43 protein-coding genes and 1 pseudogene (1 of these 44 cut by a window edge) are annotated in these 50,114 nt (G+C 62.4%); 24 read left to right on the top strand and 20 right to left on the bottom strand.

Going from position 1 to position 50,114, the window contains the following annotated elements:
* Positions 1 to 1,176, top strand: partial view of a GMC family oxidoreductase gene (locus Q5Y75_RS19030; RefSeq protein ID WP_306200497.1) — the 3' portion only. Its footprint begins 444 nt before the window's first position; only the last 1,176 of its 1,620 coding nucleotides appear in the window; its start codon lies beyond the left edge, outside the window; its stop codon occupies positions 1,174 to 1,176.
* Here the strand turns inward: Q5Y75_RS19030 and Q5Y75_RS19035 are convergent.
* The 3 genes from Q5Y75_RS19035 to Q5Y75_RS19045 all read right to left on the bottom strand — a co-directional run bounded on the left by Q5Y75_RS19035 (position 1,157) and on the right by Q5Y75_RS19045 (position 4,070).
* Positions 1,157 to 1,855 (bottom strand): glutathione S-transferase family protein, encoded by a 699-nt coding sequence (locus Q5Y75_RS19035; protein ID WP_306200499.1) that lies wholly within the window; start codon positions 1,853 to 1,855, stop codon positions 1,157 to 1,159. The genes Q5Y75_RS19030 and Q5Y75_RS19035 overlap by 20 nt on opposite strands.
* 176 nt (positions 1,856 to 2,031) lie before the next feature.
* Positions 2,032 to 3,702, bottom strand: coding sequence for an FAD-binding dehydrogenase (locus Q5Y75_RS19040; protein WP_306200500.1), 1,671 nt, complete (start codon positions 3,700 to 3,702; stop codon positions 2,032 to 2,034).
* Positions 3,703 to 3,824: 122 nt separating this feature from the next.
* Complete coding sequence (locus Q5Y75_RS19045; protein WP_306200502.1) at positions 3,825 to 4,070, bottom strand: TFIIB-type zinc ribbon-containing protein; 246 nt, start codon at positions 4,068 to 4,070, stop codon at positions 3,825 to 3,827.
* Between the two features lie 171 nt (positions 4,071 to 4,241).
* Here Q5Y75_RS19045 and Q5Y75_RS19050 point away from each other — a divergent pair, with 171 nt between their 5' ends.
* Positions 4,242 to 4,937 carry a DUF1868 domain-containing protein gene (locus Q5Y75_RS19050; protein WP_306200504.1) on the top strand — a complete coding sequence of 232 codons (696 nt, stop codon included), beginning with the start codon at positions 4,242 to 4,244 and terminating at the stop codon, positions 4,935 to 4,937.
* Positions 4,938 to 4,940: 3 nt separating this feature from the next.
* Here Q5Y75_RS19050 and Q5Y75_RS19055 read toward each other — a convergent pair whose 3' ends face one another.
* The 3 genes from Q5Y75_RS19055 to gph all read right to left on the bottom strand — a co-directional run bounded on the left by Q5Y75_RS19055 (position 4,941) and on the right by gph (position 8,148).
* On the bottom strand, positions 4,941 to 5,393 hold the full coding sequence (locus tag Q5Y75_RS19055; protein ID WP_306200506.1) for an excalibur calcium-binding domain-containing protein: 453 nt from the start codon (positions 5,391 to 5,393) through the stop codon (positions 4,941 to 4,943).
* Positions 5,394 to 5,771: 378 nt separating this feature from the next.
* Complete coding sequence (locus tag Q5Y75_RS19060) at positions 5,772 to 7,433, bottom strand: sulfatase-like hydrolase/transferase (RefSeq protein WP_306200507.1); 1,662 nt, start codon at positions 7,431 to 7,433, stop codon at positions 5,772 to 5,774.
* 31 nt (positions 7,434 to 7,464) lie between these two features.
* On the bottom strand, positions 7,465 to 8,148 hold the full coding sequence (gene gph / locus Q5Y75_RS19065; RefSeq protein ID WP_306200509.1) for a phosphoglycolate phosphatase: 684 nt from the start codon (positions 8,146 to 8,148) through the stop codon (positions 7,465 to 7,467).
* Between the two features lie 300 nt (positions 8,149 to 8,448).
* On the opposite strand from gph, the gene hemP reads away from it, so the two are divergent.
* Complete coding sequence (gene hemP, locus Q5Y75_RS19070) at positions 8,449 to 8,616, top strand: hemin uptake protein HemP (protein ID WP_306200511.1); 168 nt, start codon at positions 8,449 to 8,451, stop codon at positions 8,614 to 8,616.
* Positions 8,613 to 9,059 (top strand): hypothetical protein, encoded by a 447-nt coding sequence (locus Q5Y75_RS19075; protein ID WP_306200513.1) that lies wholly within the window; start codon positions 8,613 to 8,615, stop codon positions 9,057 to 9,059. Before hemP ends, Q5Y75_RS19075 begins: the two co-directional genes overlap by 4 nt.
* Here Q5Y75_RS19075 and Q5Y75_RS19080 read toward each other — a convergent pair.
* The 6 genes and pseudogenes from Q5Y75_RS19080 to Q5Y75_RS19105 all read right to left on the bottom strand — a co-directional run bounded on the left by Q5Y75_RS19080 (position 9,056) and on the right by Q5Y75_RS19105 (position 17,348).
* The gene (locus Q5Y75_RS19080) at positions 9,056 to 12,106 is read right to left on the bottom strand and encodes an aminotransferase class III-fold pyridoxal phosphate-dependent enzyme (protein ID WP_306200515.1); all 3,051 of its coding nucleotides are present in this window, start codon (positions 12,104 to 12,106) and stop codon (positions 9,056 to 9,058) included. The genes Q5Y75_RS19075 and Q5Y75_RS19080 overlap by 4 nt on opposite strands.
* Positions 12,107 to 12,183: 77 nt before the next feature.
* Positions 12,184 to 13,059 (bottom strand): annotated as a pseudogene (locus Q5Y75_RS19085) (NAD(P)-dependent oxidoreductase); the annotation flags it as partial.
* A 73-nt stretch (positions 13,060 to 13,132) separates the two neighbouring features.
* The gene (cueR, locus tag Q5Y75_RS19090; protein WP_306200517.1) at positions 13,133 to 13,522 is read right to left on the bottom strand and encodes a Cu(I)-responsive transcriptional regulator; all 390 of its coding nucleotides are present in this window, start codon (positions 13,520 to 13,522) and stop codon (positions 13,133 to 13,135) included.
* Entirely contained in the window at positions 13,519 to 15,804 is a 2,286-nt protein-coding gene (locus Q5Y75_RS19095; RefSeq protein ID WP_306200518.1) for a heavy metal translocating P-type ATPase, read from the bottom strand. The genes cueR and Q5Y75_RS19095 overlap by 4 nt, the downstream gene beginning before the upstream one ends.
* 89 nt (positions 15,805 to 15,893) lie before the next feature.
* Positions 15,894 to 16,649, bottom strand: coding sequence for an aspartate/glutamate racemase family protein (locus tag Q5Y75_RS19100; protein WP_371933288.1), 756 nt, complete (start codon positions 16,647 to 16,649; stop codon positions 15,894 to 15,896).
* 9 nt (positions 16,650 to 16,658) lie between these two features.
* Positions 16,659 to 17,348 (bottom strand): GntR family transcriptional regulator, encoded by a 690-nt coding sequence (locus Q5Y75_RS19105; RefSeq protein ID WP_306200520.1) that lies wholly within the window; start codon positions 17,346 to 17,348, stop codon positions 16,659 to 16,661.
* Between the two features lie 100 nt (positions 17,349 to 17,448).
* On the opposite strand from Q5Y75_RS19105, the gene Q5Y75_RS19110 reads away from it, so the two are divergent.
* Positions 17,449 to 19,140 (top strand): thiamine pyrophosphate-binding protein, encoded by a 1,692-nt coding sequence (locus Q5Y75_RS19110; protein ID WP_306200522.1) that lies wholly within the window; start codon positions 17,449 to 17,451, stop codon positions 19,138 to 19,140.
* Between the two features lie 124 nt (positions 19,141 to 19,264).
* Here Q5Y75_RS19110 and Q5Y75_RS19115 read toward each other — a convergent pair whose 3' ends face one another.
* Positions 19,265 to 19,894, bottom strand: a complete 630-nt coding sequence (locus Q5Y75_RS19115) for a pyridoxamine 5'-phosphate oxidase family protein (RefSeq protein WP_306200524.1) — start codon at positions 19,892 to 19,894, stop codon at positions 19,265 to 19,267.
* Between the two features lie 15 nt (positions 19,895 to 19,909).
* Positions 19,910 to 20,374, bottom strand: a complete 465-nt coding sequence (locus Q5Y75_RS19120) for a nuclear transport factor 2 family protein (protein WP_306200525.1) — start codon at positions 20,372 to 20,374, stop codon at positions 19,910 to 19,912.
* Between the two features lie 291 nt (positions 20,375 to 20,665).
* On the opposite strand from Q5Y75_RS19120, the gene Q5Y75_RS19125 reads away from it, so the two are divergent.
* The 6 genes from Q5Y75_RS19125 to Q5Y75_RS19150 all read left to right on the top strand — a co-directional run bounded on the left by Q5Y75_RS19125 (position 20,666) and on the right by Q5Y75_RS19150 (position 28,776).
* Positions 20,666 to 21,250: a TetR/AcrR family transcriptional regulator gene (locus Q5Y75_RS19125; protein ID WP_306200526.1), complete on the top strand. Its 585-nt coding sequence runs from the start codon at positions 20,666 to 20,668 to the stop codon at positions 21,248 to 21,250.
* A 94-nt stretch (positions 21,251 to 21,344) separates the two neighbouring features.
* A complete protein-coding gene (locus Q5Y75_RS19130; protein ID WP_306200528.1) occupies positions 21,345 to 23,123 on the top strand; it encodes an acyclic terpene utilization AtuA family protein in 1,779 nt (592 codons plus the stop codon).
* Positions 23,120 to 24,736, top strand: coding sequence for an acyl-CoA carboxylase subunit beta (locus Q5Y75_RS19135; RefSeq protein WP_306200530.1), 1,617 nt, complete (start codon positions 23,120 to 23,122; stop codon positions 24,734 to 24,736). Before Q5Y75_RS19130 ends, Q5Y75_RS19135 begins: the two co-directional genes overlap by 4 nt.
* A gap of 4 nt (positions 24,737 to 24,740) precedes the next feature.
* Positions 24,741 to 26,723: an ATP-binding protein gene (locus Q5Y75_RS19140; RefSeq protein ID WP_306200532.1), complete on the top strand. Its 1,983-nt coding sequence runs from the start codon at positions 24,741 to 24,743 to the stop codon at positions 26,721 to 26,723.
* Between the two features lie 15 nt (positions 26,724 to 26,738).
* Positions 26,739 to 27,527, top strand: coding sequence for a TIGR03084 family metal-binding protein (locus Q5Y75_RS19145; RefSeq protein ID WP_306200534.1), 789 nt, complete (start codon positions 26,739 to 26,741; stop codon positions 27,525 to 27,527).
* Between the two features lie 91 nt (positions 27,528 to 27,618).
* On the top strand, positions 27,619 to 28,776 hold the full coding sequence (locus tag Q5Y75_RS19150; RefSeq protein WP_306200536.1) for an acyl-CoA dehydrogenase family protein: 1,158 nt from the start codon (positions 27,619 to 27,621) through the stop codon (positions 28,774 to 28,776).
* 109 nt (positions 28,777 to 28,885) lie between these two features.
* Here Q5Y75_RS19150 and Q5Y75_RS19155 read toward each other — a convergent pair whose 3' ends face one another.
* The 3 genes from Q5Y75_RS19155 to Q5Y75_RS19165 all read right to left on the bottom strand — a co-directional run bounded on the left by Q5Y75_RS19155 (position 28,886) and on the right by Q5Y75_RS19165 (position 31,487).
* Positions 28,886 to 29,548 carry a lysozyme inhibitor LprI family protein gene (locus Q5Y75_RS19155; RefSeq protein ID WP_306200538.1) on the bottom strand — a complete coding sequence of 221 codons (663 nt, stop codon included), beginning with the start codon at positions 29,546 to 29,548 and terminating at the stop codon, positions 28,886 to 28,888.
* A gap of 210 nt (positions 29,549 to 29,758) precedes the next feature.
* Positions 29,759 to 30,463, bottom strand: coding sequence for an SDR family oxidoreductase (locus tag Q5Y75_RS19160; protein ID WP_306200540.1), 705 nt, complete (start codon positions 30,461 to 30,463; stop codon positions 29,759 to 29,761).
* Between the two features lie 103 nt (positions 30,464 to 30,566).
* Positions 30,567 to 31,487, bottom strand: a complete 921-nt coding sequence (locus Q5Y75_RS19165) for a LysR family transcriptional regulator (RefSeq protein WP_306200542.1) — start codon at positions 31,485 to 31,487, stop codon at positions 30,567 to 30,569.
* A gap of 74 nt (positions 31,488 to 31,561) precedes the next feature.
* On the opposite strand from Q5Y75_RS19165, the gene Q5Y75_RS19170 reads away from it, so the two are divergent.
* The 8 genes from Q5Y75_RS19170 (at position 31,562) to Q5Y75_RS19205 (ending at position 41,243) form a co-directional block, all read left to right on the top strand.
* Positions 31,562 to 34,768 (top strand): reductive dehalogenase, encoded by a 3,207-nt coding sequence (locus tag Q5Y75_RS19170; RefSeq protein WP_306200613.1) that lies wholly within the window; start codon positions 31,562 to 31,564, stop codon positions 34,766 to 34,768.
* Between the two features lie 68 nt (positions 34,769 to 34,836).
* Positions 34,837 to 35,610 carry a hormone-sensitive lipase gene (locus Q5Y75_RS19175; protein WP_306200544.1) on the top strand — a complete coding sequence of 258 codons (774 nt, stop codon included), beginning with the start codon at positions 34,837 to 34,839 and terminating at the stop codon, positions 35,608 to 35,610.
* A 130-nt stretch (positions 35,611 to 35,740) separates the two neighbouring features.
* Positions 35,741 to 36,883 carry a patatin-like phospholipase family protein gene (locus Q5Y75_RS19180; RefSeq protein WP_306200546.1) on the top strand — a complete coding sequence of 381 codons (1,143 nt, stop codon included), beginning with the start codon at positions 35,741 to 35,743 and terminating at the stop codon, positions 36,881 to 36,883.
* Between the two features lie 182 nt (positions 36,884 to 37,065).
* Positions 37,066 to 37,932, top strand: coding sequence for an FAD binding domain-containing protein (locus Q5Y75_RS19185; RefSeq protein WP_306200548.1), 867 nt, complete (start codon positions 37,066 to 37,068; stop codon positions 37,930 to 37,932).
* A complete protein-coding gene (locus tag Q5Y75_RS19190; protein ID WP_306200550.1) occupies positions 37,929 to 38,408 on the top strand; it encodes a (2Fe-2S)-binding protein in 480 nt (159 codons plus the stop codon). Before Q5Y75_RS19185 ends, Q5Y75_RS19190 begins: the two co-directional genes overlap by 4 nt.
* Entirely contained in the window at positions 38,408 to 40,669 is a 2,262-nt protein-coding gene (locus tag Q5Y75_RS19195; RefSeq protein ID WP_306200552.1) for a xanthine dehydrogenase family protein molybdopterin-binding subunit, read from the top strand. The genes Q5Y75_RS19190 and Q5Y75_RS19195 overlap by 1 nt, the downstream gene beginning before the upstream one ends.
* Positions 40,659 to 40,907: a MoaD/ThiS family protein gene (locus tag Q5Y75_RS19200; RefSeq protein WP_306200554.1), complete on the top strand. Its 249-nt coding sequence runs from the start codon at positions 40,659 to 40,661 to the stop codon at positions 40,905 to 40,907. The genes Q5Y75_RS19195 and Q5Y75_RS19200 overlap by 11 nt, the downstream gene beginning before the upstream one ends.
* Positions 40,908 to 41,000: 93 nt before the next feature.
* Positions 41,001 to 41,243 carry a hypothetical protein gene (locus tag Q5Y75_RS19205; RefSeq protein WP_306200556.1) on the top strand — a complete coding sequence of 81 codons (243 nt, stop codon included), beginning with the start codon at positions 41,001 to 41,003 and terminating at the stop codon, positions 41,241 to 41,243.
* Positions 41,244 to 41,265: 22 nt separating this feature from the next.
* Here the strand turns inward: Q5Y75_RS19205 and Q5Y75_RS19210 are convergent, their stop codons facing one another.
* Positions 41,266 to 42,636, bottom strand: a complete 1,371-nt coding sequence (locus Q5Y75_RS19210; protein WP_306200558.1) for an amino acid permease — start codon at positions 42,634 to 42,636, stop codon at positions 41,266 to 41,268.
* Positions 42,637 to 42,974: 338 nt separating this feature from the next.
* Here Q5Y75_RS19210 and Q5Y75_RS19215 point away from each other — a divergent pair, with 338 nt between their 5' ends.
* Both Q5Y75_RS19215 and Q5Y75_RS19220 read left to right on the top strand, forming a co-directional pair.
* Positions 42,975 to 43,919, top strand: coding sequence for a YHYH protein (locus tag Q5Y75_RS19215; RefSeq protein WP_306200560.1), 945 nt, complete (start codon positions 42,975 to 42,977; stop codon positions 43,917 to 43,919).
* Between the two features lie 142 nt (positions 43,920 to 44,061).
* Complete coding sequence (locus Q5Y75_RS19220) at positions 44,062 to 44,937, top strand: DMT family transporter (RefSeq protein WP_371933291.1); 876 nt, start codon at positions 44,062 to 44,064, stop codon at positions 44,935 to 44,937.
* Here the strand turns inward: Q5Y75_RS19220 and Q5Y75_RS19225 are convergent.
* Both Q5Y75_RS19225 and Q5Y75_RS19230 read right to left on the bottom strand, forming a co-directional pair.
* Positions 44,916 to 45,722, bottom strand: a complete 807-nt coding sequence (locus Q5Y75_RS19225; protein WP_306200563.1) for a putative rhamnosyl transferase — start codon at positions 45,720 to 45,722, stop codon at positions 44,916 to 44,918. The genes Q5Y75_RS19220 and Q5Y75_RS19225 overlap by 22 nt on opposite strands.
* A gap of 135 nt (positions 45,723 to 45,857) precedes the next feature.
* Positions 45,858 to 46,673 (bottom strand): putative rhamnosyl transferase, encoded by an 816-nt coding sequence (locus Q5Y75_RS19230; protein WP_306200564.1) that lies wholly within the window; start codon positions 46,671 to 46,673, stop codon positions 45,858 to 45,860.
* Positions 46,674 to 47,060: 387 nt separating this feature from the next.
* Here Q5Y75_RS19230 and rpsL point away from each other — a divergent pair, with 387 nt between their 5' ends.
* Genes rpsL through fusA form a run of 3 tightly spaced genes read left to right on the top strand, consistent with a single transcriptional unit; the run spans position 47,061 to position 50,055 of the window.
* The gene (rpsL, locus tag Q5Y75_RS19235; protein ID WP_005621086.1) at positions 47,061 to 47,432 is read left to right on the top strand and encodes a 30S ribosomal protein S12; all 372 of its coding nucleotides are present in this window, start codon (positions 47,061 to 47,063) and stop codon (positions 47,430 to 47,432) included.
* A 15-nt stretch (positions 47,433 to 47,447) separates the two neighbouring features.
* Positions 47,448 to 47,918 carry a 30S ribosomal protein S7 gene (rpsG, locus tag Q5Y75_RS19240; RefSeq protein WP_306200596.1) on the top strand — a complete coding sequence of 157 codons (471 nt, stop codon included), beginning with the start codon at positions 47,448 to 47,450 and terminating at the stop codon, positions 47,916 to 47,918.
* A gap of 19 nt (positions 47,919 to 47,937) precedes the next feature.
* Entirely contained in the window at positions 47,938 to 50,055 is a 2,118-nt protein-coding gene (gene fusA / locus Q5Y75_RS19245) for an elongation factor G (protein WP_306200598.1), read from the top strand.
* Positions 50,056 to 50,114 lie beyond the last annotated feature (59 nt).

A 50,114-nucleotide genomic window follows, 5' to 3' on the forward strand; every position in this document is an offset into this window, starting at 1 on the left:
CAGTCCGAGCCGCGCGCGATCACCCGGGCCTTTGTCAAGGCGGCGACGCAGGTGCAGATCCGTGAGACAGATGATTTCAACGGGGTCGAGCAGGAGGGGGCGGGCCTCTACCAGGTCACGCAATATCATGAGGGGCAGAAGCGCGGCGAGCGCTGTTCGGAGGCGGCGGCTTATCTGCACCCGGTTCTGAGCCGCCCCAACCTGACGGTGATCACCCGCGCCACCGCGCGTCGCATCCGCTTTGACGGCGGTCGGGCGACCGGTGTGGAATATGCAAAGCGCGGTCAGGTTGCCATGGCTGAGGCGAGGTGCGAGGTTATCCTGTCCGCCGGAACCTTTGGCTCACCGCAACTGCTGCTGCTGTCCGGCGTTGGTCCGCGTGAAGAGTTGGCGGCCCACGGGATTGAGCCGGTTGTGGAAAGCCCGGGTGTCGGTCGGAACCTGCAGGATCACCTGGACTACATCATCAGCTACCACTCGAAACGCAAAGATGTGGTGGGGCTGAACCCGCGCGGACTTTTTGACCTTGCCCGGGCCGGGTTGCAGTGGCGCAAGGAGGGCAGTGGCATGTTCGCGTCGCCCTTTGCCGAGGGCGGCGCCTTCTTCAAGTCGCGCCCGGATGTCACTCGCCCCGATCTGCAACTGCATTTCGTCGTGGGGATCGTGGATGAGCACATGCGCAAGATTCACCTGCAGCATGGCTATTCCTGCCATGTCTGTGTGCTGCGCCCCGAAAGCCGGGGCCATGTGGGTCTGTGCTCGACCAACCCCAAGGCAGCGCCGCGTATCGACCCCGCCTTCCTGAGCGACCGGCGCGATCTGGATCTGATGATCGCGGGCGCAAAACGGATGGAGGCATTGTTGACCGCGCCGCCACTCGACCCGTGGCGTGGCAAGCGGCTCTATTCGCATGACGGCTCGGATGCGGCTTACGAGGCGGATATTCGTGCCCGTGCCGACACGATTTATCACCCGGTCGGCACCTGCAAGATGGGAAATGACGATATGGCCGTGGTCGACCCGCAGGCGCGCCTGCGCGGTTGTGAGGGGTTGCGGGTGGTCGACGCCTCGGTGATGCCACGCCTGATCGGGGGCAACACCAATGCGCCTACCATCATGATCGCCGAAAAGATAGCCGGGGGGATGAAGGCTGAGATCAGTCGCGCGGCGGCGTGACCAGGCCTTTCTGCACGGCGGGACGTTCCAGGAAGCGATCGAGGTAGGCGACCACATTCTTGTTGGTATGCCAGCCCACAATTTCCTGCGCGCCGTAGAACTCCAATCCGCGCAGCCAGGGCGCGATGGCGATATCCGCGATTGAATAGTCGCCAGCGATCCACTCGCGTCCCTCCAGCTGCTTGTCCACCACCGCCAGCAGGCGCATGGCCTCGGCGATATAGCGCTCGCGCGGGCGCGGGTCCTCAATCTCGGCGCCAGCGAACTTGTGGAAGAAGCCAAGCTGCCCGAACATCGGCCCGATGCCGCCCATCTGGAACATCAGCCATTGGGTGATCTGCGCTTTCTCGCCTGCGGTTCTGCCGATCAGCTTGCCGGTCTTCTCGCCGAGATAAAGCAGAATCGCGCCGCTTTCAAAAAGTTGCAGCGGTTCCCCATCCGGTCCATTGGGGTCAATGATCGCGGGAATCTTGTTGTTTGGATTCAGCGACAGGAATTCGGGGCTTTTGACATCGGCATCCGCCAGCGTGACCTTGTGCGCCTCATAAGGCAGGCCGGTCTCTTCCAGCATGATCGAGGCTTTGACGCCATTCGGCGTGGGAAAGGAATAGAGCTGCAGGATATCGGGGTTCTGCGGCGGCCATTTCCGGGTGATCGGAAAAGAGGAAAGATCGGGCATGGGTCACTCCGTTATGTTCCATGTTGCTAACATATGGGCGCGGCGCGGAGGGAACAGCCCAAACCTGGCCAATCTAAGGCACAGAGAATGTGTATGAGCGAACAGTCGACTGCGACTTGCAGGAAGGCGCAAGGTCGCGTTTCGCCCGCATGGCGCAGGCTTTGGAAATCACCCTGCTAACCGATGTCAGAGGCGGCAGCGCGCCCTGCGTTACGGCCCGAGAAGATACAGCCGCCCAGAAATGTCCCCTCAAGGCTGCGATAGCCGTGATAGCCGCCGCCGCCAAAGCCTGACACCTCGCCCGCCGCATAAAGTCCAGGTAAAGTCTCCGCCCCGCGCCCCTCTGCCTGGCGGAAACAGCGCCCACCCAGATCGGTTTCCAGCCCGCCCAGCGTCTTGCGCGTCAGCAGGTGCAGCTTGACCCCGATCAGCGGCCCTTTGGAGGGATCGAGGATCTTGTGCGGCTTGGCGGTGCGGATCAGCCTGTCGCCGATATAGTTGCGGAAGGTGCGGATCCCCATGATCTGCTGATCCTTGGAAAACTTGTTGTCCATCTGCCGGTCGCGATCTTCGATCTGGCGGCGGATTTTGCCCGCATCCAGCATCTCGTTTCCGGCAACACCATTCATCTTGGCGACCAGCTCTTCCAGCGTGTCGGCCACAACAAAATCCGCGCCATGTTCCTTGAACGCCTCGACCGGGCCGGTGGCTTTGGGGCCAAAGGCGCGGCCCAGAACCTGTTTCCAGTCGCGGCCCGTCAGGTCGGGGTTCTGCTCGGACCCAGACAGCGCGAATTCCTTCTTGATGATGCTCTGGGTCAGGATGAACCAGGTATAGTCATGCCCGGTTTTCGTGATCGCTTCGAGCGCGCCAAGGCTGTCATAGCCGGGATAGTTCGGCTCGACCATGCGCTTGCCGGTGGCGTCGAACCACATCGAGGATGGGCCGGGCAGGATGCGGATCGCGTGATCGGGCCAAATCGGGTCCCAGTTGCTTACGCCTTCCACATAATGCCACATGCGGTCCTTGTTGATCGTGTTGGCACCGGCATCTTCCGAGATGCCGATCATGCGGCCATCCACATGGGCGGGCACGCCTTTGATCATATGTTCCGGGGGTGCGCCCAGCCGCTTGGGCCAGCTTTGCCGCACCAGATCCAGATTGCCGCCAATGCCGCCGGAACAGACGATCACCGCAGGCGCGCGCAGCTCGAAGTCGCCTACCACATCGCGGTTGGTCTGCTGCCCGCGCGGTTTGTCATCGGGGGCGAGAACCGAGCCCGACACGCCCACACAAGCGCCATTTTCGATGATCAGGTGATCCACCTGATGCCGGAACTTGAAAGTGATTTTGCCTTCCGCTTCCATCGCGCGCGCGCGGGTTTCGAACACCTCGACGGTTCCCGGCCCGGTGCCCCAGGTGATATGGAAGCGCGGTACCGAATTGCCCTGCGATGAGGCATCGACCCCACCGCGTTCGGCCCAGCCGATGATCGGGAAGATCCGGTGACCCATGGCGCGCAGCCAGTCGCGTTTCTTGCTGGCGGCAAACTCCACATAGGCGCGGGCCCATTTCTGCGGCCAGTGATCCTCATCCCGGTCAAAACCTGCAGTGCCCTGCCAATCCTGCCAGGCCAGATCAAAGCTGTCCCTGATGCCCAGCCGCCGTTGTTCGGGGGTGTCGACCATGAACAGCCCGCCGAGGCTCCAGAAGGCCTGACCGCCCAGATTGGCCTCGCTTTCCTGATCCAGCACGAGCACGCGGCGCCCGGCCTCGGCGGCTTCGGTTGCCGCGACAAGGCCCGCAAGCCCGCTGCCGATCACGATCACATCCGACGTCTGGGCCATGAGCTCCCTCCGATAAGCGTACGCTCGCGCGCGTCATCGCACTATTCTCTCGAAGTGCGGTTGACGCAAGTCAGCAGCCGACACTCGCCGCCGGTTATCCCCCCCGCAGGCGCAACGCGCCTTCAGAAGTCGAACAGCTCGTCCAGAAACCCGCCGCGTTTCTTTTTCTTGCGATAGCCGTGATCCGACCGGTCATCGCGGCTGTGCTGGGGAGGTGGTGGGGGCGCGGAATAGGACGCGGACCTGTCGATGATCTTATCGAGCTCTCCGCGGTCCAGCCACACGCCCCGGCATTGCGGGCAATAGTCGATTTCGACCCCGCTGCGATCAGTGATTACCAGCGCGCTTCCATCAATCGGACATCTCATCTCGGTCTCCCTTTGGTTTGTTTCCCAGATGGGAGCGGGGGCCTCGCTTGTCATCTGCGGCATTCGGTACCGGCGCAAAAAGAGGGCCGTTGCGGGCGGTTGAATGCCGATGTCACATGCCGGTAACATCCGCTGGACAGGCCTGCGGCGCATCTTTGATCGGAACAAATCATGAGTCCCAAATCCCTTTGCCCAGACGACAGGTCCGGCCCGCGTCCTGCCTGGAGTGTCGAGAAGTTCGACGATGCCGGTCAGGTGCGTGCGACACCGGGCCTGACCACGCTCTGCCATATCGACCAACGCTCGACCGCTTATGCGGCGCTGTGCCGGGTGGCATCTGGCCTGCGGGCAGGGCCGCACGCCCACGCCTTTGCGTTTCTGCCGCCCGAGAGTTTCCACATGACCGTGTTTGATGGGGTAATCGATTATCGCCGCGACGGCGCGAATTGGCCGTCCGACATGGCTGCGGATGCCTCGATCGATCAGATCGCTGCAAACTGGCACACCCGGCTGCAAGGCGTCCATCTGCCGCAACAGTTCGAGATTAGCGTTGAGGCGGCAGTGGGCGGCTATACCTGCCCGGCGACCGGCGCTGATGCGGCGCAGGAACGGCAGTTGCGAGCCTGCCGGAATCAGCTTGCTGACTGTCTGGGCGTGCGGCGGGACAATCACGACAGCTACGGCTTTCACATCACGCTGGCTTATCAGGTCCAATGGCTCGATCTGCAATCCGCGCAGGATGTTCTGGCGCTTTCAGATCAGCTTTTTGCCGAGAACGGCGCCGATCTGCAGAACATCCAGATCGGACCGGTGGAGTTCTGCCGTTTCGAGAACATGCTTCACTTCGAGCCGCTGCTGATGCTGTAAGGCTCAGGGCCGGATGAATTTGGCGTTGCCGATGGATCGCCTTTCCGTATTCCCAGCAGCAGGTGCGCTTACGCGGGCGGCCTGCACCGTCTCTTCTGCGCCCACTAGGCTGGCGGTGTTGCTCTGCACCTCGCAGGCGACGCCATTGCCGTCGTGGTCGTTGCTTGCGTGGTATCCCGCCATGCCCTCGCGCACCTCAAACACGCCAACCTTGGCGGCGGCCTCGCACCCTGCCATGGCGACCAGATGTTGCAGCGCCTGTTCGGCGGGGTAGGGGCTGGTGCGGATATAGACGCCAAGCGCGGTGCTGCACATCACCAGCGGCAAGCTGGCAATCAACGCAACGATGCGCGCAGGCGACAAGGCCTTGGCGCGCGTTGCAGCGGCGCGCTTTTCGCGGCGCAGCTGACGCTTGAGTGTTTTGCGCTTGGGCCTGAGTTCGCTGAGCTCGGTCATGCGCCCCATATAGGGGCGTGGCGTGGCAAGGGCATGGCATGATTGCGCCGAAATTCGGGTTGGCCGGAAAAGGGTCGGATTTTAACCGGAGGCAAAGCCGATTGAGATCATCGGGAAATAATATCCGACTGAATGATTCAACTATCTGAAAGATAACGATTTTACCCCTTTACCTTTGGCGGGGCCGTACCTAAGTAGACCACACAAGACAAAGCAAGCCAGATTCAGGTGCGCACCAGCAGCAAGCACTCCAGCCACCTTTGAAAGGTCGCCAGACAGCCAGCGAAGCCAGCCGGACCTGAATCAAGCCAGCATCATTTTGCTCCGCCACCCGCTTTGCCGGGTGGTTTTTGTTTGGATTGCCCGGAACTGCGCCTCTCAGCGCCGCCGCCAGTCAGTGGCTTTGCGGTCGCGGTATTTCACTGTCAGCTCCAGCGGTGCATCACTTTCGTCATAGATGCCCAGCACGATGCCGCGCCCGCGCGATTTCGTGCGCATTTCTTCCAGTTGCCGGAGCGAGCGCGTGGTCCTTTGCGAAGGGCGGCGCGCCCAGGCAAAGAGATCCTCATAGAGATCCTCGATCACGTCTTCATGCCCAGGGCTCTCCCCCAGATCGACCAGTTCCCGCGGGTCGTTTTCAAGATCGAAAAGCAGGGGCCGGAAGCCGCCCTCGCAATGGATCAGCTTCCATTTCTCATTGGCGATCATGAACATCACCGCGTCACGCGTTTCCACGCCCAACTGCTCGGTGATCGGTGAGGTGGAATAGTCGTATTCACAGATCACATGGCTGCGGAACGTGTCGCTGCGCAAACCGTGCAGGATCGGCAACAGGCTTTCGCCCTCCAGGATGTGATCGACCGGATCACCGCCCGCGACATCCAGAAAACTCGGGGCAAGGTCGATGCTTTCGACCAGCGCATCGCAGGTGGTGCCACGCGTGGCGTCCGCCTCCGGCGAGGGGTCGTAGATGATCAGCGGCACCTTGGTCGAGGCATCCTGAAAGAACGTCTTTTCGCCCATCCAGTGATCGCCCAGAAAATCGCCATGGTCCGAGGTGAGCACGATCATCGTGTCCTGCATCCGCCCGGTCTCCTCCATCCAGCGCAGCAGGCGGCCGATCTGGTCGTCGGCCTGTTTGATCAGCCCCATATAGGCGGGGATCACGGCTTCGCGCACATGATCCTCGGAAAACGCCTGTCCAACCTTGGTATCCATGAAGGCCTTGAGCACCGGATGTGCCTGCTGCCGCTCGGCGTCAGAGCGGTTGACCGGCAGGATGTGCTGGGCCCCATACATCGAGGCATAGGGCTCGGGCACGATATAGGGCCAATGCGGCTTGATATAGGACAGGTGGCAGCACCAGGGGCCGTTCTGGCTTTCCATGAACTCCATGCCGCGCGTCGTCAGATAGGGCGTTTCGCTGTCGGGTTCGTCGATATTGGCCGGATGGGCCGCGTGTTTGAGGAACCAGCCGGACAGAACGTTGCCCTCCGCGTCCAGGGCCGAGTTCGCAAAATCATGCCAGGGGTTATCGCTGTCATAGCCCTTGCCGCGCAGGTAGTCGTTATAGGCCTTGGCCCCTTCCGGGTCATAAAACCCGTCCGGCCCTTCGGGGCGCATCCCGTCATCGCGTTCGAACACGTCAAACCCGCATTCCGCCACCCGTGCGCCGATCAGAGTGTCGGGTGACAGGCCCAGCCGAGCCATCCCCTCGGCATCGGCGCGCATATGGGTCTTGCCCACCAGCCAGCTATCCATCCCCGCCTTGCGCAGGTGATCGCCGATGGTCAACTCGCCCACCTTCAGCGGTATGCCGTTATTCGAGGCCCCATGGCTGTGCACATAGCGCCCGGTATAGGTCGACATCCGCGACGAGCCGCAGATGGGTGACTGGATATAGGCGCGGGTGAAACGCACCCCGCGCGCGGCCAGCCCGTCGATATGAGGCGTTTGCAGATGCGGGTGACCGTAACAACTCAGGTAATCCCAGCGCAGCTGGTCGAACATGATGAAGAGGATGTTCTTTGCCTTGGCCATCGCGCCTGTCTCCCTGATCGTGACTGCTAGGCTAGTGGCCTTTTGCCGGACTGGAAACGGCAGCGTTAAGCGCTTTGGCAATCATGTCCGGCAACCTGCGACTGTCAGCATAAGCCAGATGGTGGGGCAGGGCGGAGACCGGGCTTTTGCGGTACCCTTCGGTAAAGAGAGCGAAGGGAACGTCGGCACGCTTGGCCGTTTCCGCGTCCACCTCGCTATCACCCACATAAAAGCGCGCGCCCGCGCCCAGCCTGTCAAACACATGCAGCAAAGGGGCGGGGTCGGGCTTGCGCTGTTCCAGCGTGTCGCCGCCGATCACAACCGCAAAGAACCGCGACAGATCGAGCGCGTCCAGCACATGATGCGCCGCGCCCTCGGGTTTGTTGGTGCAGATCCCCAGCGCATGGCCGTTTGCGCGGAAGCTTTCCAGCATGTCGCGCACACCGGGGTAGAGCACCGTTCGCTCGGTTGGCGCGCGCATGTAGTTGTCCAGCGTAATACGGGTCAGAGCGTCATGCTGGCCCATATCGAGCCCGCTATGGGCCATTACCCGCTCGACCAGTTTGGGCAGGCCATTGCCGACAAAACCGGTGATTGTGGGCAGGTCAAGTTCAGGCATCTTCTGTGCCGTCAGCATGCGGTTCACCGCCGCTGCCAGATCCGGCACGCTGTCAATCAGGGTGCCATCCAGATCGAAGGCGATCACCGCGCTCATTGCTGTCCTCCGTTGGGTTGCGACATGGGTGACAGGGACCGGTCAATGTTGCAACCGCATTTGCGCAGGCATCGTTCCGCCGCGCAAAATACAGTTGCAGAACCATGGCTTGACAAATCTTAGTAATTTACTCAGATTAAAGATGAGACTGTCAGCCACCCTCGCCGATTCCGAGCCAGCCAGACATATTCTGAACCATCCAGAGCGCCGGTGTCGGACATGAAACTCAAATCGACCTCTTTGACCGGTCCCGGTGTCGCTTCCTCACCCACCCAATTCAATCGTCACGGAGAGTCCGCCATGAACGCCCCCAACCCGACCCCCACACAGGCCTACCCGGTTCGCATGCTGCCCTCGCACAAGGCCGAGGACCTGACCAAGGGCGGCAATCTCGCGCAGATCGAGCTGGGCGATCAGCTCTATACGCTGCGCATCACCCGCGCCGGCAAGCTGATCCTGACCAAATGAGCGCGCGTCACCGTGGTGGAGAGGTCGTTGGGCGCGTCGACGATCTTGCCCCCGTCGAGGCGGGTGCGGTGCTGTTCCTGCGGATGTGGGGCAGAAATGACCGCGCGCAAGAGGCGCGCGACCTGCGCCTGATGCGCGAGGTTGATGCAGGCTCGCGCGCGCTGGAGACGCTGGAGCGGATTTGCGCTCTCTGTGCCCAGCACGGGCGCAGGCCGCTGATGCGTCATTCGCTGGGGTGCAATTGTCTGGGGGCCGATGAGAACTTCTTCGCCCAGATGATCGGTGCCGCTGCTGATGGCGTGCGCGAGGATGCAATGATGCTGGCGACCCTGATCGTGCGCCCCGATTTCGCGCCCGCTCTGGCCGCCCTGTCCGAAGAGTTCGGCCTCGCGCTCAAGACCATGTCCGGTCCGGTCACCACCGGCGAGCGCGTACTGCACTAGCAGCAACCACACCCATCGTGATGGTGGGTGTGGTCAAATGCGGCGGGCGGGGCGTAGTCGCCCACCTCACCCAGAATGTCCCGCAAGGTGATCAGGATCATGTCGATATCCTCTGCCTCGATGGTCAGGGGCGGGCGGATTTTCAGGATGTTGTCCTCGGGCCCTTCGCTGCCGATCAGGATGCGGTGGTCGCGCATCCGGTTTTTGACATAGGCGCAGATCTCGGTCGCTTCAGAGCCGTCCGGGTTCACCAGTTCGACGCCCAGAAACAGCCCCATGCCGCGCACGTCGCCGACGCAGGCGAATTCACTCTCGATCTGGCGCAAGCCCTCGATCAGCCGCGCGCCCATGCGCCGGGCGTTGTCCTGCAGGCCCTCCTCATCGACGATATCCAGCACTTCCTTCCCGATCCGGCACGACAGGGTTGATCCGCCGAAGGTTGAGAAGAACTCCGGCCCCTGCGCGAAACTGTCGGCAATGGCGCCTGTGGTGACGACCACGCCAATGGGGTGGCCGTTGCCGATGGGTTTGCCCAGCACCATGATATCCGGCACCGCGCCCTGCTGTTCGAAGCCGAAATAATGCTCACCCAACCGCCCCAGCCCGGTCTGCACCTCATCCGCGATACAGACGCCACCGGCAGCACGCACCTTGCCATAGACCGCAGGCAGATAGCCCATGGGCGGGATGATCTGCCCACCGACCGAAGGGAAGGTCTCGGCGATGAAGCCCGCCAGCCCGTGCCCCTTGGCCTGCAACGCGGCAATGGCCGGATCGACAAGATCAGCAAATTTGCGGGCGCGGTCGGGATCATCGCGCCGGAAGCGACCGCGAAAATCGTCGGCCACTTCGACCAGTTCGACCCAATCGCTTGGCCCGATGCCGCCCGGTGCATTGAACTTGTAGGCCGAGATATCGATCGCGCCGGTGGTGTTGCCATGATAGCCATGATCCGGCGTCACGATCCCCTTCGCGCCGCTATGGGCGCGGGCCAGCCGCATGGCCAACTCATTGGCCTCGCTGCCGGAATTGACAAAGAAGCAGACCTGCAGCGGGTCGGGCAGTTTCGACAGCAGCTTATCCGCAAACGCCATCTGCGCCGGATGCAGATAGCGGGTGTTTGTGTTTATCCGGCCCAGTTGCTCGGCGGCAACGCTCTGTATGCGCGGATGGGCATGGCCCACATGCGGCACGTTGTTATAGGCATCCAGATAGGGCCGGCCCCATTCATCAAACAGGTGATGCCGCCAGCCACGCACGATCATGACCGGATCGTCATAGCTCAGCCGCAGATTTGGTGCGAAATGCGCCTGCCTGTCCTGCCACACCGCCTCTTTGGAAGTCGGCAAGTGGGCGGTCTTCTCATCCGGCAGGTTCAGCAGTGCCGCCGGATTCGGACAGATCGCCTGCCAGAAGCTGAGATCATCCGGGTCCGCGACGCCGGGCCATTCTGGTGCCATGCCGTCTGCGGTCAAAGCCAGCTGAAAATGCGCATGCGGTGCCCAGCCGCCATTCTGCTCAGGTGTGCCCAACCGGCAAAAGGCCGAGCCCTGCGCCACCGGATCGCCGGGTTTCAGCCGGTCACAGATTTCGGGGTCGAGATGCCCGTAAAGCGTATAAAATGCATCGCCTTGCGGTGTTTCGTGATGCAGGATCACCACTCCGCCATAATCCAGCGGATCAGAGCGGTTCTCGACCGCCTCAACTCGACCGCTAAGTGGCGCATGGAGCAGGGTCCCCGCAGGCGCAAAGATATCGACCCCCAGATGCACGGTCCGCCGATCCGACGCCCGCCAGGGTCCGGAACGAAAAGCGGGCCCGGTGTAAATCAACCTTGGCTCGTTGTAAGACCCAAGCCAGACCGGTGCATCGGGCACTACTGAGCCAAGCTGCGCCGCATCCTCAACCGGCATGTGGAACGGATCGCGCGGGTAGGTCGAGGTTTCGACCGACAGGGACCCAATCGGAGCCTGTGCCAGATCCTCGCCGATCAGCGCCGGGTATGAGCCGCGATGCGCATCAATATGGTCGCGTACCCGGTCCGCCGCATCCGTGACCGGAAATCCGCAGGCCGCGCGCAGACGGGCCGGGATCAGCCCACCTTTGACCGCAGTGTTTTCCAGAAACCGCCAGGCGGGACCCTGGCTGATCGTCACATAGGGATCATCCGGCGCTTGCAGTGCCATCAGCGCGGAATTGACCACCGACACCGCCAGCCGCATCCGCAGCAGCGGCCAGATCAGGTCCACCTTTTCGACCGAGAGCCGGTTGGCCGCATGATAGCCCTGCACCAGAACCGCCAGCGCCCGTTCAGGGCGCGGATGATCCAGCACCACATAAGCCCCGGCAATGGCCAATTCGCAGACTTTCGGTGCGGCGCACATATCCCCGAAGTCGATCAACCCCGAGATTGCGGTCCGCCCCAATTCGCCCTCGACCAGAATGTTGTAGTCATTGGCATCATTGTGGATCGCCTGTTTCGGCAAGGCGTTCAGCCGACCCTCGACCCGCGCAAAGTCATCCGCGATACCGTTGATTAGTGCGCGCCGAGTGTCGTCCTGAATGACATCCAATTCGCCCTCGATCCAGCGCGCGGCGGTCAGATCCCATTTGAAGTCACGCGTCAGCGCGGGATGGGCAAACCCCTCTAACGCCCGGTCGCTTGCCCCCAAAACCCGCCCGAGCCGCAGGATCAGGTCTTCTGAATGCGGCGTCACTTCGGCGTAACACGCACCCGGCAGCGCCTTCTGCACCCAGACCAGCCGGGCCTGCCCATCGGCATCCGCGATCTCGACCAGCTTGGAGCCATCCAGCGCCGCAACAGGTTTCGCGACGGGCAGGCCGGGTGCCGCCGCGCCAATATGATCAAGCGCTGCGATCTGCATCTGGACCAGCGTCGGCTCACACCCGGCGCGCATCACTTTCAGCAGATAGCGCGCGCCGTTGGCCGCCTCGGCCAGAAAGTTCAGGTCATATTCCCCGGCCAATTGCGTCAGCTCGGCGGCAATGCCCCAATGCCGGTTCAGCGCGTTCATCCAGTGCTGCATCTTGCCTCTTTCACCAAGCGCGGTGATCCGTTCTTAATATGGCCAAAAATGTTTGGGTTGAGTTGCGCCCCCAACCGTCAGCCCATCGCGCGCAATCGTTTGATCAACGAGGAGGTATCCCAGCGCCCGCCGCCCAGTTTCTGCACGTCCTTGTAGAACTGATCCACCAGCGCCGTGACCGGCAGGCTGGCCCCGGTTTCATCGGCGGTGTCCAGGCAGATGCCCAGATCCTTGCGCATCCAGTCGACCGCAAACCCATGCTCGAAATGGTCGTCTAGCATCGTCTCGTAGCGGTTCGACATCTGCCAGCTACCGGCGGCGCCCTGGCTGATCACCTCAACCACCGCGCGGCCATCAAGCCCGGCCTTTTCGGCAAAGTGCAGCGCCTCGCTCAGGCCTTGCACCAGACCGGCGATAGCGATCTGATTGCACATCTTGGTCATCTGCCCTGCACCGCTTTCACCAGTGCGACGGCAAACCTTCGAGTAGACCTGCATCACCGGTTCCGCCTGCGCATAGGCCTCGGCATCGCCACCGCACATGATCGACAATACGCCGTTCTCCGCCCCCGCCTGACCACCCGAGATCGGTGCGTCGACAAAGGCCAGCCCAAGCGCCTTGCCCGCCTCGTAAAGCTCGCGTGTCACCTTGGCGGAAACCGTGGTGTGATCGACAAAGATCGCGCCGGTTTTCATCGCGGCAAAGGCCCCGTCCGCACCGGTGCAAACGCCGCGCAGGTCGTCGTCATTGCCGACGCATGACATCACGAAGTCGGCGCCCTGTGCGGCCTCTGCCGGGGTCTTGCCGAGCGCGCCGCCATGCTGGGCCACCCAGGCCTCGGCCTTGGCGGTGGTCCGGTTATAGACGGTGACCTCGTGACCTGCGGCTTGCAGATGCCCCGCCATGGGATAGCCCATGACCCCAAGCCCGAGAAATGCGACTTTCGCCATGTGACTGTCCTTCCCTTGATCTCACGTCATTGCTGCCCAGAGACAAAGCAAAGCCACGGCCAAAGGGCAAGGCAGATCAGCCCTCGCGCCCCAGATCGCGCAGGATCGGGCAATCGGGCCGCGCGTCCCCGGCGCAGGCATCGACCAGTTCCGTCAGGGTATCCTGCATCGCGCGCAGATCGGCGATCTTGGCCTCGATCCGTTGCAGATGATCGCGCGCGATCCGTTTGACATCGGCGCTGGCGCGGGTGTCATCCTCATAAAGCGCCAGCAGCGCGCGGCAATCTTCGATCGTGAAACCAAGCGCGCGGGCGCGGGCCAGAAAGGCCAGTTTGTGCAAATCCTGTTCGGCGAAGCGGCGATAGCCGTTGTCGTCGCGGTCAGGAGAGATCAGGCCGATCTCTTCATAGTACCGGATCGTCTTGGCGGGCAGGCCCGAGCGGTCGGCGACATCCCCGATATTCATGCGCTCGATGCCTCCGGCTCATGGCTGGGCTGTGGCGCCGGGTCGCCCTGCGAGGGTGATCCGGCGGGCCGGAGGCGGCGCAGGCGTAGCGCATTGGTGACCACGAAGACGCTGGAAAACGCCATCGCCCCGGCGGCCAGTCCCGGAGATAGCAGCGGGCCGCCAAAGACATGCAGCACACCAGCGGCGACCGGGATCAGCAGGATGTTATAGCCAAAGGCCCAGACCAGATTCTGGCGGATATTGCGCATGGTGCGGCGTGACAGGTCCAGTGCGGTCACCGCGCCATTTGGATCGCCGTTCATCAGCACCACATCAGCCGCCTCGATGGCGACATCGGTGCCGGTGCCGATGGCGATGCCCACATCGGCGCTGGCCAGCACAGGCGCGTCGTTGATCCCGTCGCCGACAAAAGCGACTGCGCCATGTGCGTCGCGCAGCACCTCCAGCGCGCGGACCTTACCATCGGGCAGCACCTCGGCGCTCACGTGATCGATGCCCAGCTGATTGGCCACCGCCTGTGCCGTGGCGCGGTTGTCGCCGCTGATCAGGGCGGTTTGCAGACCCATGTCGTGCAGCATGGCAATGGTCCGGGCGGCTTCCGGCTTGATCGGGTCAGCCACTGCCAGAACCGCCGCTGCCCGACCGTCCAGCGCCATATAGACCGGGGTCTTGCCCTGCACGGCCCAGGCCTGACCGGTCGCGCGCAATCCGCCCAGATCGATTGCGTCGCGGTCAAACAGCCGATCCGCGCCGATCAGGACGTCCACACCATCGATCCGGGTGCTGAGGCCCAGCCCGGTGATCGTCTCGAACTGCACCACCTCGGGCAGGGGGCCGGTCCAGGCGCGGGTGATGGCGCTGGCGATAGGGTGTTCCGAGCGCGCCTCGGCAGCGGCGGCCAGTTGCAGTACGTGGTCGCGATCGATGCCCTCGACAACGCTCAGATCGGTCAGTTCGGGCCGCCCTTCGGTCAAGGTCCCCGTTTTGTCGAAGGCGACCACCTGGGCCTCCTGCAGACGCTGCAGCGCGTCGCCCTTGCGGAACAGCACGCCAAGTTCTGCCGCACGTCCGGTGCCGACCATGATCGAGGTCGGCGTGGCCAGCCCCATCGCACAGGGGCAGGCGATGATCAGAACCGATACACCCGCCACCAAAGCCAGCGGCAGCGCAGGGGCGGGACCCCAGAGCAGCCAGCCAGCAATCGCCAGCGCGGCGATCAGCAGCACCGCAGGCACAAACCACATGGTGATCCGATCAACCAGCCCCTGAATGGGCAGCTTGGCGGCCTGCGCCTCTTCGACCATCCGGATAATCTGGGCCAGCACTGTATCCTCACCAACGCGGGTCGCCTGCGCACGTAAGGCGCCGGTGCCGTTGACCGTGCCCCCCATGATCTCGGCGCCATCAGATTTGGCGACCGGAACCGGCTCGCCGCTGATCATGCTTTCATCGACCCGCGAATGGCCGTCCAGCACGATCGCGTCCACCGGAATGCGCTCGCCGGGGCGGATCATCAGGATATCGCCTTTGCGCAGTTCGGATATCGGAATGTCTACGGTTATCCCGTCGCGCTCGACGCGGGCAAATTTCGGCTGCAATCGCAGCAGCGACTTGATGGCCGAGCTGGCGCGGCCCTTGGCACGCGCCTCCAGTACGCGTCCGAACAGGATCAGTACGGTGATCACGCAGGCGGCCTCAAAATAGACATGCGCGGTGCCCTGCGGCAGCAGGTCCGGCGCGAAGGTCGCCACCACCGAATAGCCATAGGCCGCCGCCGTTCCCAGTGCCACCAACGCATTCATGTCAGGCGCACCGCGCACTAGCGACGGGATGCCCTTGGCATAAAATATACGCCCCGGCCCCAGCAGAAGCAGCGATGTCAAAGCGAATTGGATAAGGTTGCTGGTCTGAGTGCCGATACTCTGCTGCACCCAATGGTGAAAGGCGGGAATGACATGGCCGCCCATCTCAAGAATGAACACCGGCAGCGCCAGTGCTGCGGCAATCAGCGTGGTGCGAAGTAGGGCTGTATCCACATCCTCGGCCGGGGCCGTGTCTTTTTCCGCCCGCGCCGGATAGCCCGCATCAGAGACAACCTGTGCCAGCCTGTCCGCATCGGTCAGGCGTTGATCAAAGCGGATGACGGCTTTGCTGGTCGCCAGATTGACGCTGGCCTCGATCACGCCGGGCGCGTCTATCAACGCCCCTTGCGCCCGCCCCACACAGGATGCGCAGGAGAGGCCGGTCAGATGCAGGGTGGTGCTGTGCGATTCGGACATGCGTGTTGGCTTTCGATGTCAGGGACACCGCTCAGATAAGGCCTCCAGTAGCTGGAAGGTCAAGGTTTCCCCGGTCGTTTTTCGGCGTTTTAGCCGGATTGCTGCCCGAAACGCGGATCGTAGATCCCCGAGTCAAAGCGGCGCGGCATCAGGCTGGCCTGAAACCACTGGATCATGGTGTATATCGAAAACACCGGCAGCCCGGTTCTGCGCCTGATCTCGGCGGCATAGGGCACCATGTTGGTGCATTCCAGAATGATCGCCCCGGCCTGCGGCTCGCCTGCGACAATCGCATCTGCGGCCTCCAGCATGTCCTGTCGGCAGGCCTCGAAGTTGATCTCGGCAGCGTCGCCCAGAATGTCGCGGGTAAACACCTGGCCGGCATCGGTACCATAGATCGGCGTGTCCGGCGGGACCCCGGCTGCGGACAGGTGCTCAGGCGTCAGCGTGGCCCTTGAGATGGTCAGGATCACCGGCTTTTGCCCCGGCGGCAACAGGGCCTGCACCATCGGCACCTGCATCAGCGACGAGGTGGCCACAGGAACGCCAAGAGCGGCGCGCAGATCGTCCTGAACCAGCGACAGGAACCCGCAATTGGTTGTGATCCCGTCGCAGCCCATGGCAACCAGATCGCGCCCGGCTTCGATAAAGCCGTCAAGCCGCGCATGTGGATCACCGCGCACGATCCGGTCGGGCGAGGCCCCGCGCACCACCCGGTACTGCACAGGGAAGGGCCAGGTCAGGGCATTGCCCATATCGCCCGGAATGCGCGGGAACTGCGTCTCCAACATCAGGATACCGACGCTGGCGCCATAGACTGTCTTGCCACCTGTTTGCACGGACATGTCGGAACCTCACAGATCGGGAACATAAAGCTGCGCAAAGGCGTCGCGCACGGCCTGCGTCGCGCCTTCGCGCCTGCGTTCGATATGGGCGCGCATCTGAGCGGTGGCCGCGTCGACATCGCGCCTTGCCACCGCCTCGATGATCCTGCGATGGGCCGACACCATGCTCTGCCCGTCGGGTGCGGTTTCACGCAGGCGGCGCAGGTCGATCAGGCGCAGATAGCGGATGCGGTCATTGAGATTATCCAGTATTCGGCTGAGTTCGCCATTGCCGGACAACCGGCAGAGCTGGGTGTGAAACGCCTCATCCAGCGCCAGCAGGCTATCGGCATCGGCGGCGGGGATGTAGGCGGAGGCCACCGCATCCAGCGCGTGCCCAAGTGCTGCGATCGCCTCATCCGCGGCGCGCTGACAGGCCAGCCGCACAGCTTCGGTCTCGACCGCCACGCGCGCCTCATAAAGGTCCATCACCAGTTCCGGCGAGAGCGATCGGCAGAAAAAGCCGCGGCCAGAGCGGAAGGTCAGGAAGCCTTCGGCCACCAACCGGTTCAACGCCTCGCGGATCGGCGTGCGCGAGGCGTTCAGCTGCGTAGCCAGCGCGCTTTCGTTGATGCGGGCATCGGGCTTGAAGGCGAAATCGGCGGCCATGCGCCGCAGCGCCTCATAAATCCGGTCAACATTGCTTTCGGATTTCGCCATGCCCGCTCCTTGGTTCCCTCAAAGAGTAGGTCGGGATTGACATGTGCGCAACCTGTCATTCAAAACTGTATACAATTTTGAATGCAAACGGATGAGTCGCATGGAAAACCGGATGAACGGGGCCGAGGCCATGGTCCGCATGCTAGAGGCACAGGGTGTGCGGCATATTTTCGGGCTCTGCGGGGATACCACCTTGCCCTTCTATGATGCGATGCTGCGGCTGGATCATTCGATCACCCATGTGCTGACCCGCGACGAACGCTCTGCTGCTTATATGGCGGATGGCTATTCGCGTGTGACCGGGCGGGTTGGCGTGGCCGAGGGGCCATCGGGTGGTGGCGCGACCTATATCCTGCCGGGGCTGATCGAGGCATCGGAAAGCTCTTACGCGGTGCTGGGGATCACCACGGATATTTCTGTCTCGTCTTACGGGAAGTATCCCCTGACCGAGGTTGATCAGAACGCGCTGATGGCCCCGCTGACCAAATGGAACATGGTGCTCAGCCGGGCCGATCACATCCCGCGCATGGTGCGGGCAGCGTTTCGGGCGATGACCACCGGTCGATCCGGGGCCGCGCATATCGGGCTGCCCTATGACATCCAGTATGACCCGGTTGATCCCGGTGACATCTGGGCCGACCCGGCAACCGTCACCTATCCGGCCTATCGCCAGTCCCCACCGCCCGGCGCGGTCGAGGCGGCGGTCGAGGCGATCCTGTCGGCAAGATCTCCGCTGATCGTCTGCGGTGGCGGCGTGGTGATCGCGCAAGCTTGGGAGGCACTCGACCGGTTCGCCACGCGGCTGGACCTCCCGGTGGCGACTTCGATCTCGGGGCAGGGCGCGTTGGCTGAAACTCATCCCAACTGTTTGGGCGTTGTCGGCTCGAATGGCGGCACCGACGAGACATGGGAGATGATGGAGGCTGCCGATCTGGTGATCTTCATGGGCTGCCGGGCCGGGTCCACCACCACTGCGCGCTGGGAGGCACCGGGGCTGGGCACGCGGGTTGTGCATTTCGACAGCGATCCGATGGTGATGAACGCCAATTACCGGACCGAAGTGGCGGTTGTGGGCGATCTGCAACTGGCGCTGGAGGAGGCAAACGCGGTGCTCGATCAACGTGGACAGGGTAGCGACGGGTTCGGCGGTGCGGCAGCAGTAGCCGAGAAGAAGGCGCGCAAGTTCGAGACATTCGAGCGCCTTGCGCGCACCACCGATGGCCCGATCCGCCCGGAACAGATCTTCAAGACGCTGATGGAGGTGCTGCCCGAGGATGCCACCGTCGTCTCGGACCCAGGCACGAGCTGCCCCTATTTCTCAGCCTATTACCAACTGCCCAAGCCGGGGCGGCATTTCATCACCAACCGCGCTCACGGCGCGCTAGGATACGCGCTGTCGGCGGCGCTGGGCGCGTGGTTTGGGCGGCCTGCTTCCAAGACCGTGGCGCTGATGGGCGACGGGTCGTTTGGCTTTACCTGCGGCGAGTTGGAAACCGTCTGCCGGGTCGGTGCGCCGATCACCTATCTGGTGTTCTCGAACGCGAATTTCGGCTGGATCAAGGCCAGCCAATATGCCGACAAGGATGCGCGCTATTACAACGTCGATTTCAACCGGACCGATCAGGCCGCAGTGGCCGCAGCCTATGGCGTAAAGTCCTGGCGGGTCGAGCACCCTGATGATCTCGATCGCGTGCTGCGCGAAGCCATCGCCCATGACGGGCCAACCCTTGTCGATGTCATCTGCCAGCCGCTGGAAGAAAGCAACGCACCGGTCCGCCGCTGGATGGGGTGAGCGCCGTCCCTGAAACGCTCCAGTTGAGCGTTTCAGCCGCGAATGGGCGGAGCCCCGGGGACATGCCGCTTGCCATGCGATTTGCAAATCGCGCGGAACCGGTTTGTCCCGGCCCATGGGAGAATCAGTCGCTCGTCCCCTGTTGCGCAAGCGCCCGTTTCAAGGCGGCGTTTTCGATCCTGAGCTGCTCCATCTCTGCACCGATCCTCTGAATCTGCGGCTGCAGCTGCGCCTCGGTGAAGCGTGGCGTGATATGGCTGGGGCAGTTCCAGTCCAGCGCTTCCACATGGATGATCGCAGCGCGTTCCGCGGTTGCTTCGGCCCCATCGGGAAACAGGCTGGCGGCGGCCTCCGCGCCTTCGGAAAACGCCACTCTGCCGAGTATTTTCAGGCGACGCTGGATCGCATAATCCATCAGGATCATCGCGATCCGGTCGTTGCCATCAAGGTTGCCGCGCGAAATATACTGCTTGTTGCCGGTGAAATCCGCGTAACCGATGGTCGTTGGCCCCAGCACTTTCAGAAAGCCCTCCGGCCCGCCGCGAAACTGCACATAGGGCCAGCCGGTTTCGGACACGGTGGCCTGATAGAAGCCGTCGCGCGCCTCGATAAAGGCCTTTTCCGCATCGCCGATCAGATGGCCCTGCTGCGGGCCGCCCTCGATGAATTTGGCATAGGTTTTGGCCGACCCCATCCGTTCCTGATGGGCGCGGACAGCCGGGGTGAAAGTACGTTCCGAAAAGGCGCGCGGCATCTTTTTTGGTCTCCTTCAAAGCCCCAGATCATTCAGGCCGGGGTGATCCTCGGGGCGGGGGCCCTGCGGCCAGTGAAACAGCCGATCGCTGGCGGATATCGGCAGATCGTTGATCGAGGCGATGCGCCGGGCCATGCGGCCATCGACGGCAAATTCCCAATTCTCGTTGCCGTAGGAGCGATACCACATCCCGGCCCCATCGCTCCATTCATAGGCAAAACGCACCGCAATCCGATTACCCGCGCAGGCCCATAATTCCTTGATCAGGCGGTACTGTCGTTCGCGCTGCCATTTCCCGGTCAGAAAGGCGCGGATCTGATCATACCCCTGCAGGAAGTCCGAGCGATTTCGCCATTGGCTGTCCTCGGTATATGCGCCCGTGACAACTTCGGGGTCGCGGCTGTTCCAGGCATTCTCGGCCATCCGCACCTTTTGTGTGGCAGTCTCGACGGTGAAGGGCGGCAGGGGCGGGCGGGTCATCTGCAATCTCCTTCCCGATCAGGCAAGCGATGCGGCCAGGAGAGCCAGCGACAGCAGGGTGACCAACGTCTGATGCGGGATGCGGAGGGGTTTGGTGGGCATGGCGATCCTCATGGTGTACCGATCTGTAAACTTACCTGAAGGTGTACTGATCGGTAGCCTATTTCAAGGGGTAGGCTGCAATTTCTTTTTCAGAGCAGAGCTGGGTCCTGCGAAGAAGCGGAGAAAATAAATGCGATACCTGACCTACCTTGAATTTCCCCCGCCCATAAAGTATGTACTGATCGGTACATGAAAGGCTGCGAAATGCGCCCCAACAAACGTGATGAACTGGTCCGCAAGGCGTTAGAGATTTTCTATCGCGACGGCTTCAACGCCACCGGCATGGATCGGTTGGTGGTGGAAACTGGCGTTTCCAAAACCTCGATGTACAAGCATTTCCGCACCAAGGAGGACCTGATCCTCGCCGCGCTGCGGCTCCGCGATGAGAACTTCCGCAACTCGTTGTTTCGCGAGTGTGAGGGGCGGGCCGACACGCCCGAAGGGCAAATACTGGCCATGTTCGATGTACTGGCTGACTGGTTCGCGCAGGACGGGTTCCGCGGTTGCATGTTCATCAAGGCCAGCGCCGAGTTTCAGGACAAGGCACATCCGATCAACGCCCAGGCGGCGGAACACAAGCGCCTGCTGTTGGGCTGGTTGACCGGGCTCGCGCAACAGGCCGGTTTTGCCGCCCCCGAACAACTGGCGATGCAGATGCTGCTGCTCAAGGAAGGTGCCATTGTCGCCGCCGCCATGCTGGGGGCGGAAGGCCCTGCGCGCGAAGCGAAAGACGCCGCGCGCCTGCTGCTTGATCACGCGCCGAGATCCGGCTGACGGGGCGTCGCTCCTGTTGACCGGATTGGGCGCGCGATCTTACAAATGAGACAGGCGTTCATCGGCGCGTCACCACAGGGAGGAGGATCCGCGGATGGCAGAGACTCTGCGGATCGGAGGGGCTTGCGGCTTCTGGGGTGAAGCCCCGCATGCCACAGCCCAGTTGCTGGCGGGAGGCGTGGATTTTCTGGTTTACGACTATCTGGCAGAGATCACCATGTCCTTGCTGGCGCGTGCCAAGGCCCGCGATGCGGATGCAGGCTATGCACCTGATTTTGTTACCGACGCCGTCACCCCGAACCTGACCGAGATCACGAAGAGCGGCGTGAAGCTCCTGTCCAATGCGGGCGGGATGAACCCGGTCGCCTGCGCCGATGCAGTCCGCGCGGCAATCGATGCGGCGGGGGTTTCTCTGCGCGTCGCGGTGGTCGAGGGCGATGACATTTTGCCCCGCGCCGAAGATTGTGCAGGCGTTAGTGAGATGTTTTCCGGCGCGGCCTTGCCGCAACGGGATCGGATCGCCTCGATGAATGCGTATCTGGGCGCATTGCCGGTTGTTGCGGCGTTGCGGGCTGGGGCGGATATCGTGATCACCGGGCGCTGCGCGGATAGCGCGCTGACGCTGGCGGCCTGCATCTGGCGCTTTGACTGGCCAACGGACAGCTATGATCTGCTGGCGGCAGGGTCTCTGACCGGGCATCTGCTGGAATGCGGCCCGCAGGCAACCGGCGGCAATTTCACCGATTGGGAGGCGGCGGGTGATCTGGCCAGGATCGGCTATCCGATTGCGGAGGTGGCAGAGGACGGATCGATCCTGCTGAGCAAACCGCAAGGCACCACCGGAACGGTCACCCGCGCCTCGGTCGGCGAACAGATGCTCTATGAGATCGGTGATCCGCGCGCATACCTGCTGCCTGACGTGATCTGTGATTTTTCCCGGGTCGCGCTGACGCAGGCCGGGCCTGACCGGGTCTCGCTGACCGGGGCGCGAGGGCACCCGCCATCCGGCCAACTCAAGGTCTGCGCCACCTATCAGGACGGCTATCGCGGCGGCATGGTGTTTCAGATGAATGGTCGCGACGCTGGGCGCAAGGCGCGGGCCTTTGCGCAGGCCGGCCTCGACCGGGCGCGGGACCGGCTGCGGGACATGGGCGCACCGGATTTCACCCAAACCGCGATGGAGGCATTTGGCGGCCATCCCAACGACGGCAGCTATGAAGAGATTGCCTTCAAGGCGGCGGTCCGGCATCCCGATGCGCGCGCGGTTGGTCTGTTTCTCAAGGAGTTGACGGGGACCGCGCTTGCGACGCCACCGGGGCTGCATTTCTTCACCGGGGCAGGGCGCCCGAAACCCTCGCCTGTGGTGGCGCTGTTTTCGTTCCTGATTGATGCGCGCGACATTACCTGTCGCGTGACACTGGATGGTGACGAATTGGCTTTTGCGCCGGACCTTCCCTCGCTCGCGCAGGAAACACCCGAACCGGCCCCGCAACCGCCCGCGCCGGAAACCGACGGCGATCAAGCTACCGTCCCGCTAGAACAGCTCGCCTGGGCCAGATCGGGCGACAAGGGCGACAGCGCCAATATCGGCGTCATCGCGCGGCATCCTGATGCGCTGCCCCATATCTGGGCCGCGCTAAGCGCAGAGGCGATCGAAAAGCTGTTCGAACCCGAACTCAGGGGCGAGGTTCAGCGCTATTTCCTGCCGGGGTCGCACTCCATGAACATCGTGATGACCCGGGTGCTTGGCGGCGGCGGAATTGCCTCGCTGCGCAATGATCCGCAGGGCAAGAGCTTTGCGCAGCGGCTCTTGTCGCTGCCGATCGCCGTGCCCGCCTCCCTGATCCATCGCATGGAAGGTGGGGCAGAATGAGTTTCACCAGCCAGATCCTGACCGGCAGCGAGGCCTATGCCGAAAACCGTCGCGCCATGATCGCGCTGATCGATGAGTTGCGGGGTCTGGAACAGCGGGCGGCAGACCTGTCCGAGCGCCGCCGCGCGCGGATGGAGGCGCGCGGCCAGATGACTCCGCGCGACCGTTTGGCGGCATTGCTGGATCCCGGTCTGCCCTTCCTGCAACTACATTCGCTCGCTGGTTATCTGACGGATAGTGACGACCCGGCGCAATCGGTTCCCGGCGCATCGGTGCTGATCGGGATTGGCTATGTCTCGGGCACCCGCTGCATGGTGGTGGTCGATGACAGCGGCATCAAAGCGGGCGCCATGTCCGAGATGACCGCTGCCGCCTTCCTCAGCGCGCAGGAGGTGGCATTGCGGCAGAAACTGCCCTTCCTGCATCTAGTGGAAAGCGCCGGGGCGAACCTGATGGAATATCGCGTCGATCTTTGGGCCAATGGCGGCAAGCTGTTTCGCAATCTGGCAAGGCTCTCGGCGGCGGGCATCCCCAATCTGGCGGTGCTGCACGGGCCATCGACGGCGGGCGGGGCCTATATGCCGGGGCTGGCCGATTACGTAATCGGCGTGCGGGGCAACGGTATGGCGGCGCTGGCGGGGGCCGCCCTGGTACAGGCCGCAACCGGCGAGGCAGCGGAGGAGCGCGAGCTGGGCGGGGCAGAGATGCACGCCTCGGTCTCTGGTCTGGTCGAATATCTGGCGGGTGACGATGCCGAAGCCATCGCCATCGCCCGCGATGTGGTGGCGCGGCTGGACTGGAACAAGGCGCTGTCCCCTATCCGGCGCGATGCGGCGGCCCCGTTGCATGCCCCCGACGAGCTTGCCGGGGCGGTTCCCGTCGATCCGCGCACGCCCTATGACATGCGCGAGATCGCGCTGCGCATCACCGACGGGTCTGCCTTTCGCGATTTCAAACCGGGCTATGGTGTCTCGACGATCTGCCTGCAGGCCTCGATCTGCGGCATGGCGGTGGGGCTGATCGGCAATAACGGTCCGATCGATCCTGACGGCGCGACCAAGGCGGCGCAGTTCATTCAGCTCTGCGGGCAGGCAGGCACACCGCTGATCTTCCTGCACAACACCACCGGGTTCATGGTCGGCACCCGCTATGAGCAGGCGGGGATGATCAAACATGGCGCCAAGATGATCCAGGCCGTGACCTCGGTCGATGTGCCGCGCATCGCGCTTTATGTGGGGGCCAGCTTCGGGGCCGGGAATTACGGCATGGGTGGTTATGCTTACGAGCCCGATTTCCTGTTTGCCTGGCCCAATGCCACCACCGGTGTGATGGGTGGCGCGCAGGCGGCAGGCACCATGGAAATGGTCGCGCGGGCCGGAGCGCAGCGGCGTGGCGAGGATATAGACGAGGGTAAACTGGCGCGGCAAAGCGCCCTGATCGCCGAGCATTTCGACCGGCAGGCGGGCGCGTTCTATACCTCAGGCCGCTGTCTGGATCATGGTGTGATCGATCCGCGCGATACCCGCCGGGTTCTGGGCTTTTGCCTGCAAACCTGTCTTGAGGCGCGCGCGCGGCAGGTCCGCCCCGGCTCTTATGGCGTTGCGAGGTTCTGAGGTGATGCGGTTCGATACGCTTCTGATCGCCAACCGGGGTGAGATCGCCCTGCGCATCATACGCACCGCGCGTGCGATGGGGCTGAACACCATCGCCGTCTATACCGATGCCGACCACGCCGCGCCGCATGTGGCGGCGGCGGATCGGGCCATGCGGATCGGTGCGGGGCCTGCAGGCGACAGCTATCTTAGCGCGGAACGCCTGCTGGCGGCGGCGCAAGACAGCGGCGCGCAGGCGATCCACCCCGGCTATGGCTTCCTGTCGGAAAATGCAGAATTTGCCGAGGCAGTGGCACAGGCCGGTTTGATCCTGATCGGCCCCTCGCCCGAGGCGATGCGCGTCATGGGCGACAAAGCCGCCGCCCGCGCTGCGATGATCGCAAGCGGCGTGCCCTGCCTGCCCGGATATGAGGGCGCGGATCAGAGCGACGACGCACTGGTGCAGGCCGCCGAGAGGATCGGCTACCCGGTCATGGTCAAGGCGGCGGCAGGCGGCGGCGGGCGCGGCATGCGGCTGGTCGACGCGCCCGAGGCTTTGGTTTCGGCGCTGACACTGGCGCGCTCCGAGGCCGAGGGTGCCTTTGGATCTGGGGCGCTGATCCTTGAGCGGGCGCTGACCAGTGCAAGACATGTGGAATTCCAGATCATTGCGGACACGCAAGGCACTGTTCTGCATCTGGGCGAGCGCGATTGTTCGGTGCAGCGCCGCCACCAGAAGATCATCGAAGAGGCTCCATGCCCCGTCCTGAGTGACGACCAGCGCGCGCGCATGGGTGCGGCGGCGGTCGCGGCGGCGAAATCCGTCCACTATACCGGGGCCGGGACGGTGGAGTTCCTGCTGGGCGAGGACGGCGCGTTCTACTTTCTGGAAATGAACACCCGCCTGCAGGTCGAGCACCCGGTGACCGAATGCGTGACCGGGCTGGACCTTGTGGAACTACAGATCGCGGTTGCGCAAGGCGCGCCCCTGCCATTGACCCAAGCGGATGTGCAGATCACCGGCCATGCCATCGAGGCGCGGCTTTATGCGGAAGACCCCGCCAACGGCTTCCTGCCTGCAACCGGCCCGGTTCATCTCTGGCACCCGGCCGAGGCGGAGGGTCTGCGTATCGACGCCGGGATCACCCAAGGCCAACAGATCAGCGCCTTTTATGACCCGATGCTGGCCAAGATCATCGCCCATGGCCCCGACCGCGACACCGCGCTACGCCGGTTGCGGCGGGCCGTGGCAGAGAGCGTTCTGCTGGGCTGCGACACCAACGCGGCCTTTCTGGCGGAGGTTCTGGCGCAACCCGCGTTCATGGCGGGGCAGGCGACGACCGACCTGTTGGCGCAGGCCTACCCCGATGGCTTCTCTGCCCCGTTACCCCGCGCGCAGGAGGCTGCAATTGCCGCGGCTCTTTTGATGCAGGACCGCCGCGACCGGATGGCAGTGCGGGCAGGGGGCATGGATGCCGACCTGTTTGGCTGGTCTGGTGCCCCGCTTGCACCGAGGCTGCTGCGCTTGCGCTGCGCAGGGCAGGTGCTGGAGATGAAGGTCAGGGCCAAAGGCGCCGGATGGCAGATCACACAAGAAGACGTAACAACGCAGCTCCACCTGTCGCGGCGGGGTGCGCAGGTTTCGGTCGATATGGATGGTGAGAGGCGCAGTGTGCTGGCTCATCTGGATGAGAGCCGGGTCTATCTTGCCACGCAATCGGGGCAATTAGTGTTTGACGAGGTCACACCCTCGGCCCGGGCGATGGATGAGACCGGTGGCCAGGTTGTTGCCCCGATGCCGGGCGTGGTGCTGAGCATCGATTGCGCGCAAGGCGATCACGTTGCAGCGGGTGATACGCTGGCTGTGATGGAAGCGATGAAGATGCAGCACCGGATCGCCGCGCCGATCTCGGGACGGATCGCGCGGGTCCTTGTCTCGGTCGGGCAGCAACTGGATGCGGGCATGGAACTCGTCGAGATTGAGGCCGATGGCGGACAGGCTGGATAAGGCAAGGGGCAGGCAATGCAACAAACCATAGATTTCGTCGCGGAAAGTGAGGCGCTTGATGTCGTCCTGGATGGTCTGGCGAGCGAAGACTGGGACACCGTCACCCAGTTCAAGGGCTGGACCATCAATGATGTGCTGGTGCATCTGCATTTCTGGAACGGCATGGTCGATGTTGCCCTGCGCGACCCCGACGGGTTCACGCGCGAAGTCGGCGACATGACAGCTGCGATCAGCGCCGGCGGCTTTCGGGAAACGGAAAACGCGCGCGTTATCGAACGCGGCCCGGCCCTGCGCGAGGTCTGGCGCGCGCGCTATCTTGAGATCGGCGAGGGCTGGGCCGCGCTTGATCCCAAGGCGCGGGTGCAATGGGTGGGACCGGACATGTCCGTGCGCTCGGCGATGACAGCTCGGCAGATGGAAACCTGGGCCCATGGGCAGGAAGTGTTTGATATCCTCGGCCAACAGCGACGGGAGCAGGATCGTGTAAGCAACATCGTCATGCTCGGGGTGAACACCTTTGGCTGGTCCTTCCAGGTCCATGGGCGGGAGGTGCCACCAGCCCTGCCGCAACTGCATCTGACCGCGCCTTCGGGTGAGGCGTGGCGTTTTGGCGAGGATGCGGAAAACACGATCACGGGCGCGGCGGTCGAGTTTGCCCAGGTTGTCGCACAGACCCGCAACATCGCGGATACCGCTCTCGCCGTCGCTGGTCCGGTGGCGGCAGAGTGGATGGCGATCGCCCAGTGTTTTGCGGGCGGCCCCGAAACGCCGCCCGCGCCGGGGCAGAGACATCGGCAGGTCTGAAAAAACGTTGCGTAGCGTTGGTCTGCGCCGTCTGGAAATTCTGTTGCTGCCCGTTAGGCTTCGTTTCAAGCCGCGATAAGGAGTTTGCCGCATGAGCCTGTTCACAGACACTTCAAGTTGGAAGATGGATGAGCACCAGATGTTTTCGGACATGGTGGGGCGGTTCCTGGACGATGAACTGGTGCCCAATACCGACGCCTGGGCGGCCAATGGCGTGGTCGATCGCGCGTTCTGGAACAAGGCTGGCGCGGCCGGGATCATGGGCGGTGCGGTTGCCGAGGAATATGGCGGCTCGGGCGGCGGTCTGGGGTTTGACTCGGTGGTTCTTTATGAACAGGCCTCCCGTGGTGATGCGGGCTGGGGCTATGGCATCCAGTCAATCGTGATTCATTACATCACCGCCTATGGCAGCGAGGACCAGAAACAGCGCTGGCTTCCCAAACTGATCTCGGGCGAAATGGTCGGTGCGCTGGCCATGACCGAGCCGGGCACAGGCTCGGACGTGCAGGCGGTGCGGACCACGGCCGAGAAAGACGGCAACTCCTACCGTCTGAACGGGTCCAAGATCTTCATCACCAATGGCCAGAGCGCGGATCTGATCATTGTCACCGCAAAGACGGACAAGAACCTGGGCGCCAAGGGTGTTTCGCTGATTGCGATGGAGACCGAGGGCGCCGAAGGGTTCCGCCGGGGCCAGCCGCTCAAGAAGCTGGGCATGAAGGCCAATGATACCGCCGAACTGTTCTTTGAAGACGTCAAAGTGCCGATGACCAACCTGCTCGGCTCTGAAGAGGGGCAGGGGTTCTACCAGTTGATGAAGCAATTGCCGTGGGAGCGTCTGACCATCGGGATCATGGCGCTGGGCGCGATCGATTTCGCCATCGCCGAGACCGTGAAATACGTGCAGGAGCGCAAGGCGTTCGGGCAGCGGGTGATGGATTTCCAGAACACCCGTTTCAAACTGGCCGAATGCAAGACCAAAGCCGAGTTGCTGCGCAGCTTCGTCAATGATTGTGTGGCCAAGGCCGACAAGGGCGAGCTGGACGCGGCCACCGCCTCGATGGTGAAATACTGGGGCAGCGAGACCCAGAATGAGGTGGTGCATGAATGCCTGCAGCTTTTTGGCGGCTATGGCTTCATGATGGAATACCCCATCGCGCGCCTTTATGCCGACAGCCGGGTGCAGATGATCTATGGCGGCACCAACGAGGTGATGAAGGAATTGATTGCCCGTTCCATCGATCAATAATCAACGGGCCCGTCCGGGCATTTGCTCGCAGACCATGATCTTGCGTCGCGGTTCGGGCAGGGGTCTGGTGCCTTCGTGGGTTTCGGTATCGACCGGTGCCCGAGGCGCGCTAGCGGCGGACGAAAAAGGTGCCAAGGAAGTCGGGAGCCCGCGCGCCGCATTGGGTTTGCTTGAGCTTTTGGTTCACTGCGTCATCAGGAACATAAAGGCCGGTTCCCAACCTGTTCAACGTGACGATCACGGCACCACCCGAGGACGCCGTCAGGGTCGTGCCATCGGCGCGACCTTCGCCGGACACGGGGCCGCAGGTGTAATTTGCGCCGTCTCCCTCGAACTCCACCTTGAGGTTTTCGTCTGACACGTTGGTCACATGGAGTTCCATTTCTCCGAACGGGCCGTCATAGATGCCCGACCAACCAGGCGGAATGTCGTAGCTTTCCGTAAGGTGACGCAAGCGGTCCAGATAAGCCGAGGCAATGCATTCTGTGTCACCTCCACAGCGATTCCGGTGCTTGATCCAGAGCCTCTGATCATCCCTGAGCGTTTCGAATGCCTTCGTTTGCAGGCCCGGCAAAATCGCTTTGTAGCTGCGCGCCATCTCGTCATCCAGGGTTCCCAGATCGGAATTGGTGCAGATCGCCGTCTCTGTTTGGGTGCTTGCCTTTGCGCAATCGAAAGACTGCGCATTGGCCGGGCTTGTGCCCACCACGGCGATTGTAGCAGCGATAGCCACCCAAGGTGTGGCGATCGGCGCATTCACTGCGCGCAGCATCTGTGCCCTCACATTGACAGACAAAGACCTGCGAAGCATGCGCGTGTGTTTTTTCATTGTCTGACCTGCTCTATCATCCACCTGCCCTGTCCTAACAGGCAAGCTTCGCGAGGGCGAGTGTCTGAGGGATCAGACCAGCTTTAAGCGGAACGGAACATGCTCGGTTACGCGGGAAATACATCCCTGCCATCAGACCAGCGATCGCGCAGATTACACTGACCGGGTGATGCCGCCATCCACTCGAATGTTCTGCCCAGTAATATAGCCACCGCCCTGGGAGGCGAGAAAAGCCACGACCGAGGCGATCTCTTCATAGCTGTTACCATAGCGGCCCATCGGGATGCGGGAGCGGAATTCTTCCTTTTCCGGGAGGCTGTCGATAAAGCCCGGCAGAACGTTGTTCATACGGATGTTGTCGGCGGCGTAGCGGTCGGCATAAAGCTTGGTGAAAGCCGCCAGTCCGGCCCGGAACACGCCCGAGGTCGGAAAGACCGGATCAGGCTCGAAGGCGGCGAAGGTCGAGATGTTGATGATCGATCCGCCGCCCTGCGCCTGCATGATCGGGGTGACCAGACGCGAGGGGCGCACGGCATTGAGGAAATAGACCTCCATCCCCAGATGCCAATCCTCGTCGCTCAGTTCCAGCACCTCATTGCGAGGGCCATGACCTGCGGAGTTGATCATCACATCGACGCGGCCCCAATGGGCCATTGCCGCATCCACCAGCTTTTGCAGATCCTCGTTGGACTGGTTGGAGCCGGTCACGCCGACGCCCCCCAACTCCCGCGCCAGCGCCTCGCCTTTGCCCGAGGACGACAGAATGCCAACCTTATATCCATCTGCCGCCAGCCGTCGTGCTGCATCGGCCCCCATGCCGCTGCCCCCTGCCGAGATCAGAGCCACTTTATCTGCCATCTCATCATCTCCTGCTGATGTGTTTAGGACAAGATGGCGGTCTGTGCCGGTTTTCGCCAATCAGTTTCCCGATCTCGTGACTGTAGAAAATCTATCGGGAAGCCTATGGCTCGACACCTGAACGATCCGCCAGAGGGCGCGCGACCGCTTCGATCCGATCCCGCAGCCAGCGATGCGCCGGATCAGCCTGCGAGCGCTCATGCCAGACCATGTAGATCGAGACCGGCGGGCAGTCGAAGGGCAGGGGCGCGCAGTCAAGGCTGGCCAGCGGTCCCAGCCTCATCAGCGCGGTATCGGTCGAGATCAACCGGCTGCCGCGCAGAAAAGGCGGGATCGCGTTGAAATGGGGCAGGGTCACGACCGGTGGGCGCATCTGGCCCTGATCGACACCGCGCAGCGCGACCTGCGCGCTGCGCCCATCCGCAAACCGGACCGCGACATGATCGGAACTGCAGTATTCGTCCCATGTCAGGGGCGGGTCGCGCATTGTGGCGTCGTAATAAATCCGCATCGGGCTGGTCAGCAGGTGTTTCTGATAGAGGTCACGCGTGTCCGGCGGCAGCGGAGTCAGCATCAGCTGGCAGCGATTGCTGCGCAGCAGATCGGCATCCGGAACCCCCGAGGGCACGAAATCCAGCCGCAGACCGATCCCCTGCGTAAGGCTGTCCCGCAGCAGCGCCGGAAAGATCAGATCGCGCGGCATGTCATTGGTCGCAATAGCGAATTGCATCCCCTCGCGTTGCGGATCGAAGGGGCGTGCATCGGTCAGCGCCTTCATGCGGTCGAGCACGTTTTGCACCGGCTCTTTCAGGGTCAGCGCCCGCTCGGTCGGGATCAGACCCTGCCCGGAGCGGACAAAAAGCGGATCGCCCAGCACCCTGCGCAGCTTGCCCAGCGTATGGCTCATGGCCGATTGCGTGACACCCATCCGGTCGGCAGCTTTGGAGACAGAGCTTTCTTCCAGAATGGTCAGAAAGCAGCGCAGCACCTTGCCGTCGAGATCAGTAAAATCGAAATCATTCATGCCGGTTATTAATAGGCATGAATAGATTTGCTGTCGATGACGGGGTAAACCTGTCTGACCAACAGGAGGATCAGATGGGGTTCCGGGTATTTTCGGATCGCAAGCGCCCGGTTCATATGGGGCCATATCCGCTTGAGCGGCTGGCGCGCCAGACCGGGGTGGTGCGCTACGGCGACGTGCCCGCGATGGCCCCGCTCAGCTTCGCTCGGCCAGAGCAGCCCGAAAGCATCGTCAACGCGATGGGCGAGTTTCAAGCAATGATGGATGCGATCCGCGAGGGGCACGCGAACCCGGTGCGCTCGGATATTCCCGAAAACCCGCTTGAGCGCGCCAACCACCTGAAAGCCTTCGGCTATTTCAACGATGCCTCGATGATGGGGATCGGCCCGCTGGACCCCGAAGCATTGCTGTCCGCGCCGCGCCGCAACCCCGAGATCGACCGGCTCGCCCATGCGCTGAAAACCCGCCAGACCAAGACGCTGGCCTCGGGCATCGACATGATCATGGCGGATCTGAAAGAGGCGATGGCGGCGCAACCCAGCTCGATCAACGGGCATAGCCTCGCCATCGTGTTTCTCTACGAACACCACCGCGATCCAGAACCGGACGAGCCGGGCAGTGACTGGATCCTGGATGCGCAGGATCACCGGGCCTGTCTGCGGGCCAGCGAGAACGCGGTGGTGATCGCGCAATATATCCGCCTGCTGGGGTTCTCGGCGCGGGCCCATAGCGTGACCTCAAGCGATGTCGATCTGAACAGGCTGGCGGTCGCGGCGGGGCTGGCCTCGGTCGAGGGTGGGGTGTTGAACGCGCCGTGGCTGGGGCCGCGCTTTGGTCTGGCGGCGGTGACCACGGATATGTCTCTGGCTCATGATATGCCCTTGGCCCCAGAGCAGCCCTGGCTCAAGGTCAACGGACCGGCCTGGTGGCTGGGCGCGGGCTTTGCCAAATCCGCGCTGAACCGCGACCCATACGCAAAGCGACGCTATATGGATGGCGCGCATCCTTTCGAAGACCTGAAGCGGGTCGACACGCCCACCACCTACATTGACGAGGCCAATGTGGCGAAGGTGCCCAAGCGCACCGACATGTTCGCGCGCGCGCTGTTTGGTGACATGGGCAAGGCTCTGCAGGATGGCGCCAAGGGTGGCAAATACGTGATGAAATCTGCGCCAAGCTCTGCCCAGCGGCGGGCGCTGGGTGCGTTTGTCCTGTTGCAGGATGGCGAGAGCGCAAGTGTGGCAAAACCCACCGATGGTGCCCGCAATGCCGCCAATCTCAAGGCCGCGACCTATTTCCTGGGCGTGGATGCGGTTGGTCTGTCGCGCTGCCCGGACTGGGCGTGGTATTCGCATGACGCCACGGGCGAAGAGATCAGGCCGCCCCATGATCAGGCGATCAGCATGATCATCGATCAGGGCTATGAGACGATGGACGGCGCCAGCGGCGATGACTGGATAAGCGTTGCCCAATCCATGCGCGCCTATCTGCGGTTTTCGCTGCTCGGTGGCGTGATCGCCCAACAGATCCGCAACCTCGGCTACAAGGCCCGTGCCCATACGGTGATGGATGGCGAGGTGCTGCAGCCGCCGCTCCTTCTGCTCAGTGGGCTGGGCGAGGTCAGCCGGATCGGCGAGGTGATCCTGAACCCCTATCTGGGGCCGCGTCTGAAATCGGGCGCGGTGACCACCGACATGCCGATGAGTCATGACAAGCCGATCGATTTCGGGCTGCAGAGCTTTTGCGAAAGCTGCAACAAATGCGCGCGCGAATGCCCCTCGGGTGCGATCACTGCCGGGCCGAAGCGGATGTTCAACGGCTATGAAATCTGGAAATCGGACAGCCAGAAATGCGCCACCTACCGGATCACCACGCCCGGCGGCGCGATGTGCGGACGCTGTATGAAGACCTGCCCCTGGAACCTCGAAGGTCTCTTTTCCGAACGGCCCTTCCGTTGGGCCGCGATGAACATCCCCGCTGCCGCGCCCATGCTGGCAAAGCTGGATGATGCCGTGGGCAATGGCGGGTTGAACGAGACCAAGAAATGGTGGTGGGATGTCGAGCGGGCCGCGGATGGCGCCTTTCGCCCGTCTGAACATCCGCTGAACCGACGCGGGCTGCAGAAAGATCTGGACCTGAAATACGAGGATCAGACATTGGCGGTCTACCCCGCACCGCTGGCCCCGCATCCCTGGCCCTATCCCTTCCCGATGGATCGCGAGGCCGGGATCGCCGCTTATGAGGCGCTGGTGAGCGCTGAAGAATACAAAACGCGGCTGTCGGATTGCGACACCTCCGTCATTCATCGCTACAGCATAGACGGTGATGCGCCGGTCATGCGGGTGGCCTTGTCCAAGGTGGACGCGATGACCGACGATGTCACCAAGTACGAGTTCACTACGGTGGATGGAACGCCCCTGCCGAACTGGACCGCCGGGGCGCATCTGGACGTGCTGGTTGCACCGGAATACCTGCGGCAATACTCGATGTCGGGTGATCCTGCGGACCAGAGCAAATACCAGATCGGCGTGCTGCGCGAAGACGAAGGGCGCGGCGGCTCGGCCCTGCTGCACCGGATATTTGACGAAGGGCGCAAGGTCTTCATCTCAAAACCGATCAACCATTTCGAACTGGATGAAACCGCCAGCAGGACCTTTCTGATGGGCGGCGGCATCGGCATCACGCCGATGATCGCCTTTGCCCACCGCCTGCATGCGCTGGGCGCCGAGTTCGAGCTGCATTATTCCGCCAGCACGCGGGCCTCTGCGGGATATCTGGACGACCTGGCCGCAGCCCCTTGGGCCGATCACGTGCACCTGCATATCTCGGATGAGGGGACGCGCGCGGATCTGGATGCGATTCTGTCGGGGTATCATCCCGGCTGGCATGTCTATACCTGCGGCCCGGATCGCTACATGGAGGCGGTGATGCAGGCCGCCGAGGCGCAGGGCTTCCCGGAGGAGGCGCGGCATCTGGAGTATTTTTCGGTCCCCGAGCAGCCAGACTATGAGAACCACGAATTCACCGTGAAACTGACCCGCTCGGGCCGCAACATCCTTGTGCCAAAAGACAAGGATGCGGCGCAGGTTCTGGTCGAACACGGCATTCATGTGGATGTGAAATGTTCCGACGGCATCTGCGGGGTGTGCAAATGCGGGCTGGTCTCGGGCGCGGTTGAGCATCGCGATTTTGTGCTGTCGGCCAAACAGCGCGACGGGGCGATCATCCTGTGCCAGTCGCGCGCAGCCGAGCCGGGCGGCGTGGTCGAGATCGATCTCTGAGTGTGGTTCGTTCACGCTTGGACCTGCGTCGTCATCGCTCTAGGGTTCCGCCAAACAAGGGGATACGCATGATCGACTGGGACGACGCCTTTGACAATTCCAGCTACGTGCCGGGGTCGGACACATTACCGGCGCGCTGGGCCGCCGAGGCCGCCGCGTTCCGCGACCAGACCGGAGAGCTCGACATCCCCTATGGCGACGCCCCCCGCAATCGCATGGACCTGTTTCGCCCAGATGGGGCCTGCAAGGGGCTGGTTGTCTTCATCCATGGGGGATACTGGCACAAGCTCGACAAAAGCTACTGGTCGCATCTGGCCCGTGGCCCGCTGTCGCAAGGCTGGGCGATGGCGATCCCAAGCTACACGCTGGCGCCCGAGGCACGCCTGACCGTCATCGCGCAGGAAATAACTGAGGCCGTCAACGCCGCAGCAGGGCAGGTTGCGGGGCCGGTGCGGCTGATCGGTCATTCGGCGGGCGGCCATCTGGTCTCCCGTCTGGCCTGCGCCGATAGCGCGGTCACCACACGGCTGGACCGGGTGCTGTCGGTCAGCGGCATTCACGATCTGCGCCCTCTGCTGCACACACAGATGAACGCGGTGCTGGGTCTGGATGCGGCAGAGGCAGAGGCCGAGAGCCCGGCCCTACACAAGCCGCGCCAGGGCGTGCAGGCGCATTTCTGGGTGGGCGCGCTTGAGCGGCCAGAACTGATCCGCCAGACCCGATTGATCGCCGAGGCCTGGCAAGCCCCGAACAGCTATGAACCAGAGCAGGACCATTTCTCGGTGATCGAAGGGCTGGGCCGCCCGCAGGCCCCTCTGTTGCGGGTCCTGCTGGAGGGCTGACAACAAGGGTTGTGCTGTGCAAATGCCCAAACGGCCCACGCTTAGGAAAAAAACGTGACGTTTCGCCAATTGCGACTTGGCAGGCAGTGCCGAATTCGCGCAATTAGGGGTTGTTCACGCTGGAGGGTACATGCGCCGTCTGATTCAGATTTCGGGAATCGCAACACTGTGTTTGTTCGCGGTGATCGCGCTCTATGGGCTGAGCGCGTTCCTCTATAACCGCCATCTGGTCGAATACGAGATCGAGGTTGCAGGCTGGCCAGAGGCCGAGGCGTTCAGCGAACCGACTGTCTGGCAGACCGATCACCCAAAACGCGCACGCATTCTGGCGCTGGAGGGCGGCGCGATGTTCGGCCTTGCCGAGCTGGAGGTTCTAAAGGCGCTCGAAGAGAAATCCGGCAAACGCATCTACGAAATGTTCGATTTCGTGGCGGGAGCCTCGACCGGCGCCATTATCAGCACGCTGTTGTTCTATCCCGATCCAAAAACCGGCGAACCGATGACGGCTGCAGAGGCAATCGACGCCTATTCGCGCTTTGGCGCCGATGTGCTGGAAACTCCACTCCATCACAAGATCCTGACCGGAGGCGGGCTGTTTGGCCCGCTAATCCGCAACCAAGGTCGGATCGCGGTGGCAAACGAGTTGCTTGGCGACGGGCAGTTTAACGATCTGCTGCGCCCGGCCATGTTTCCGGCCTTTTCACAGCAGAGCAACGGGCTGACGATCTTTCGCAATTGGGATGACGTTGAGGGCAATATGTATCTGCGCTCGCTCGTGACCGGAGTGACCAGCGCGCCGATCTATTTTCCCGCGATCGTCTTTTCCGGTGCCCATGCGGACGGGCATTTCATCAGCGATCCGGCGATGATCCTGAATGCGCCGGGTGAAGTCGCTTATCTACATGCCCGCACCCACTTGCCCGAGGCCGAGGAATTTGTGGTTGTTGCCCTCGGCACTGTCAGAAACGACTCGATCTCGGGCGAGATTGCCGAGCAGGGCGGGTTGATCCAGTGGTTCAAGCCGATGCTGCGCATGGTGTTCCGGGGCGAAGCAAGCGTCAGCGCCCATGCGCTGGAGCGCCATTCGGGCTTTGAGTCGACGATTGATTTGCAGGCCTTCCTGCTGAAGCCCGAGGAACCCGCCGACGTGAACGAGTTCGATCCGAAGTCCGAAAACATCGCGCTCATCCGCAAGACCGGACAGCAGTTCGTGGCTGACAATCAGACGGTCCTCAACAAGATCGTCGGGATATTGACCGCCCCGACGGGCTGAAAGGTCGGGTCGGTCGATCAAGGCCGCGCGTCGGATTTTAGCGCCCGACCCGATAGTGCCAAACAAATCCGCCTTGATGGTGTGATTTTCCGGTGTTCTGATGATGGACGAGGGCGGGTTGCTGCACTAACGTCCCGGCAAAAGCCCAGCGACTCTCATTTCAGGACATGCGAGGTAGATAGATGGATTATCACAGCCCTGCCAGTTTCACCGAAGCCTCGGCGCTGGCCGCCGCGACAACGGGTGTGACCCGTTTTCTCGCGGGCGGGACCGATGTTCTGGTGCAATTGCGGTCCGAGATGGTGACGCCCGATCTGCTGATCGACATCAAGAAGATCGACGGCGTCAGCGACATCACCCGCACAGGTGATGGCGGCTGGACCCTCGGGGTCGCTGTCACCGGTGCCGAGATGAGCGAACATGGCGAACTGGGCCGCGAATGGCCCGGCATCGTTGAGGCGATGGATCTCATCGGCTCGACCCAGATCCAAGGACGTGCCACGCTGACCGGCAACCTTTGCAACGGCTCACCAGCGGCGGATTCTGTTCCGGCGATGATTGCCGCGGGCGTGACCGTCACCGTGACCGGCCCTGACGCCGAGCGCATCGTGCCGGTCGAGGATATTCCGACCGGACCCGGCAAGACCTCGCTGGCCAGGGGCGAGGTGATTTCGGCGGTGAATATTCCGCCGCGCGGCCAGAATGGTGGAGATGCGTATCTGCGTTTCATCCCGCGCACCGAGATGGATATCGCGGTGGTTGGCTGTGGCGTCAGCCTGCGGCTGGATGGAGATAATGTGACCGAGGCGCGGGTGTCGCTGGGCGCTGTGGCGCCCACCGTGCTGCTGGTCGAGGACTGCGCAAGCGCGATCATCGGCACCGCGCTGGATGACGCGGCGCTTGACGCGCTGGCAGCTGCGGCCTCGGCAGCCTGCAACCCGATTGATGACAAGCGTGGCACCATCGCGTTCCGTACCGAAGTGGCCGGGGTTCTGGCCAGGCGCGCCGCAAAAATCGCCTATGCCCGTGCGAAGGGAGAACAAGCATGAGCAAACTGCACGTATCCACCACCGTGAACGGGGACAGCGTTGAATTCCTCTGTGATCCGCGCGAGACGCTGCTGGATTGCCTGCGCGACAAGCTGAACCTGACCGGCGCCAAGGAAGGCTGCGGCACCGGCGATTGCGGGGCCTGTTCCGTCACCGTCGATGGCCGCCTGGTCTGTTCCTGCCTGATGCTGGGGGTCGAGGCGGACGGCAAAGACATCGCCACGGTCGAAGGCATGGCCGATGGCGAAGAGCTGCATCCGCTGCAGCAGAAATTCATCGAATATGCTGCGCTGCAATGCGGGATTTGCACGCCGGGTGTTCTGGTAGCCGCCAAGGCGCTGCTGGAAAAGAACCCCAACCCGACCGAGGAAGAGGCCCGCTACTGGCTGGCGGGCAATCTCTGCCGCTGCACCGGGTATGACAAGATCATTCGCGCCGTGATGGACACGGCGGCGGACATGCGGGAGGCTTCGTAATGGCACTCGACGACCAGAAATCTGTCTTCAAATTTGTGGGCACGCGCCCCGACCGCCCCGACGGGCTGGACAAGGTCACGGGCCGCGCGAAATTCGGCGCGGATGCCTATGCCGCTGGGATGCTGCATGGCGCGATCCTGCGCTCGCCCCACGCCCATGCCCGGATCGTGAAGATCGACGCCTCGAAGGCCGAGGCGCATCCGGATGTCAAAGCCGTGGTCACCCGCGCCGATTTCTCCGACAAGGTGGAGTTCAAGCCAGGCCTCGCGGGCGAGTTCTGGAACGTGCTGGAAAACGTCATGGCGGGAGAAAAGGCGCTTTATGACGGACATGCGGTGGCGGCAGTGGCCGCAACCTCGGCGCTGGCGGCGCGCGATGCGCTGAAGCTGATCGAGGTCGAGTATGAGGTGCTGCCCCATGTCACCGATGTGGACAAGGCGATGGTCGCCGATGCGCCGGTGATCCGCGAAGGCGCTTCCGATTATTCGGTGCCCGAAGGGCTGCACCCTAACGTGGTGCGCTATCACGAAAGCGGGCATGGTGACGTCGAGGCCGGGTTTGGCGAGGCCGATCTGGTGATCGAGGACAGCTTCACCACCGAGGCCACCCATCAGGGCTATATCGAGCCGCATGCCTGCCTGGCGTCCCTGGGCGGCGATGGCAAGGGCGAGCTGTGGTGCACCACGCAGGGCCACTGGATCGCGCAAAAGACCTGCGCCGCGCTGCTGGGGATCGAAACCGCGCAGCTGCGCGTGACGGCTTCTGAGATCGGCGGCGGGTTCGGAGGCAAGACCACCGTCTTTATCGAGCCGGTTGCGCTGGCGCTCAGTCGCAAGGCCAACCGTCCGGTCAAGATCGTGATGAGCCGGTCCGAAGTGTTTCGCGCCACCGGGCCAACCTCTTCGGCATCGATGGATATCAAGATTGGCATGAAGAAGGACGGCACGATTACGGCCGCCGAGGGGATCTTCCGCCTGCAGGGCGGAGCCTTTCCCGGCGCGCCCGGTGACATGACTGCCATGTGCGCCTTCGCGCCCTATGACCTGACCAATGTGCGGCAGGTTGGCTATGACGTGATGGCCAACCGCCCGAAACAGGCGGCCTACCGCGCGCCGGGCGCACCGATGGGGGCGTTTGCCGTGGAATCCGTGCTGGATGAGCTGTGCAATCAGCTAGGCCTGGACCCGCTGGATGTGCGTCTGAAAAACGCCGCCCATGATGGCTCCAAGGCCAGCTATGGCCCAACCTATGATCAGATCGGTCTGGTCAAAACGCTGGAAGAGGCCAAGGCCCATCCGCATTATTCGGCCCCGCTGAAGCCGGGGCAGGGGCGCGGGATTTCCTGCGGCTTCTGGTTCAACCATGGCGGCGAAACTTCTGTCTCGCTGGCGCTGTCCGGGGATGGCTCGGCGCAGCTCATGGTCGGTACACCGGATATCGGTGGCTCGCGTGCCTCAATGGCGCTGATGGCGGCCGAGGTGCTGGGCATACCTTACGAAAACATCCGCGTGACCGTCGCCGACACCGCGACGCTGGGCTACAACGATGTGAGCCATGGCAGCCGGGTGACCTATGCCAGCGGGCTGGCCACGATCAAGGCCGCCAAACACGCGGTCGAAAAGCTCTGTGAACGGGCGGCGACCAAATGGGGCATTCCGGTGGATGCCGTGAAATGGGAAGACGGTTGTGCGGTGCCCTCGGGGCCCAATGCGGGCGATTTCGATCCGCTGCCACTGGCCGATATCACCGCCAATATGGGTGCGACCGGCGGGCCGATCTCGGGCCATTTCGAAGCGACGCCCGAAGGGGCGGGCGTGTCCTTTGGCACCCATATCGTCGATGCCGAGGTCGACCCGGAAACCGGCAAGACCGCGATCACACGCTACACGGTCATTCAGGATGCGGGCAAGGCGATCCATCCCGCCTATGTGGAAGGCCAGTATCAGGGCGGCGCTGCGCAGGGCATCGGCTGGGCGCTGAATGAGGAATATATCTATGGCGAGGATGGGCGGTTGCAGAACTCGATCTTCCTCGATTACCGCATTCCCGTCGCCTCTGACCTGCCGATGATCGACACGGTGATTGTCGAGGTGCCCAATCCCGGCCACCCGTTCGGCGTGCGCGGTGTAGGCGAGACCGGCATCGTCCCGCCACTGGCCGCCATCGCCAACGCTGTGTCCAACGCCGCTGGTGTGCGGATGCGCGATCTGCCGATGTCACCGCCGCGTATTCTGGCGGCGCTCAAGTCCGGTGACGGTTAAGGTCCATCTCTGGTCGGGGCTGCGCGCCCTGACCGGCGAGCAGGCGGTGGTGGAGGTTGAGGCCGCCACCATCGGTGACATGCTGCGCGAATTGGTGCGCCTGCACCCCGCGCTGCAGGCACCCATTGATGCAGGCGTGTCGGTATCGGTGGATGGACGGATCATGGCCAGCGACCTGACCGCGCCCGTGGCTGCGGAGAATGAAATCTACCTCATGCAGCGGCTGCGCGGCGGTTAATAGACACGCACGATACTCCTCTTTCCAATCAAACCCTTGCAGCGTCATCGCACGGTGATAGGCTTCAGTTATGAAGCCAGTTGGAGATATGGGATGAGCCGCTTTGTGATCGTGGCTGGGCTTTTGGCCCTGGTCGGTTGTTCGGATCTGTCGGATGCGCAGACCGGGAAGGTGCAATCCTTTGACGGCAACAGTGTCGTGATCCGCGGACCCGGTATCGCCGGGCAGAGTAGCCGCCCGCCTGCGGCGATGGCGGTGATGGCCCGCGACTTGTGCGAAGGCGCGCGGTTTATTTCGGTGGAACCGGGCGGACTCTACACCTTCAGTTGCAGATGACGGCGTGCTGGGCTCTACAGCATCATAGCTCAGGGTCAGCATGCTGCAGCCGGATCGCCACATAGACCGGCAACCCGGCCAGCATCAAAAGAAACGCCCACATCACCGGCTCGGACCCGGCGCCAAAGATGGTGAACATCGAAAAACCGAAGGCGATGATGGCGATTGGCAGATAGGTCATCGGCTGCAGAAAGCCGATCCGCCGGCCCAATGACAGCAGAATCATGCCCTCAACCACGCAGCAGAACACATAAGGCGCCATCTCGGTCACGATGGCCAACTGGATGATGAACTCATAGGCTGCAAGCAGGGTCTTGGAACCGGTGGATTGCAGCAGCAGGACCAGAATCGACAGTGACATCGAGATCATGATGCCCTTGGCCGGAACGCCATTGGCGCTGAGCTCGGCAAAGGCGCGCGGCAGCAGCCCGTGGCGCGCCGCAGCCAGAGGCACCTGCGCCATCACCAGCGTCCAGCCATTGAGAGCCGCAAGCGAAGACAGGATTGCGGCGGCGGCGACCACATAGCCCGCCCAGTTGCCCCACATCACCTCGGCGGCATCGGCAAAGGGGGCGTTTGAGTTTTCCAGCGCGGTGCGCGACATCACCCCCATTACCGACACGGTGCCGAAGGTATAAAGCGCGGCGGCCAGCAGGACGCCGGCGATGGTTGCGATGGCGATGGTGCGGCGCGGGTCGCGAACCTCTCCGGCCGGGACGGTTGCGGTTTCGAGTCCGGTGAAGGCGTACATGATAAAAGGTGTCGTGGCGGCAAAGGCCAGAAAGAAGGACATCGGCGTCGGGTTGATCGGGGTAAAGTGGCTCCAATCCACCCAGAAGAGGCCGATGAACGCCACCGCCAGAAACGGGATCAGCTTGATGCTGACGATGATCAGCTGGACCAGCCCGACCTCTTTCGTGCCCTTCAGGTTCAGCAGCCCGACTGCCAGTATCATCGCCAGTGCCACAGCGGAATTGGCATAGGCTTTGCCGTGCAGCGCGGGAATGAAGAAATGCAGGTAATCGGTCGCGCCCAGGGCGATGGCGGGCAGCGAGATCCAGATCGAGATCCAATAAAGCCAGGCCACCAGAAACCCGGCGAAATCCCCAAAGCCCAGCCGCACATAGGCATAAGGCCCACCGGTCTCGGGCGCGATGCGGCTGAGTCGGGCAAAAACCAACCCCAGACTCAGCGCCCCGATCGAGACCACGGCCCAGGCGATCAGCGCCACCGCCCCATAGGGAGCCAGCGCAGCGGGGGCCAGAAAGAACCCCGATCCCACGATATTGCCGACCACCAGCGCGGTACAGGTCCAGACTCCGTAATAGCCGGGTGATCCGGCACGTTCGGCAGCGCGCGGCTGGTCGGGATCGGATGGGGTGCTGTCGGTCACAAAAGCCCCTTGAGAGTGTGCAGGGTCATCGAAGCGCGCGGCTCTGATTCCAGCCGGAGGCGAGGGTCGAGATATCCAACATCCCGCAACTCTCGCACTTATCGAGCCGCGCGGAAAGCCCCGATGCCGCGCGGCAGGCGCAGATTGGGGGTTTGACCGAGTATGGCGTGGCATCGCTGATTTCAGATATGACCCGTTGTCAGCGCTTTCCATTCTTGCCACGATGGAGATCTGCGGCGGGCAGCGAACTGCCCCTTCTTGCAGACCAACGAGATATTGAATTCCAGTCAATCGCTGTTCTGGCGTGACTCTGTTTCCAACCGAAAGGATGTCATGTGATGAGGCTTCCCCCCCGCATTCCACTTGGCTTAGCGCTGTGTCTTGCCGTCGCGGCCCCGGCCACAGCAATTGCGCACGACACGGATATCACCAACGCCATCCTGACCAACCGATCCGGCGATTGCGCGGACTATGCTGGCAGCTACGTGGCAGAGGTCGAGGATATCTCGCGCCAGATCAAATACACCGCCCAACTGGGCATCGTGGCGGAGGGCGACGCCTGCATCCTGACGTCAAACGGCATCCCCAACCACGATTTCAATGGCCCGACCGCCAATTTCGCCAATAACGTCAAGGAACTGCCGGGCACGTTTCGCATTCCACGGAACCCCAAACCTTCGGGATCACCCACGAAGCTGTCGCAGCGTTCCTATGATGGGGTGATGCTGAACGGCACGCCGGTGGATTTGTTGTCGGCAGGGTGCTGGCGACCGAACGGCCCGCGCGCCGATGCGCAGGGCAATGTGCTGGCCGGGTGCCGCGACACCGATCCCTGGTTGATTGATCCGCCCGCCTATGACGACCATTTCGGGGTGGATCAGCACAATGCCCATGCCCAGCCGGACGGGCGGTATCACTACCACGCTAATCCCAACGCCCTGTTTCTGGATCACGATCAGGTAGAGCCGTCTCCGGTCATCGGCTTCGCCGCTGACGGGTTTCCCATCTTCGGCACTTTTTTTCGCGATGAGACCGGAGCTGTTCGCCCCGCGCGCACGGGCTATACGCTCAAGACCGCGCCACGCCCCGCGCCGCCCAACGGGCCGGGCGGGATGCCGGACGGAACCTATCTAGAGGATTATGAGTTCACCGGCGGCGGCGATCTGGATCAGTGCAACGGCATGAGTGTGGACGGGCAATATGGCTATTATGTCACCACCGCCTACCCTTGGGTGCTGAATTGCCTGATGGCCCCTGCGGACCCGTCTTTCGGAAAACGCTAGTCAGCCCGCAAGCCTCAGCCTGAACGGCAGCCGTTTCTTGACGCGCCTTCGCAATCATCCTAGCGAGGGTCGACATGCGGCGGGCACAACAATGACATATCCGAAATCTGCGCCGGAGCATGCGCAGTCCGACCGGGCGATGTTGTCCCCCAATCTGCGCGGCGCGTTGCTGATGTGTGGCAGCATGGCCGGGTTCACCTTCAATGATGCGGTGATCAAGTATCTGGGCACCGCGCTACCCCTGTTTCAGATCGTTGCACTGCGCGGTGTGCTGACCTGCTTTTTCCTCTATCTGCTGGCGCGGCGGCTGGGCATGTTTCACCTGCGCTTCCCAGCACATGATCGGGTGCTGGTGCTGATCCGTTGCCTCAGCGAGGTGGCGGTCACTTATTTCTTCCTCAATGCGCTGCTTCACATGCCTCTGGCCAATGTGACGGCAGTGCTTCAGGCGCTACCGCTTACGGTGACGCTGGGGGCGGCGCTGTTCTTTCGCGAGGCTGTGGGCTGGCGGCGGATGCTGGCCATCGGCGTGGGGTTCTGCGGTATGCTTCTGATCGTGCGTCCGGGGGCAGAGGGGTTCACGTCGCATAGTTATTTCGCCCTGTTGGCGGTGGCGCTGATAACAGTGCGCGATCTCGTCACCCGCCGGATGTCCGCGCAGGTGCCGTCCTTGATGGTGTCTTTTGCCACCGCCGTGACGGTGACGCTGGCCGCAGGTTTTGCCTCGCTGAGTGAGCCCCGGGTGCCGGTGACCTTGCCGCTGGCCGGGCTGATCCTTGCGGCTTCGGGCTTCATTCTGCTTGGCTATCTCTGCAGCGTACTGGTGATGCGGGTGGGTGAGGTGAGCTTCGTGGCGCCTTTCCGCTATTCGGGACTGATCTGGGCCCTTGTTTTGGGCTGGATCGTGTTTGGCGACTGGCCTGATCCGGTGACCATGCTGGGTGGCGCGCTGGTGGTGGCGACGGGGCTTTTCACGCTGTTCCGGGAGCGGTCCGCTCAGGCTTCGCGAAAGACCTGACGCACGCGATCACTGTCGATTGCAAATCTCATGGAGAATTCCACTTCCTGTTCGGGGGTCAGGGGCGTGACCGCTACCGGTTTTACCGGCTTCTGACGGGAATCGTTGTACCCATTATGTGTGCGCACCCACATCGGTTGATCTGTATAGCTGACTGTCGGCATGACGCGATCAATCTTCGAATGGGCGTAATGCATGATCGTCTTTTTGCAATTGCCCGCAACATACATCCCAAGCGAAGCCACATAGAGCCGCCTGTACATGTCGGTGGCCGAGACGCCCTGTGGACCAAGCTCGGCGACAAAACCGCGATTGTAATCGAAGGCGACCGTCAGATTGTCCCGCACCAGCCCGTCACATTCCTCGACCGCGGCTCTGAGGCGCTCGACAAAGTCGATCGAGACCGCGTCATCATCGTCATAGCGGAATTGCAGGCAGGGTTGCGACGGGTCCTTGCGCGCCGCGTTCAGGATGCTCTGCATGGTCGCACGTTGCCTGCCCGGCGGGCGCGAGACGATCTGGACCTGCGGCATGCCGATTGTCAGATCGTGCAGCCTGTCCCGATGGCGCTTTGGCAGGCTGTCTCCGATCACGACGATCAGGTCGAAATCCTGGTCGCTTTGATGGCGCAGGCAGGGGAGGGTAAGGGTTTCAAAGATGCGAAATCGCTCTTCCAGACGGTCTGGCGCGCAAAGGTAATCGATCCGCTCCTCCAGCGTGTCATGGTGCACTTGGAATCCGCCTATTGCGGGATAGGAGAAACGGCAAAGACCGATAGCTTGCATCGCGATCCCGTGGGATGAGGTGGCATGTCGGGACTATTATGATTGTGCACATGGCGCGCCACAAGAATGGGATTTGACCGGATACGAGATTGCCCGCCCTGGCTGGCCGGACCGTTTGCCGTGCTTCGGGAGTGCTCATTCTAGGGGGCGTGAAAAGACCTGTTTGCCCCTTGCGTTATTGATGTTGAAGCGGTTCTTGAAATACCTCTCCTGCACGCGGGTCAGCGGCGTGTAGTCAAATGGCTTGCCCCCGCGTTTCATCCGCGAGTCATTGAAATCATGATGTGCGCGCAGCATCATGTCCTCATGCGGGAAGGTGACGGTGGGCATGTCGGTCCAGAGTTTGCCGCGCGTGTAATCCATGATTGTATCCTTTAGCCCCAGCTGCACGATGATACCCAGCGCAATGGCGCTATAGGCGTAGCTATATGCGCAGACCTGCAACCCCTCGGGGCCGGCGCGAAACACGTAGCCGCGATTGAAATCCACCGCGATGGCGCGATGTTTGGACCAGAGCGCGCGGGTATCCTCCGCCGTTTCGCGAAATCGGGCGATGAAATCGCGGCCCATCGCATCATCGTCATCGAGGCGAAACTGCAATGAGGGCTGTTCCGGCGCGCCGTAGTTGTCGCGCATGGCACGGATCATGACCCGGCGGTGGCGCATCGGAGGATAGGCCCGGATCAGCACCTGCGGCACATGCCGTGTCAGGTTTTGCAGCCGGTCAAGATAGGGGGCAGGGAAATCCTGCCCGATAACCACCAGCAATCGGAAGTCCGGGTCGGTCTGCCCGGCAACCGAAGGCAGAGTGATCGCTTCGAAATGACGAAAGCGGGTTACAAGGCGTTCCTGCTGGTAGAGAAATGCGCGTCGATCATCGAGTGTGTCATGGGTCATTTTGAACCCTCCCTCGCCGAGATAGCTGAATCGGCACAGACCCAGGATATCCAATTCAAAGAGCCTTTCGCGTGGCTGAGCTGAGCCGGGACTATGCGGGGCGCGGGGGAACTGTGTAAGTTGCCCGCTGCGATACCCTCTTCAGGTGCCCGAAACCGGCCTTGCCGGCGCGCCGGGGGAGTGCTGTTGACACCATCGGCGACTCCGCCTATACGCCCGCTATCTCGGCAATGGGGGTCGCCCCACCGCCGACTTCATAGATGAAGTGGTCAAGGCCCGGACAATTTTGCAGTTCGCGCCCTCTGATACCCAACCGCGACGTTCACCTCGGAATGGGAACGCTCGCGGATTTTGCGCTTGTGGACGCATAAGTGCAGCGAATTTAACCGCACGCGACGCGCGTGCATGTCACATGTGTTGCGAAACGGGGAAAGAACCGGAATGCCAACGATCCAACAGCTGATCCGCAAGCCGCGGCAGCCGAAAGTAAAACGCTCGAAATCCATGCACCTGGAACAGTGCCCGCAGAAGCGCGGCGTCTGCACCCGGGTCTATACCACCACACCGAAGAAGCCGAACTCGGCGATGCGGAAGGTTGCCAAGGTGCGCCTGACCAACGGGTTCGAGGTCATCTCGTATATCCCCGGTGAAAGCCACAACCTGCAGGAACACTCGGTTGTTCTGATCCGTGGCGGTCGTGTAAAAGACCTTCCCGGCGTGCGTTACCACATCCTGCGCGGTGTTCTGGATACTCAGGGCGTCAAAGACCGTAAGCAGCGTCGTTCGAAATACGGCGCGAAGCGTCCCAAGTAAGAAGGAGAGGCTGATATGTCACGTCGTCACGCCGCCGAGAAGCGCGAAATCCTGCCCGACGCCAAATTTGGCGACAAGGTGCTGAGCAAATTCATGAACAACCTGATGATCGACGGCAAGAAGTCGGTCGCAGAGCGTATCGTCTACAACGCGCTGGACCGGGTCGAAACCAAGATCAAACGCGCCCCCGTCGAAGTGTTCCACGAAGCGCTCGACAACATCAAACCCAGCGTCGAGGTCCGCTCGCGCCGTGTGGGTGGTGCCACCTATCAGGTTCCCGTCGAAGTGCGCCCCGAGCGCCGCGAAGCGCTGGCCATCCGCTGGCTGATCTCGGCCTCGCGCAACCGCAACGAAAACACGATGGAAGAACGCCTCGCCGGTGAGCTGCTGGACGCAGTTCAGTCGCGCGGTACCGCCGTGAAAAAGCGCGAAGACACCCACAAGATGGCCGAGGCGAACAAAGCCTTCAGCCATTATCGCTGGTAATCCAGAGGATCTGAGACCTATGGCACGCGAATATACACTGAACCATTACCGCAACTTCGGTATCATGGCGCATATCGATGCAGGTAAAACCACCTGTTCCGAGCGTATCCTGTATTACACAGGCAAATCCCACAACATCGGTGAGGTGCACGATGGCGCAGCCACCATGGACTGGATGGAGCAGGAGCAGGAACGCGGCATCACCATCACCTCGGCTGCGACCACCACCTTCTGGGAGCGCACCGAGGACGGTAAGACCGCCGACAGCCCCAAGCACCGCCTGAACATCATCGACACCCCCGGCCACGTGGACTTCACCATCGAAGTTGAACGTTCGCTGGCGGTTCTCGACGGTGCTGTCTGTGTTCTCGACGCCAATGCCGGTGTTGAGCCGCAGACCGAAACCGTGTGGCGTCAGGCTGACCGCTACAAGGTTCCGCGTATGGTCTTCGTCAACAAAATGGACAAGATCGGCGCCGACTTCTTCAATTGTGTTGAGATGATCGAAGACCGCACCGGCGCGCGCGCCGTTCCGGTTGGTATCCCGATCGGTGCCGAAACCGAGCTGGAAGGTCTGATCGACCTAGTCACCATGGAAGAATGGCTGTGGCAGGGCGAAGATCTGGGTGCGTCCTGGGTCAAGGCTCCGATCCGTGACAGCCTGAAAGACATGGCCGAGGAATGGCGCGGCAAGATGATCGAAGCGGCCGTCGAAATGGACGACGACGCGATGATGGAATACCTGGAAGGCAACGAACCCGACGTGCCGACCCTGCGCGCGCTGCTGCGCAAGGGCACGCTGGAAATCGCCTTCGTTCCGGTTCTGGGTGGCTCTGCCTTCAAGAACAAAGGTGTTCAGCCGCTCTTGAACGCGGTGATCGACTATCTGCCCAGCCCGCTGGACGTTGTCGATTACATGGGCTTCAAACCCGGTGACGAAACCGAAGAGCGTAACATCGCCCGCCGCGCGGATGATGACATGGCGTTCTCGGGTCTGGCGTTCAAAATCATGAACGACCCCTTTGTTGGCTCGCTGACCTTCACTCGCATCTACTCGGGCACCCTGGCCAAGGGCGATACGCTCATGAACTCGACCAAGGGCAAGAAAGAGCGCATCGGTCGTATGATGATGATGCACTCCAATGACCGCGAAGAGATCACCGAAGCGTTTGCAGGCGACATCATCGCGCTGGCCGGTCTGAAAGACACCACCACAGGTGACACGCTCTGTGCGGTCAACGACCCGGTGGTTCTTGAAACTATGACCTTCCCCGATCCGGTGATCGAGATTGCGGTTGAGCCGAAAACCAAGGCCGACCAGGAGAAGATGTCCCAAGGTCTGGGCCGTCTGGCCGCCGAAGACCCGTCCTTCCGCGTGGAGACTGACCTCGAAAGCGGTCAGACCATCATGAAGGGCATGGGCGAACTTCACCTGGACATCCTGGTGGATCGCCTCAAGCGTGAATTCAAGGTCGAGGCCAATATCGGTGCGCCGCAGGTGGCTTACCGTGAGACCATCGGTCACGAGGTCGAGCATACCTACACCCACAAGAAACAGTCGGGTGGGTCTGGTCAGTTCGCCGAGGTGAAGATGATCATCTCGCCGACAGAGCCGGGCGAAGGTTACTCGTTCGAGAGCCGCATTGTTGGAGGCGCCGTGCCCAAGGAATACATCCCGGGCGTTGAAAAAGGCATCAACTCGGTCATGGATAGCGGCCCGCTGGCTGGCTTCCCGGTGATCGACTTCAAGGTGGCCCTGATCGACGGTAAGTTCCACGACGTGGACTCCAGCGTGCTGGCCTTCGAAATCGCGGCCCGTATGTGCATGCGTGAAGGTATGCGCAAAGCTGGTGCGAAACTGCTGGAACCGATCATGAAGGTCGAAGTGATCACCCCGGAAGAATATACCGGCGGTATCATCGGCGACCTGACCTCGCGTCGGGGCCAGGTGTCCGGTCAGGAAAACCGCGGCAACGCAATCGCAATCGACGCGTTTGTGCCGCTGGCCAACATGTTCGGCTACATCAACACCCTGCGTTCGATGTCGTCGGGCCGCGCCCAGTTCACCATGCAGTTCGACCATTACGACCCGGTGCCGCAGAACATCAGCGACGAGATCCAGTCGAAATACGCATAAGAGAAGTTTTGAGGGAGCCCACAGGCAGGGCTCCCTTCATTCCCGAAAAAGGAGGCCAT

It is taken from the genome of Ruegeria discodermiae (assembly GCF_030758345.1).
Taxonomy (GTDB): domain Bacteria; phylum Pseudomonadota; class Alphaproteobacteria; order Rhodobacterales; family Rhodobacteraceae; genus Ruegeria_C.

What these genes read in the sequence shown, in the direction of transcription:
- Q5Y75_RS19225 (WP_306200563.1), bottom strand. Translation starts at nt 45,722, where the DNA reads ATGCAAGCTATCGGTCTTTGCCGTTTCTCCTATCCCGCAATAGGCGGA.
- Q5Y75_RS19120 (WP_306200525.1), bottom strand. Translation starts at nt 20,374, where the DNA reads ATGACCCGCCCGCCCCTGCCGCCCTTCACCGTCGAGACTGCCACACAA.
- rpsG (WP_306200596.1), top strand. Translation starts at nt 47,448, where the DNA reads ATGTCACGTCGTCACGCCGCCGAGAAGCGCGAAATCCTGCCCGACGCC.
- Q5Y75_RS19215 (WP_306200560.1), top strand. Translation starts at nt 42,975, where the DNA reads ATGAGGCTTCCCCCCCGCATTCCACTTGGCTTAGCGCTGTGTCTTGCC.
- Q5Y75_RS19105 (WP_306200520.1), bottom strand. Translation starts at nt 17,348, where the DNA reads ATGGCGAAATCCGAAAGCAATGTTGACCGGATTTATGAGGCGCTGCGG.
- Q5Y75_RS19135 (WP_306200530.1), top strand. Translation starts at nt 23,120, where the DNA reads ATGAGTTTCACCAGCCAGATCCTGACCGGCAGCGAGGCCTATGCCGAA.
- gph (WP_306200509.1), bottom strand. Translation starts at nt 8,148, where the DNA reads ATGAGCGCGGTGATCGCCTTCGATCTGGATGGCACCCTGATTGACAGC.
- fusA (WP_306200598.1), top strand. Translation starts at nt 47,938, where the DNA reads ATGGCACGCGAATATACACTGAACCATTACCGCAACTTCGGTATCATG.
- rpsL (WP_005621086.1), top strand. Translation starts at nt 47,061, where the DNA reads ATGCCAACGATCCAACAGCTGATCCGCAAGCCGCGGCAGCCGAAAGTA.
- Q5Y75_RS19175 (WP_306200544.1), top strand. Translation starts at nt 34,837, where the DNA reads ATGATCGACTGGGACGACGCCTTTGACAATTCCAGCTACGTGCCGGGG.
- Q5Y75_RS19165 (WP_306200542.1), bottom strand. Translation starts at nt 31,487, where the DNA reads ATGAATGATTTCGATTTTACTGATCTCGACGGCAAGGTGCTGCGCTGC.
- Q5Y75_RS19170 (WP_306200613.1), top strand. Translation starts at nt 31,562, where the DNA reads ATGGGGTTCCGGGTATTTTCGGATCGCAAGCGCCCGGTTCATATGGGG.
- Q5Y75_RS19095 (WP_306200518.1), bottom strand. Translation starts at nt 15,804, where the DNA reads ATGTCCGAATCGCACAGCACCACCCTGCATCTGACCGGCCTCTCCTGC.
- Q5Y75_RS19035 (WP_306200499.1), bottom strand. Translation starts at nt 1,855, where the DNA reads ATGCCCGATCTTTCCTCTTTTCCGATCACCCGGAAATGGCCGCCGCAG.
- Q5Y75_RS19130 (WP_306200528.1), top strand. Translation starts at nt 21,345, where the DNA reads ATGGCAGAGACTCTGCGGATCGGAGGGGCTTGCGGCTTCTGGGGTGAA.
- Q5Y75_RS19045 (WP_306200502.1), bottom strand. Translation starts at nt 4,070, where the DNA reads ATGAGATGTCCGATTGATGGAAGCGCGCTGGTAATCACTGATCGCAGC.
- Q5Y75_RS19125 (WP_306200526.1), top strand. Translation starts at nt 20,666, where the DNA reads ATGAAAGGCTGCGAAATGCGCCCCAACAAACGTGATGAACTGGTCCGC.
- Q5Y75_RS19060 (WP_306200507.1), bottom strand. Translation starts at nt 7,433, where the DNA reads ATGGCCAAGGCAAAGAACATCCTCTTCATCATGTTCGACCAGCTGCGC.
- Q5Y75_RS19140 (WP_306200532.1), top strand. Translation starts at nt 24,741, where the DNA reads ATGCGGTTCGATACGCTTCTGATCGCCAACCGGGGTGAGATCGCCCTG.
- Q5Y75_RS19155 (WP_306200538.1), bottom strand. Translation starts at nt 29,548, where the DNA reads ATGCTGCGCGCAGTGAATGCGCCGATCGCCACACCTTGGGTGGCTATC.
- Q5Y75_RS19180 (WP_306200546.1), top strand. Translation starts at nt 35,741, where the DNA reads ATGCGCCGTCTGATTCAGATTTCGGGAATCGCAACACTGTGTTTGTTC.
- cueR (WP_306200517.1), bottom strand. Translation starts at nt 13,522, where the DNA reads ATGAATATCGGGGATGTCGCCGACCGCTCGGGCCTGCCCGCCAAGACG.
- Q5Y75_RS19185 (WP_306200548.1), top strand. Translation starts at nt 37,066, where the DNA reads ATGGATTATCACAGCCCTGCCAGTTTCACCGAAGCCTCGGCGCTGGCC.
- Q5Y75_RS19195 (WP_306200552.1), top strand. Translation starts at nt 38,408, where the DNA reads ATGGCACTCGACGACCAGAAATCTGTCTTCAAATTTGTGGGCACGCGC.
- hemP (WP_306200511.1), top strand. Translation starts at nt 8,449, where the DNA reads ATGAACGCCCCCAACCCGACCCCCACACAGGCCTACCCGGTTCGCATG.
- Q5Y75_RS19110 (WP_306200522.1), top strand. Translation starts at nt 17,449, where the DNA reads ATGGAAAACCGGATGAACGGGGCCGAGGCCATGGTCCGCATGCTAGAG.
- Q5Y75_RS19055 (WP_306200506.1), bottom strand. Translation starts at nt 5,393, where the DNA reads ATGACCGAGCTCAGCGAACTCAGGCCCAAGCGCAAAACACTCAAGCGT.
- Q5Y75_RS19040 (WP_306200500.1), bottom strand. Translation starts at nt 3,702, where the DNA reads ATGGCCCAGACGTCGGATGTGATCGTGATCGGCAGCGGGCTTGCGGGC.
- Q5Y75_RS19100 (WP_371933288.1), bottom strand. Translation starts at nt 16,649, where the DNA reads ATGTCCGTGCAAACAGGTGGCAAGACAGTCTATGGCGCCAGCGTCGGT.
- Q5Y75_RS19205 (WP_306200556.1), top strand. Translation starts at nt 41,001, where the DNA reads ATGAGCCGCTTTGTGATCGTGGCTGGGCTTTTGGCCCTGGTCGGTTGT.
- Q5Y75_RS19150 (WP_306200536.1), top strand. Translation starts at nt 27,619, where the DNA reads ATGAGCCTGTTCACAGACACTTCAAGTTGGAAGATGGATGAGCACCAG.
- Q5Y75_RS19115 (WP_306200524.1), bottom strand. Translation starts at nt 19,894, where the DNA reads ATGCCGCGCGCCTTTTCGGAACGTACTTTCACCCCGGCTGTCCGCGCC.
- Q5Y75_RS19160 (WP_306200540.1), bottom strand. Translation starts at nt 30,463, where the DNA reads ATGGCAGATAAAGTGGCTCTGATCTCGGCAGGGGGCAGCGGCATGGGG.
- Q5Y75_RS19190 (WP_306200550.1), top strand. Translation starts at nt 37,929, where the DNA reads ATGAGCAAACTGCACGTATCCACCACCGTGAACGGGGACAGCGTTGAA.
- Q5Y75_RS19075 (WP_306200513.1), top strand. Translation starts at nt 8,613, where the DNA reads ATGAGCGCGCGTCACCGTGGTGGAGAGGTCGTTGGGCGCGTCGACGAT.
- Q5Y75_RS19050 (WP_306200504.1), top strand. Translation starts at nt 4,242, where the DNA reads ATGAGTCCCAAATCCCTTTGCCCAGACGACAGGTCCGGCCCGCGTCCT.
- Q5Y75_RS19145 (WP_306200534.1), top strand. Translation starts at nt 26,739, where the DNA reads ATGCAACAAACCATAGATTTCGTCGCGGAAAGTGAGGCGCTTGATGTC.
- Q5Y75_RS19080 (WP_306200515.1), bottom strand. Translation starts at nt 12,106, where the DNA reads ATGCAGCACTGGATGAACGCGCTGAACCGGCATTGGGGCATTGCCGCC.